Source organism: Pseudomonas sp. KH_046_1 (assembly GCF_057839025.1).
Map to the genome: position 1 here is coordinate 6239811 of NZ_CM174481.1, position 56910 is coordinate 6296720.

Consider the following 56910-nt stretch of genomic DNA (forward strand, 5'->3'; position numbering starts at 1 on the left):
ACGTGGTTGGCGAGAAGTGATAGACCGTCTGCAACACAGTCGGGGTCATCAGGATCAACACCACGATGGCGGCCGACAGCAGCCAGGTCAGCAGCATCGAAATGACAATCGCGCCACGATGGTCACGCAGCACCGCTCGCAGCGGTACTTCTTCGGCCAGGGCCTTGCGCTGCTGCAGCTCGGCGAACACCGGGGTTTCGTGCAACCAGCGACGCAGGTACACCGAAAACAGACCGAACACGCCACCCAGCAGGAACGGAATCCGCCAGGCGTAATCCGATACTTCCACCGGGGTGTAGATGCTGTTGATCGCCGTGGCGACCAGCGAGCCGAGCAGGATGCCCGCCGTCAGGCCGCTGGTCAGGGTGCCGCAGGCGTAGCCGACATGCCGTTGCGGAACGTGCTCGGAAACGAAGACCCACGCCCCCGGCACTTCACCGCCAATGGCCGCGCCCTGGATCACCCGCATCAGCAACAGCAGAATCGGCGCCCACATGCCGATCTGCGCATAAGTCGGCAGCAAACCCATGATCAGGGTCGGCACCGCCATCATGAAAATACTCAGGGTGAACATCTTCTTGCGGCCCAGCAGGTCGCCGAAGTGCGCCATCACGATGCCGCCCAGCGGCCGCGCCAGGTAGCCGGCGGCGAAGATGCCGAAGGTCTGCATCAGGCGTAGCCACTCAGGCATGTCCGCCGGGAAGAACAACTTGCCCACCACCGTGGCGAAGAACACGAAGATGATGAAATCGTAGAACTCCAGCGCGCCGCCCAGGGCAGACAGCGATAAAGTCTTGTAGTCGTTGCGGGTCAGCGGACGTGCGGGTTGGTCTGGCTGCGCGATGCTCGAGGGCGCTGTGGTCATGGCAAGGGCTTCTCTTATAGTCGGATCTGCAACCTCAACAACGCTGGCTGAGGTTTGGGCAGGTCCGGCACGATAGCAAATTGTTCGAAAAAGCACATAGAGGTGCGTTTTTGACGGTCAAAATGAGAACCGGACGGTCGTCGCGGAGTCTACCGACCGATATACTCAAAGCCTGCTCCGGTTTTTGAGGGGTTGCTGTGCGAAAGCGCCTGTCAGGTTCATAGGCGATTTCGCAGAGTTTCCCTTTAGGCGCCTTATGGAAAACGTGACGAACGTAGTATGTTCGGTGCTGAATCGTTTTTCCCGAAGACGGCTACCACCAGCAATACCAACGAAGAGTCACGGGTCAGAGGCCCCCCGGCATGATAGAACTCGAACAAGAAGATCCGATCCCGCAAGGCGACCTGGCCCTGCAAATCACCGCGCTCCCACGCGAAACCAACGGCTTTGGCGATATTTTCGGCGGCTGGCTGGTGGCGCAGATGGATTTGGCAGGCACCGCGATGGCCAGCAAGGTCGCCGGCGGACGCGTTGCCACCGTTGCAATCGACCGCATGGCGTTTCTGGTTCCGGTGGCGGTGGGCGCTCAGCTCTCCTTTTATACCCAGGCCCTGGAAATCGGCCGCAGTTCGATCAAGATGATGGTCGAGGTCTGGAGCGACGATCCACTGTCCAGCGAGTGGCGTAAAGTAACCGAAGCGGTATTTGTGTTCGTTGCCATCGACGGCAGCGGTCGCACCCGTTCGGTTCCACCTCGGGCTCGCTGAAAGAGCTTCTAAACCTGGTAGCCGTTTTGTGGTCGATAGTCGTCCACGTTACTGATCGAGAGCTGTCCCATGAGCACGCCCAATGTTGAAGCCGTAAAACTGGATGAACTGAACTGCTGGCGCATTCGCCACGGTCAGGCCGAATTACTGGTGGCCCAGCAAGGCGCACACATCCTCAGTTATCAACTGGCCGGCCAGCCGCCGCTGATCTGGCTCAACGACGAGGCCGTGTTCAAGACCGGCAAGAGCATCCGTGCTGGCGTTCCGGTGTGCTGGCCGTGGTTCGGCAACTTTGCGCGCAACCCGCAAAGCGTTCAGGCGATGCGCACCAGCAATGAAGCGCCGGCGGCTCACGGTTTCGTGCGAGCGATGGATTGGGAGTTGGGCGGCATTGAAGCCGAAGGCGAAAGCCTGAAGGTCGAATTCCTCCTGCCCTACCCCGAAGGCGGCTTTCCAGGCTGGCCGCACCAGGTGGATTTGACGTTGAGCATTCGCCTCGACGAGCAATTGCACATCCATCTGACCAGCCACAACCGGGGCGCTGAAACCGTCAGCATCAGCCAGGCGCTGCACAGTTACTTTGCCGTCAGCGATGTGCGCGAGGTGCATGTCGAAGGTGTGGACGGCCTCAACTACATCGAAACCCTGGACAACTGGAAAACCGTCCCCCAGACCGGTGATCTGCGCTTTACCGGGGAGACCGATCGCATCTATCTCGACGCCCCGCCACTGCTGAGCATCGTCGACCCGGCTTGGGAGCGACGCATCGAACTGACCAGCAGCGGATCGCGTACGGCGGTGATCTGGAACCCATGGATCGACCGCGCCGCCGCGTTCAGCGACATGGCCGACGATGGCTGGCAGCGCATGCTATGCATCGAGACGGCGAACGTGATGGACGATGTGGTGAAACTGAAACCAGGGGCGAGCCACACCCTGGGTGTGAGTATCGGCAGCAAGCCGCTCTAAGCAACTCCACAAAACCAATGTGGGAGCGGGCTTGCTCGCGAATTCGGTGTGTCAGATTGCATTAATGTCGCATGACACGACGCCTTCGCGAGCAGGCTCGCTCCCACAGTTGATTGGGTCAGTCTGAAAGGCTGTTTATAGATCCGACTCTTCCACCACCCGTACCTTCTGCGCATCCAGCGCATACGCCGCATCGGCCAGGTCATTGCTGACCTTCTCGACTTTCAGCGTGCCGGTGACCCACAGCGGCGTGTAGATATCGTTCAGCTTCAGGCCCTTTGGATAGCGCACCAGCACCAGTTGATTGGGTGGCGGCGGTGGCACGTGGATGCACGCGCCCGGGTACGGCACCAGGAAGAACAGCGTACTGCGGCCCTTGGCGTCGGACTCCAGCGGCACGGGGTAACCGCCAATGCGGATGTCCTTGTCGTTCATCGACGCAACGGTCTTGGTCGAGTACATCACCGCCGGCAAGCCTTTGGCCTGCTTCATCCCACCCTTGTCGGTGAAAGTGCCATTGGCTTCAGGGGAATTGTGGTCAATTTCAGGCATGGCCTCGAGGGCCTTCTGGTCCGACTTGGGCATCAGTTCAAGCCAGTCGGTTTCCGGTAGCTCGCCGGCATGGGCAAGGCCCGTTCCCAATAAAAGTAGAGTCAGCAGAAGACGGCGCATGAAGGTGCTCGGTATAGGAAGGATCAGGAAACGCCGAGCATTCTAGCCCTCCCGGCTTGTGCGGCCGAGAGGACTTTGTCGCCTGAATCAGTTCTTTTTGATCAGTCCGTAGATCACCAGCAACACAACGGCGCCCACCAGCGCACCGATGAAACCTGCGCCTTGACCTGCCTGATAGATGCCCAGGGCCTGGCCGCCGTAAGTGGCCGCCAGCGAACCGCCGATACCGAGCAGGATCGTCATGATCCAGCCCATGCTGTCATCGCCCGGCTTCAGGAACCGCGCCAGCAGGCCGACAATCAAGCCGATAAAGATGGTTCCGATAATTCCCATGGCATTCTCCTCTCAATGAAGTAGCTATTGGAAAGCCTAGTCAGACTTTCGTAACGTGCCATGAGAGAACGGCGCACCCCGAAGGTTCCGCCGTTGCCAGATAAAAACTATTCGGCGATCAGTGCTTGAACCTTGAGGATCTGGGCCGTCAGCGTCTCGCGGTCTGCACAACGAAGGTTGGCGTGACCGACCTTGCGGCCGACCTTGAAGGCCTTGCCGTAGTGATGCAGATGGCAATCGGCGATGGTCAGGACCTTCTCGGTCTCTGGCACTTTGCCGATGAAGTTGAGCATTGCGCTCTCCCCGACCTTGGCCGTCGAACCCAACGGCAAGCCGGCAACGGCCCGCAGGTGGTTTTCGAACTGGCTGCACTCGGCGCCTTCGGTGGTCCAGTGCCCGGAGTTGTGCACACGCGGGGCGATTTCGTTGGCTTTGAGGCCACCGTCGACTTCAAAGAACTCGAACGCCATCACGCCGACGTAATCCAGTTGCTTGAGCACACGGCTGGAGTAGTCTTCGGCCAGGGCTTGCAACGGGTGATCGGTGCTGGCCACGGACAGCTTGAGAATGCCGCTTTCGTGGGTGTTGTGCACCAGCGGATAGAAGCGGATTTCACCGTCGCGGGCACGCACGGCGATCAGCGAGACTTCACCGGTGAACGGCACGAAGCCTTCCAGCAGACAGGCCACGCTGCCCAGTTCGGCAAAGGTGCCAACCACATCTTCAGGGGTGCGCAGGACCTTCTGACCCTTGCCGTCATAACCCAGGGTACGGGTCTTCAGCACCGCCGGCAGACCGATGGAAGCCACGGCAGCGTCCAGGTCAGCCTGGGACTGAATGTCGGCGAACGCCGGGGTAGGAATCCCCAGGTCCTTGAACATGCTCTTCTCGAACCAGCGATCGCGGGCGATGCGCAGCGCTTCGGCGCTCGGGTAGACCGGGACGAATTGCGACAGGAAAGCCACGGTCTCGGCCGGAACGCTTTCGAACTCGAAGGTCACCAGATCGACTTCATCGGCCAGCTGACGCAGGTGATCCTGATCGCCGTAATCGGCTCGCAGGTGTTCGCCCAACGCGGCTGCGCAAGCATCCGGCGCCGGGTCCAGGAAAGCGAAGTTCATGCCCAGCGGAGTACCCGCCAGCGCCAACATGCGACCCAACTGGCCGCCACCGATTACACCGATTTTCATCGTCAACAACCTCAGGCGATGCGTGGGTCTGGATTGTCCAGGACGCTGTCTGTCTGCTCAGCACGGAAGGTTTTCAGCACCGCGTGGAACTGCGGGTGCTTGGCGCCCAGGATACTCGCCGATAGCAGTGCTGCGTTGATCGCGCCTGCCTTGCCGATGGCCAGGGTGGCAACCGGAATGCCCGCTGGCATCTGCACAATGGAAAGCAGTGAATCGACGCCCGACAGCATTGCCGATTGCACGGGTACGCCCAGCACCGGCAGGTGGGTCTTGGCCGCACACATGCCAGGCAAATGCGCCGCGCCACCGGCACCGGCGATGATCACCTCGATGCCACGCGCCTCGGCTTCTTCAGCGTACTGGAACAGCAGGTCCGGGGTGCGGTGGGCAGAAACCACTTTCACCTCGTAGGGAATGCCGAGCTTTTCCAGCATATCGGCGGTGTGGCTAAGGGTGGACCAATCGGACTTGGAGCCCATGATCACGCCAACCAGTGCACTCATCGTCGTGCCTCTTCTCTCTGGGCGCCCGCAGGCGCGTCAAAAAACAACAAGCCACGCAGGATGCGTGGCTTGATTGTACGAATTATGGCCGGTCGTAACCGGCCGAAGGCCGCGCAGTATACCGCAATACAGCAGATAAACAGCCCCCGTTGCGCCCACCAGTCATCTGACTGCAAACCCACGACTTTATTGACTTGAAAATCAAGTTTTTCCATCAAAGATGGAGGTGCTTAATCACTAATGCAATTCAATATTCTACGTTCTATAAAACAACTCCCTAGAACTTCTAGTAATAACTTCTAAAACACCATAAGAAGCCCAGATCCAACACTGATGATATATAAGATTGCAACACCGGCGGATTATCCCACCAACCCAAATGCGTGCATTGAAACCCAAGCCACTTAATCTATCAATTTAAACCCAATAACTCCTGAGGAATTATCCATGTCAAACCGTCCACTTTTACTATTGGTCTTTATCCATGACGACCTCGAAGATTATGACAAATCGACTCTATATGACGATCATTTCTCCTGGCTGATCGATGAAATGGAAAGCATCTCTGGTCGACCGATGGCGGTCATCCTAATCTCTCCTGAAGACTCCAAGGGGATGAGTAATTTCACGTATAAAAACCAAAACCATGGTCAATCTTTAGCTCAGTGGCACGACAGAGTCAACGAACACCTCGACACCTATCCAATTAACAACTTCGATATTAAACTTCACAAAGTTTTATTGCTGACACGGGACCCTATCAATAGCTCAGTCCTTGGAGTTGCGTACTATAAGGGATATGGCGCAATAGCCTCAATTGCGCATAATCGAACTCCCGCCCACGAAGTGGGTCACCTATTCGGTGCAAACCATGAAGACGGAGAAGTCCTATACGACGGTTGGTGGCATGAAACGACTATGAGGCCATTCGATGAGTACTCTAATCTTCGGGGAGACGCCAACCGCTTCAGCGATGCGAACAGAGAGAGCATTCGTGAATATCTTAGTGAATATTACTGATAGACAGTGACGTGAGTTATCCCATTCTGAAGATAAAGGCCAGGCCGGCTTGGCCTTTATCCTTTACTCGCTTTCAGGATGGAGAACTCGCGGCCCCACCTTCAAGCTTGCGCCACAACAACCGTACATTCGCCTTGCGCACCAGCGCGCAGCGGTACAAACGAATCTCCAGGGGCACATGCCACTGCGGCCCGCCGCAGACCACCAACTCACCGCGCGCCAGCTCGGCGCGCACGCTCAGTTGCGGTACCCAGGCGATGCCTAGGCCTTCCAAAGCCATGCTTTTCAAGCTGTCGGCCATGGCGGTTTCGTAGATGGTGGTGAAACGCAGCGCACGTTGACGCAATAGCATGTTCACCGAACGGCCAAGAAAGGCCCCGGCGCTGTACGCCAGCAACGGCACGCTGCCTTCGCCTTCCAGATCGAACAGTGGTTTGCCATCGGCGTCGGCGGCGCAGACCGGCAGCATTTCCGTGTGGCCAAGGTGCAGCGAGGGGAAGATTTCCGGGTCCATCTGCATGGCGGCGTCCGGGTCGTAGAACGCCAACATCAGATCGCAGCCGCCTTCGCGCAAGGCATGCACGGCGTCGCCGACGTTGGTCGCCACCAGCCGCGTGGCAATGTTCAGGCCTTCGTTGCGCAACTGCGCGATCCAGCGCGGAAAGAAACCGAGCGCCAGGGAGTGCGCGGCAGCGACCTGCATCACTTCGCCCTGTCCGCCTTCCAGGTGATGCAGATGGCGCAGCACTTCGCCCAACTGTTCGACCACGGTGCGTGCGGTGACCAGAAACAATTGCCCCGCCGCCGTCAGCTCCACTGGCGTGCGCGAACGGTTGACCAGGGTCAGCCCCAACGCGGCCTCAAGGCTGCGGATTCGCCGGCTGAACGCTGGCTGCGTCACGAAACGCCGCTCGGCGGCCTGGGAGAAACTGCGGGTGGCGGCCAGGGCACTGAAGTCCTCCAGCCATTTGCTTTCCAGATTCATCACGTCCTCCCGGACACGCACCAATTTAGGTCACACGTTCGCCGTCAAGCCGGCGTCACACGGGCATTATGCCGAATATGCATAGCCTAGTGTTTAACAGCATTGGCCCAAAATTCTCCACAGGCCTAGCATTCGCAGCGTTCCGGCACAGACCGGGTCCATATTGAGATGATTTCTATCATGTCCTCCGCTGCATCATTCCGCACAGAAAATGACCTGCTTGGCGCCCTCGAAGTACCGGCTCAAGCGTATTACGGTATCCAGACCCTGCGAGCGGTGAATAACTTCCGCCTCTCGGGCGTTCCGATTTCGCACTACCCGAAACTGGTTGTCGGCCTGGCCATGGTTAAACAGGCCGCTGCTGACGCCAACCGTGAGCTGGGTCACCTGAGCGAAGCCAAGCACGCTGCCATTAGCGAAGCCTGCGCACGTTTGATCCGCGGCGACTTCCACGAAGAGTTCGTAGTGGACATGATTCAAGGCGGCGCTGGCACTTCGACCAACATGAATGCCAACGAAGTCATCGCCAACATCGCGCTGGAGGCCATGGGTCACCAGAAAGGCGAGTACCAGTACCTGCACCCGAACGATGACGTGAACATGGCGCAGTCGACCAACGACGCTTACCCGACGGCAATCCGTCTGGGGCTGTTGCTGGGTCACGACGCCCTGCTGGCCAGTCTCGACAGCCTGATTCAGGCGTTCGCGACCAAGGGTCAGGAATTCAACCACGTCCTGAAAATGGGTCGTACCCAGCTGCAAGACGCCGTTCCGATGACTCTGGGTCAGGAATTCCGCGCTTTCGCCACCACCATGGGCGAAGACCTGGCCCGTCTGAAGACGCTGGCCCCGGAACTGCTGACTGAAGTGAACCTGGGCGGCACCGCGATCGGCACCGGCATCAATGCCGACCCGCGTTACCAGCTCCTGGCCGTTCAGCGTCTGGCAGTGATCAGCGGTCAACCGCTGGTACCGGCCGCCGACCTGATCGAAGCCACCTCCGACATGGGCGCCTTCGTGCTGTTCTCCGGCATGCTCAAGCGTACCGCGGTCAAGCTGTCGAAGATCTGCAACGACCTGCGCCTGCTGTCCAGCGGCCCACGCACCGGCATCAACGAGATCAACCTGCCGGCGCGTCAGCCAGGCAGTTCGATCATGCCAGGCAAGGTCAACCCGGTTATTCCAGAAGCGGTCAACCAAGTGGCGTTCCAGATCATCGGTAACGACCTGGCCCTGACCATCGCGGCCGAAGGCGGCCAGTTGCAACTGAACGTGATGGAGCCGCTGATCGCCTTCAAGATCTTCGACTCGATCCGCCTGCTGCAACGCGCCATGGACATGCTGCGCGAGCACTGCATCGTCGGCATCACCGCCAACGAAGCACGCTGCCGTGAACTGGTCGAGCACTCGATCGGCCTGGTCACCGCGCTGAACCCGTACATCGGCTACAAAAATGCCACCCGCATCGCCGGCCTCGCCCTTGAAAGCGGCCGCGGCGTGCTGGAACTGGTGCGCGAAGAAGGTTTGCTCGACGAAGCCATGCTCGCCGACATCCTGCGCCCGGAAAACATGATTGCTCCGCGTCTGGTGCCTCTGAAGGCATAACCCGACGCGTTACTTGTAGCACCGCTCACCAGGTCGAGGGACTAGACACCTCTCACCTTTTGAGGGCTTGGAGATCAATCTCCAGGCCCTTTTTTTTAACTGTTTGAAAGGACAAACGTCTTCTGTGGGAGCGAGCCTGCTCGCGATGAACGATGACACGGTGCAGCTGTAAAACCGTGGCGCCTGCATCGCGAGCAGGCTCGCTCCCACAAAAGCCTGACAGCAAAAATGTCAGGTGTTTCAAAGGCTTCGCTTCACCGAATGCACCACAACCGTGCAGACGGACGGCACTGTCATCGGTATAGTGCCGCCCCTCTTCGCATGAGCGGTCGTCGGTAGCGAGGCCACAACCCATGCGAAACCCGAACTAATAACAAACCCGCGATATGAAACCGGGACGAACTTCGACCCGCCCATTGTGCCGTGCGCCAAGGGGTGTAACTCGATGTGTCTATCCGGCCAGCATTGTTGCCCACACAAAAAACAGCGAGGAATAATCCATGCTCGAAGTCATTAACGACTTCCTCTCAGGGAAAGTACTGATCGTGCTCATTGTCGGGCTCGGTAGCTACTTCACGATCCGCTCGCGTTTCGTTCAATTGCGTCACTTCTTCCACATGTTCGCGGTGTTCCGCGACAGCCTCAAAAGCAGCGCCGGGCAACTCAGTTCGTTCCAGGCCCTGATGCTCAGCCTCGCCGGCCGCGTCGGTGCGGGCAACATCGCCGGTGTCGGCATTGCCGTGACCCTCGGAGGCCCCGGTGCCGTGTTCTGGATGTGGGTGACCGCGCTGGTCGGCATGTCCAGCAGCTTCTTCGAATGCTCCCTCGGCCAGCTCTACAAGCGCTGCGATTCCGAAGGCCAGTTCCGTGGCGGTCCGTCCTATTACATCCAGCATGGTTTACAAAAACGCTGGTTGGGCATGCTGATGGCGTTCCTGCTGCTGGTGACGTTCGGCTTCGCCTTCAACGGCCTGCAGGCCCACGCCGTGACGCACTCGTTGAACAACGCGTTCGGCCTCGACACCACTTACACCGGTATCGGTCTGGCCGTGCTACTGGGCTTGGTGTTCATCGGCGGGATCAAGCGCATCGCCAAGGTCGCCGACCTGTTGGTGCCGGTGAAAACCCTGGTGTACATCGGCGTGACCATCTACGTGATCGTGCTGCAGTTCGACCAGGTGCCGGGCATGCTGATGACCATCGTCAAGAGTGCCTTCGGTCTGGACCAGGCCTTCGGTGGCCTGATCGGCAGCGCCATCGTCATGGGTGTGAAGCGTGGCGTATTCGCCAACGAAGCAGGCCTGGGCAGTGCGCCGAACGTGGCGGCTGTCGCGGCGGTCGAGCACCCGGTGGCACAAGGTGTGGTCCAGGCGTTCAGCGTGTTCCTCGATACCTTCGTGATCTGCACCTGCACCGCGCTGCTGATCCTGCTCTCCGGCTTCTACACCCCGGGCTTCGAAGGCGACGGCATTGCCCTGACCCAGAACTCGCTCGCCGCCGTGGTCGGTGACTGGGGCCGGATGTTCATCTCCGTGGCCCTGGCGTTGTTCGTGTTCACCTCGATCCTCTACAACTACTACCTGGGCGAGAACAACCTGCGCTTTTTGATCGGTGAAAACCGCAAGGCGCTGATGGGCTATCGCGCGCTGGTACTGGTGCTGATTTTCTGGGGCGCCATCGAAAACCTCGGCACCGTATTTGCCTTCGCCGACATCACCATGACCATGCTCGCGTTCGTCAACCTGATCGCGCTGTTCCTGCTGTTCAAGGTCGGCATGCGCATCCTGCGTGACTACGATGACCAGCGCGCCGCCGGGATCAAGACTCCGGTGTTCGATTCGAGCAAATTCCCGGATCTGGATCTGGACCTGAAAGCCTGGCCGGCGAACCCGCCAGCACCAGCCGCCAAGGCTGAAGCTGCTCCGGCAGGCGTGACCGCAGCGCAACGCTGATCGGTAAAAAACCGGGCGCATCCCCTGCGCCCGACGTGACACAGCTTGCGACCGGCGTCATGCTCGGAAACAAGCTGTCATCATTTTTGGAGAAGCTCCCATGAATGCCCCGACCTATCCTGCCGCCCAGCACGTCATGGTGCTCTACACCGGCGGCACCATCGGCATGCAGGCCAGCGCCCATGGCCTGGCCCCGGCGTCCGGTTTCGAAGCGCGGATGCGCGACTATCTGCACAGCCAGCCTGAACTGGTGGTGCCGCAATGGCGCTTTCGCGAGATGTCGCCGCTGATCGACAGCGCCAACATGACCCCGACGTATTGGCAGCAGTTGCGTGAAGCGGTGGTCGATGCAGTGGATGTTCAGGGCTGCGACAGCGTGCTGATCCTGCATGGCACCGACACCCTGGCCTACAGCGCGGCCGCGATGAGTTTCCAGTTGCTCGGCCTACATGCCCGCGTGTGCTTCACCGGCTCCATGCTGCCGGCCGGTGTGACTGACAGCGACGCCTGGGAAAACCTCGGCGGCGCGCTGGTTGCACTGGGCCGGGGCCTGGCGCCGGGCGTGCATCTGTACTTCCATGGCGAACTGCTGGACCCGACCCGTTGTGCCAAGGTACGCAGTTTTGGTCGGCATCCGTTCAAGCGCCTGGAGCGTCAGGGTGGCGGTGTGAAAGTGCCTTCGCTCCCAACACAGTTGAATTACAACCAGCCCAAACAATTGGCGAACGTCGCCGTGCTGCCGCTGTTTCCCGGCATCGGCGCCGAGGTGCTGGATGGTTTGCTCGACAGCGGCATTCAGGGCCTGGTGCTGGAGTGCTACGGCAGCGGTACCGGCCCGAGCGACAACCCCGGGTTTCTCGCCAGCCTCGGCTGTGCGCGGGACAACGGCGTGGTCGTGGTAGCAGTCACGCAATGCCACGAAGGCGGCGTTGCACTGGACGTCTATGAAGCCGGCAGTCGGTTGCGCGGTGTGGGCGTGTTGTCCGGTGGCGGCATGACCCGTGAAGCGGCGTTCGGCAAGTTGCATGGGTTGTTGGGTGCCGGGCTTGATACGGACGAAGTCCGTCGGCTCGTCGAACTCGACCTGTGCGGTGAACTGAGCTGACACCACACATAACTCTGTGGGAGCGGGCTTGCTCGCGAAGGCGGCGGGTCAGTCAACATTGATGTCGTCTGACACGCCCTCTTCGCGAGCAAGCCCGCTCCCACATTGGGATTCTCGCCCGGCATACAACTTGCTGCGCTCCAGCCATCCCTAGGCTGGAAGTCCTCATGCTCCACTCCCACCTCACCACGCTCAACGCGGTCTCCCTGGTACTCGATGCCTTCAAGGCACAAGGCTTGTCCAGCGAAGCGCTGCTGGCCGGAAGCGGCATCAGTGCGGCGGATCTGAACCGTGCCGACACGCGCATCACCACCAATCAGGAAATGCAGGTCTGTGCCAACGCCGTCGCCCTCAAGCGTGACATCGGCCTGGAACTGGGCCGGCGGATGCACGTTTCCTGCTACGGCATGCTCGGTTACGCCCTGCTCACCAGTGCCACCTTCGGTGACGCTTTGCGTCTGGCGATGCGCTATCCGGCGCTGCTGGGAACACTTTTCGAACTGAGCCTTGAAGATGATGGCGAGCGCATCTGGTTCGCCGCCGCCGATTACCGCGAGAGCCCGGCCATGGCGGTATTCAACGCCGAGTTCTGCCTGGTGTCGCTGAAAGTCACCTGCGACGACCTGCTCGGCCATCCCCTGCCCTTGCTCGGCGCACGCTTCGAACATGCCGCGCCCGACTACGAAGCGACCTACGCCGAACACTTCAACTGCCCGGTGCACTTCGGCGCGCGGAACAACGCCTTCGCCTTCGACAAGCGCTGGCTCGACCAGCCACTACCGCTGGCCGATGTCATCACCCATCAAGCCATGGCCGAACGCTGCCGCAAACAGAACATCGAGTTCACCGGGCGACAGGCGTGGCTGGGACGGATCCGCCAATTGCTCAGCGCGCAACTGAACGCCGCGCCCGGGCTGGAAGGGCTGGCCGAGCAAATGAACTGTTCGGCGCGGACCTTGCGCCGGCATCTCAAGGACATGGGTTGCAGCTATCAGGAACTGCTCGACGAACTGCGCTTCGAGCAGGCCAAGCAAATGCTTTGCGAGGATCAATTACCGATCTATCAGATTGCCGAGGCGTTGGGCTTCAGCGAGACCGCGAGTTTTCGCCATGCGTTTGTGCGCTGGAGTGGTGTGGCACCCAGCCAGTTTCGGCCCTGAGGACTGTAGTGGCCGATCTGCCGCCATCGCGAGCAAGCTCGCTCCCACAAGGGTTATGCGTCCTGCACAAAAATCGCGGGCACTGAGGCTCACCTGTGGGAGCGAGCTTGCTCGCGATGGCGGCCGCGAGAGCTCCGCATTATCAGGGGGCGAATTTCGGTCAAATGTTTTGGCCATATCGATCCCCTTTTGGCCTTTCCTGCCGTTCTCCGATTCGCCGTGCACCGCAACACTGGGGGCAACCGAATCAGCCCTGCGGAGAACAACAAATGCTGACGATCTACTCTGACGATCACCACCTGCACCATGGCCGCTGCGAACTCATCGACGGCCAGCTCAAGCCTTGCTTCGAGATGCCATCGCGCGCCGATCATGTGCTGCAACGCGTGCAGAACCAGAATCTTGGCCCAGTCGAAGCGCCAAAGGATTTCGGCCTCGAGCCGATCGCACGAATTCACAGCCGTGACTACCTCGACTTCTTCAAAGGCGCCTGGGCACGCTGGACCGAATTCAACACCGACGGTGACCTGCTGCCCTACACCTGGCCGGCCCGTACCCTGCGCCCGATCAAACCGACCAGCCTCCACGGCCAGCTCGGTTATTACAGCTTCGACGGCGGCGCCCCGATCACCGCCGGCACCTGGCAAGCGGCGTACAGCGCGGCGCAAGTTGCGCTCACCGCCCAAGCGGAAATCCAGCGCGGCGCCCGTTCTGCTTTCGCCCTGTGCCGTCCACCGGGACACCACGCCGCCAGCGATTTGATGGGTGGTTATTGCTACCTCAACAACGCCGCCATCGCCGCCCAGGCGTTCCTCGATCAAGGCCACAAAAAGGTCGCGATCCTCGACGTCGACTACCACCACGGCAACGGCACCCAGTCGATTTTCTATGAACGCGGCGACGTGCTGTTCACCTCGGTCCACGGCCACCCGGAAGCCGAGTTCCCGTTCTTCCTCGGCTATGAAGATGAACGCGGCGAAGGCGCTGGCGAAGGGTTCAACTTCAACTATCCGTTGGCCGCCGGTTCGGGCTGGGACACCTGGAGCGCTGCACTGGAACAGGCCTGCAAAGAGATCGAAAGCTACGGCGCGGACATCATCGTCGTGTCCCTGGGCGTCGATACCTTCAAGGACGATCCGATCTCGCAATTCAAACTCGACAGTCCGGATTACCTGGCCATGGGCAAGCGCATTGCGGCGCTCGGCAAACCCACGCTGTTCGTCATGGAAGGCGGCTATGCCGTGGAAGAAATCGGCATCAACGCCGTGAACGTTCTCGAAGGTTTTGAAAGCGCTTAATGAGGAAGTAGAAAAATGAAAAGTCTTAAGCGTTTTATTTTTCCAGCCCTGTGCGCCACGCTACTCAGCGGCAATGCACACGCTGAAGAGCGAACCCTTCGCGTCTACAACTGGTTCGACTACATCACACCCAAGGCCCTGGAAGACTTCAAGGCCCAGAACACCCAGACCAAACTGGTCTACGACATCTTCGATACCAACGAAGCACTGGAGGCCAAGCTGCTGACCGGCAACTCCGGCTACGACGTGGTGGTGCCGTCCAACGTGTTCCTCGCCAAGCAAATCGAAGCCGGGGTATTCCAGCCCCTGGACCGCAGCAAGCTGCCGAACTGGAACCACCTCGATCCCAAGCTGATGAAGCTGATCGAAGCCAACGACCCGGGCAACAAGTTCGCGGTGCCGTACATGTACGGGACCATCCTGATCGGCTTCAACCCGGACAAGGTCAAGGCAGTCCTGGGTGCCGACGCGCCGGTAGACAGCTGGGACCTGATCTTCAAGGAAGAGAACATCAGCAAGCTCAAGCAGTGCGGCGTCGCCCTGCTCGACTCGCCCTCGGAGATCCTGCCGCTGGCCCTGCAACACCTCGGCCTGGACCCCAACAGCAAGAAGCCTGCGGACTACGCCAAGGCTGAAGCACTGCTGATGAAGATCCGTCCGTACATCACCTACTTCCACTCGTCCAAGTACATGGCCGATATCGCCAACGGTGACATCTGCGTCGCGGTCGGATATTCCGGCAGCTTCTCGCAAGCCGCCAACCGCGCCAAAGAAGCCAAGAACGGTGTGGTCGTCGACATGCGTTTGCCGAAGGAAGGCGCGCCGATCTGGTTCGACATGCTGGCGATTCCGAAGGGGGCGAAAAACCCCGAAGACGCCTACACCTTCATCAACTACCTGCTGCAGCCGCAAGTGATTGCACCGGTCAGTGACTTCGTGGGGTATCCGAACCCGAACAAGGACGCCACGGAACTGGTCGACCCGGCGATCCGCAACAACCCCAACCTGTACCCGACCGACGCGGCGATGGGCACGCTCTACACCCTGCAACCGCTGCCGCGCGATGCCGAACGTGCGCGGACCCGGGCCTGGACCAAGATCAAGTCCGGAACCTGAAACCCACCGCGATCCAGCTGTCATCAGGACCTGCGTTCGCGCAGGTCTTTTTTTGCCCGCGATATTTACTTACCGCAAACCGCACACCGATGCCCCCCTCGCGATTGGACTGAACAGGCCGCCCGCTTTAGAGCACCGTCCACACCCTGCGCAACCGCTCCAATGCGGACTCGATCGCCTTTTCGGGTACCGCGGCAAAGCCCAGCACCAGACCGGCGCGTTGATCCATCGGGGTTGCGGACTCCGGCAGCCAATAACTGCTCAAGCCGTTGACCTCGACATCGACACTGCTCGCCAACTCGATCAGCTCGCGCTCACGGGCCACGCTGTCGACCGGCACGGTCATGTGCAGCCCCGCGGCGACGGTGGGCAGCTTGCCGATGCCTGGAATATCCAGCGGCCAACCATTGAGCAAGGTATTGCGTCGACTCAACGCCGCACGCCGCATGCGCCTGATGTGCCGCTGGAAATGCCCGGCCGCCATGAACTCGGCCATCACCACCTGGGTGCTGACTTCGGAGTGCCGCACGTCCACCGCACGTCGCTGCGCAAAGGCCTGCACCAGCCCCGGCGGCAGCACCAGATAACCGAGACGCAACGCCGGAAACGCGACCTTGCCGAACGTGCCGACATACAGCACCCGCCCGTGATGATCGAGCGCGGCCAAAGGCGCCAGTGGCGCGCCGCTGTAGCGGTACTCGCCATCGTAATCATCCTCGACGATCCAGCCTTGGGTGCGCTCGGCCCAGGCCAGCAGCTCCAGGCGTCGCGCCAGGCTCATGACCACGCCGGTGGGATACTGGTGTGACGGCGTGACGTAGGTCAGCCGACAATCATCGAGCGCTGACAGTTCGCTGCAATTGATGCCCTCGCTGTCCACCGCTACCCCGTGCAACCGCGCGCCGGCCACGGCGAAGGCATGACCGGCCGCCCGATACCCCGGATTTTCAATCGCCACCCCGTCACCGGGCTCCACCAGCAACTGTGCACAAAGGCTGATTCCCTGCTGCGCGCCACTGGTGATCAGAATTTGTTCAGCCGAGCACTGCATGCCGCGGGAACTGCGCAAATACGCGGCGATCATCCCGCGCAAGCGTGCATCGCCTGCCGGGTCGCCGTAGCACAGCTGTTGAAAATCCGGTTTGCGCCAGAAAGCCGCATTCAGCTTGGCCCAGACCTCGAATGGAAACAGGTCGAACGCCGGAACACCGACCCGAAATGCCCGGGGCGGACCGCTCGGCGGACTGGCCAAATGGTTGTTTTTGACCCGGGTCAACGGGTCGTTGTGGATAACTTTGCTGGATGGATCCACAGGTAAATCGAGCCAATTTGTGGATAAGGCTGTGGGTAAGCCTGTTGAAAACCCTGTGGATACTTTTGTGGATAGTTTTTTTGCCGGCACGGTTGCCTGGGGCAATTGCGCGACATAAGTCCCGTCGCCGACCCGCCCTTCGATAAACCCTTCGGCGTACAGCTGATCGTAGGCACGCACCACACTGTTGCGGGAAATCACCAGCGCGGCTGCCAGATCACGACTGGCAGGCAGACGTGTACCGCTGGCCAGTCGCCCGTCCAACACACGCGTGCGCAATGCCTGGTAGAGCTGACGACTCAGCCCCTGGCGACGATCAAGTTCGATACCTGCGGGGTTGAAGGTCAGGGACAGTGGTTCGCTAGTCATCGCAATGGACCCATGAAATTGGTCATTAATGGCTCTTACAACAGACCAATAGCCTGCCTAGGATGCAGGCATTCGCCAAGGAAAATATCTCCATGTATACGCCGCGCGCTTTTGCCATCGACGAGTTGTCCCAACTGCATGAACTGATCCTCGCCACCCGTCTCGCCATATTGGTGACTCACGGCGAAAGCGGCCTGCAAGCCAGCCATGTACCGGTGCTGCTGCATTGCGAACAAGGCTCGAACGGCACGTTGTACGGGCATCTGGCCAAAGCCAATCCACAGTGGAAAGACCTGCGCGACGGTGCCGAAGCCCTGCTGGTTTTTGCCGGTGCCGACGCCTACGTCAGCCCTGGCTTCTACCCGAGCAAGGCCGAACACGGCAAAGTCGTGCCAACCTGGAACTACGTCGCCGTACACGCCTATGGCCGAGCCGAAACCTTCAGCGATGGCGGGCGGCTGCTCGACATCGTCAGCACCCTCACCGATCGTCATGAAGCTGGCCGCGCCCAACCGTGGTCAGTGGCCGATGCCCCCGCCGACTACATCGACGGCATGCTCAAGGCCATTGTCGGTTTCGCCATTCCCATCGACCGTCTGGAAGGCAAGCGCAAGCTCAGCCAGAACCGCAGCCCCGCCGACATCGCCGGCGTGCGCGAAGGCCTGGCCGCCAGCCCCGACGTCAACGACCAAACCCTCGCCCAATTGATGCGCTAAGGAAGTCACCATGAGTCAGATCGACATTCGCCAAGTCACCGCCGGTGATCACGCGGCCTGGTTGCCGCTGTGGCAAGCCTACCTGCGCTTCTACAACACCGAACTGGCGGATGCCGTCACCCAAAGCACTTGGCAGCGCATGCTCGATCCGAACGAGCCAACCCACGCCGCCCTCGCCTGGGCCGACGGCAAAGCGGTGGGCATGGTGCATTTCATCTACCATCGTTCGAACTGGGCCATCGAAAACTCCTGCTATCTGCAAGACTTGCTGGTGGTCCCGGAAACTCGAGGCACCGGCGTCGGCCGGCAATTGATCGAATTTGTCTACGCCACGGCCAAGGCCGACGGTTGCAACAAAGTCCACTGGCTGACCCACGAAACCAACGCCACCGCGATCCAGCTCTACGAGCGCATCGCTGAACGCCCCGGTTTCATCCAGTTTCGCAAAGCCATCTAGGTTCAAGGAGAACAGCATGTCGATTTCACTCGCCGACTGGAAAGGCGTCCCGGCCCCCACGACTCAACTGATCGAAGGGCGTTACATCCGCCTGGAAAAACTCGACCCTGCACGCCACGGCGACGGCCTGTACAAAGTCCTGCAAGGTCCCGGCGCCGACCCGAAGTTGTGGGACTACCTGCCTTACGGCCCCTTCCCGGAGCGCAGCGTCTTCAACGACTGGCTGAACAACCACGCGGTCAGCAGCGACCCGTATTTCTTCAGCGTGATCGACCGCGCCAGCGGCGAGGTCCAGGGCCTTCTCAGCCTGATGTCCATCGTCCCGGCCCAGGGCCGCATCGAAATCGGCCACGTCACCTTCGGCGCGCCGATGCAGCGCTCACCGAAAAGCACCGAGGCAGTTTACCTGTTGGCCAAGGAATCCTTTGCCCTGGGTTACCGTCGCCTGGAATGGAAATGCAATAACGCCAACGCCCGCTCCAAATACGCGGCCGAGCGCCTGGGCTTCAGTTTTGAGGGTGTGTTCCGCCAGCACATGGTGGTCAAAGGGCAAAATCGGGACACCGCGTGGTACTCGATTCTGGACTCGGAATGGCCGGCGATTGGCGCCGGGTTCGAGAAGTGGCTCAGTGATGAGAACCAGACAGCTTCGGGGCAGGTTAAAGGATTGGTGGAGTGTCGCGCGTAAAGTGCTTCCAGGCATCGCGATAGCCGGCCATGTCCCGACTTCTTGTAAGAAAAGACGTCAGTTCGAAGGGGCAAAAACTGTCTCCGTCGAACAGTCAGGCATTTACTACATGACAATCTGAGACTCCCCGCACCACCGCCGGAACCGCCTGACATCGGTACCGATAGCCTTCCTTTTAGAGTTTGGTCTTCTGACAAAGAGGCCAAACTCGATGCCTGTTCAACACAAATACCGACCCCAACAACTCGCCTTGGCGATTGCACTTGTCTTGGGTTGCGCTGACGTTGCATCAGCCCAACAACCGGAGCCACCCAGCCCGGAAAATGCGCTTGACGCTATCGAGCAACTGGCCACAGGCACCCCCGCCAACCTGGCCAAAGCGACGTTGAACAGTGACAGCTCCGTGAGCGCCGCGATGCTCTCGGCGATGCGCCAGTCAGACAGTGCCTCAGGTTTCAGCAGTCAAAAGAGAGCTTCGCGCCCGGCAGCGGCCGACAATAGTGCTAACCGAGTCTGGCTACAGGCATTGGGGTACGGCGGCACACTGGATCGCGACTACGATGCCTTGAAGTACGCGACCCAAGGTCTGGTTCTGGGAGCGGATTGGGCATATGACGAAGAATGGCGCATCGGCATGATGGCTGGTAAATCACAGACCCGCCTGGACAGCCGTGACCTCGATGGCGATCTCGAAAGCTGGCATCTGGGGGCTTATGCCCTGCGCCAGAGCGGCTCCATGTCTTTGCGTCTTGGCGCCAGCTACAGCAATCACGACGGCAGCACTCAACGTCAGGTGGCCTTCAATGGTTTCAGTGACCGCCCCAAAGGCAGGTACGACGCCAACACCCAGCAGGCGTTTGCCGAAGTCGGATACAACCTCGGCCGCGCCAACATCAACATCGAGCCATTCGCAGGCCTTGGTTATCAACGTTATCAGCGCGATGGTTTCACGGAAAAAGGAGGCGCTGCGGCGTTAAAGGTCGAGGGCCAGGAACAGAACAATCTCAACAGCACTTTTGGCCTGCGACTGGCGAAGATCAATACGCTGGATAACGGTATGCAACTGACGCCACGGTTCAGTGCCAGCTGGAAACATACCTATGGGGAGATCGCCACAGAAACCCGCCAACGGCTGATCACCGGTGGCCGTAAAGACACCGTTTCCGGTGCGCCGCTGGATCGTGACAGCCTGATGGTGGATGCGGGTCTGGAGCTGGGGCTTTCGGCGCAGCACACGCTGGGCGTCGGCATAAATGGCGAGATGGGCACCGACAGCCGAAACCATGGCGCGACAGCGCAGTGGCGGATGACCTTCTAACCATCGAATGCTGGGCGAAAAAAAGGGGAGCACATGCCCCCCCGAGGTATAAAGCGTTGTATCGCGGCTGTTAACTCAGCCTTCGATCTCGATCAGGATCTCGCCCGGGTTCACCCGGTCGCCCTTGGCCACATGAATGGCGGTGACTTTACCGGCGATGGCTGCCTGGACTTCGGTTTCCATCTTCATCGCTTCGGTGATCAACACGGCCTGGCCGGCCTTGACGGTGTCGCCCTCCTTGACCAGCACGTCGACGATGTTGCCCGGCATGGTGGTGCTGACGTGACCCGGTGCAGTGGCTTGCTTGCGCTTGCTGCTGCCGCCACCGACGAATTCGTTGAGCGGTTCGAACACCACTTCTTCCGGCATGCCGTCGATGGACAGGTAGAAGTGACGCTTGCCTTCGGCCTTGACGCCCACACCAGTAATGTCGACGCGGTAGGTTTCGCCGTGAACGTCGATGACGAACTCGGTCGGTACGCCTTCGCCACCAGCCGAGGCGACGCCACCGGCTTCAGGAATCGGCAGCAACACTTCAGGTGTCAGAGTCCCAGCGGCGCGTTCTTCGAGGAACTTGCGACCGATGTCCGGGAACATGGCGAAGGTCAGCACGTCTTCTTCGGACTTGGCCAGTGCGCCGATGTCGGCACGCAGCTTGGCCATTTCCGGCTTGAGCAAATCCGCCGGGCGAACGTCGATCACTTCTTCGCTGCCGATGGCCTGGCGACGCAGTTGTTCGTTCACGGTGCCCGGCGCCTTGCCGTAGCCGCCTTGCAGGTACAGCTTCACTTCGTTGGTGATGGTCTTGTAGCGCTCGCCGGCCAGCACGTTGAAGAACGCCTGGGTGCCGACGATCTGCGAAGTCGGGGTCACCAGCGGTGGGAAGCCGAGGTCTTCTCGAACCCGCGGAATTTCGGCCAGCACTTCGCTCATGCGATTCAGTGCGCCCTGCTCTTTCAACTGGTTGGCCAGGTTGGAAATCATCCCGCCCGGTACCTGGTTGACTTGAACACGGGTGTCGACGGCGGTGAATTCGCTTTCGAACTGGTGGTACTTCTTGCGCACAGCGTAGAAGTACAGGCCGATCTCTTGCAGCAGCTCCAGGTTCAGGCCGGTGTCGAACTCGCTGCCTTTAAGGGCGGCGACCATCGACTCGGTGCCCGGGTGGCTGGTGCCCCAGGCGAAGCTGGAGATCGCGGTGTCGATGTGATCGGCGCCGTTTTCGATGGCCTTCATTTGGCACATCGCGGCCAGGCCAGCGGTGTCGTGGGAGTGAATGAACACTGGCAACGATTGCTCGGCTTTAAGAGCCTTGACCAGTTCGCCGGTGGCGTACGGGGTCAGCAGGCCGGCCATGTCCTTGATCGCCACCGAGTCGCAACCCATGGCTTCCATTTGCTTGGCCTGGTTCACGAAGGCCTCGATGGTGTGCACCGGGCTGGTGGTGTAGGCGATGGTGCCCTGGGCGTGCTTGCCGGAGGCTTTCACCGCTTCGATGGCCACGCGCAGGTTACGCACGTCGTTCATGGCGTCGAAGATGCGGAACACGTCGATGCCGTTGACCGCTGCCTTGGCGACGAAGGCCTTGACCACGTCGTCGCTGTAGTGGCGGTAGCCCAGCAGGTTCTGGCCGCGCAACAGCATTTGCAGGCGGGTATTAGGCAGCGCCGCGCGCAACTGGCGCAGACGCTCCCACGGGTCTTCTTTCAGGAAACGTACGCAGGCGTCGAACGTCGCGCCGCCCCAGCACTCCAGCGACCAGTAGCCGACTTTGTCGAGCTTGTCGCAGATCGGCAGCATGTCTTCGGTGCGCATGCGGGTGGCGAGCAGCGATTGGTGGGCGTCGCGCAGGATAGTGTCGGTAACGTGGATTTGCTTGCTCATTGTTCTATTCCTCACAGGCCTGCGTGGGCGGCGATGGCGGCGGCGATGGCCAGGGCCAGCTCTTCGGGTTTGCGCTTGATCGAGTAGTTGGTCAGTTCAGGGTGGCTTTCAACGAAGCTGGTGTTGAACTGGCCGCTACGGAATTCCGGGTTACGCAGGATTTCCTGGTAGTACGCGGCGGTGGTCTTGACCCCTTGCAGACGCATGTCATCGAGAGCGCGCAAGCCACGGTCCATCGCCTCTTCCCAGGTCAGCGCCCACACCACCAGTTTCAGGCACATCGAGTCGTAGTACGGCGGGATGGTGTAGCCGGTGTAGATCGCCGTGTCGGTACGCACGCCAGGGCCGCCGGGTGCGTAGTAACGGGTGATCTTGCCGAAGCTCGGCAGGAAGTTGTTTTTCGGGTCTTCGGCGTTGATCCGGAATTGCAGGGCGAAACCACGGTGGTGGATGTCTTCCTGTTTCACCGAAAGCGGCAGGCCGGAGGCAATGCGAATCTGCTCACGGACAATGTCGATGCCGGTGATTTCTTCGGTGATGGTGTGTTCCACCTGCACCCGGGTGTTCATCTCCATGAAGTACACCTCGCCCTCGGCGAGCAGGAACTCCACGGTGCCGGCGTTCTCGTAACCCACAGCCTTGGCTGCGCGCACCGACAGGTCGCCGATGTAGGCGCGCTGTTCCGGGGTCAGTTGCGGGCTCGGGGCGATCTCGATCAGCTTCTGGTTACGGCGCTGGATCGAGCAGTCACGCTCGAACAGGTGCACCACGTTGCCGAAGCTGTCGCCAAGAATCTGTGCTTCGATATGCTTCGGATTAACGATGCATTTTTCCAGGAACACTTCCGCAGAACCAAAAGCCTTGGTGGCTTCGGAAATCACCCGTGGGAAAGCCTGTTCGAGTTCTTCGCGGCTGTTGCAGCGACGAATGCCGCGGCCGCCACCACCGGAAGTGGCCTTGAGCATCACCGGGTAACCGATGCGGTCGCCTTCGGTCAGGGCTTCTTCAATGCCCGACACGTTGCCTTCAGTGCCCGGGGTCACCGGTACGCCGGCCTTGATCATGCTGCGACGGGCTTCGGTCTTGTCGCCCATGCGGCGAATCACTTCAGCCGATGGGCCAATGAATTTGATTCCGCGTTCGGCGCAGATCTCCGCCAGCTCGGCGTTTTCCGAAAGGAAGCCATAGCCGGGGTGCAGTGCATCGCAACCGGTTTCCACCGCCAGGTTCACCAGCTTGCGCGGGTTCAGGTAACCGGCCAGCGGTTCGGCACCAATGCTGTGGGCCTCGTCCGCACGCTTGACGTGCAAGGCATGACGGTCGGCGTCGGAGTAGATCGCGACCGAGCGAATGCCCATTTCGGCGCAGGCACGTACGATTCGTACGGCAATCTCACCACGGTTGGCGATCAGGATCTTTGTTATCACTTGGAGTTTCCCTTGAGCCGGTGGTACCCACGACCTGCTAGACCAGGTCGACGAGTGACCAAATGTTTCAATTTGGTCGCAGGTCCACACTAGCGCCCACAAGGGATTAACAAAAATGAATAAAAATTGGGTCGTGCATAAGTAAAGACTTATAGTTGATTCACCAGCCAGCGACGAGAGCGACCAGATAATGCGTAAGTCATTGATGCGTATGACTTTGCGGCAATTGCAGATCTTCAACGAGGTCTGTGATTTGCGTTCCTACAGCCGCGCGGCCGAGGAAATGTCGCTCACACAACCTGCCGTCAGCCTGCAGATTCGTCAACTTGAAGAGCTGATTGGCCAGCCTTTGTTCGATTACGTCGGCAAAAAACTCTACATGACCGAAGCGGCTGAAGCGTTACAGCGGGCCAGTCGGGATATTTTCGGGCGCCTGGAAAACCTCGACATGCAGCTGTCGGACATGCAGGGCTCGTTGCAGGGGCAACTGAAACTGGCGATTGAATCCAGCGCCAAATACTTCGTGCCGCATCTGTTTGCCGCATTCAAACGCCAGCACCCGGAAGTGAACCTGCAACTGACGGTGGTCAATCGCGGCCAGGTCATTCGACGTCTGTCGGACAACCGCGACGACCTGGTGATCATGTCCATGGTGCCTCAGGACATGGGCCTGGAATTCCTGCCGTTCCTGAACAACCCGATCGTCGCCGTGGCGCCACCGGATCACCCGCTGTGTCATATGGGGCCGCTGCGCCTGCAGGATCTCGAGCCCTACACACTGCTGCTGCGTGAGCCAGGCTCCGGGACGCGGCTGGCGTGCGAAGAATATTTCAAAGAGAAGCGCGTGCACTTCAACCAGACCCAGGAGGTTTCGTCTGCCGAAGCTCAGCGTGAATGTGTACTGGCAGGTCTGGGCGTTGCGCTGTTGACGCGCCACGCCCTGAGCCTTGAGCTGGCAACCGGTGGGCTGATCGAGCTACCGGTCGAAGAGCTGCCACTATTTCGCAGTTGGTGCCTGGTGCAGGCCAAGGCGAAGCGCCTGTCACCGGTGGCTCACGCCTTCCTGGCGTTTATCCGTAGTGAACGGCTTCAGATCAGCGCGCTGGTTGAGCGTTTCGACGGGACGCCGAGGGAGATGCCTGCCAGAAGTTGAGTTCCAACTCCGGAAAATCGCCAATTTCGGCCAGAAGCTGACGGCGTTCGCAGCGATCTTCGATGGCGCGGCGGAATTCCATGCGGCGCTGATCTTCTTGCTGACGACGGGTTTTGACAGCGCTGTTGCGTTCTTCGTAGGGCATGGCCATTTCGAGTCTCCCAAGGCGAGTACGGGAGTTTCAAGATAGGCGCGAGGGATGACGGTTTGGCGGCTTGGGTGTTACAGACTGATGAAAATTGCGGTGTATTCGAGGCCGCCATCGCGAGCAAGCTCGCTCCCACAGGAGATCGCGGTCAAAGGTGGGAGCGAGCCTGCTCCGGGCGGCGTTCCGACGATTAAGGTCGGAACGACCTTACGACGACGTCAGTCGTCCAGCGCTTTCACCGACTTGGGCGACAACCGCAAGCTGCGCAGGCTGCGCTTGACGCTCTTGAGGTGGTTGACCAGGCTCGGGCCGCGCGCCATGGCCACGCCCATCGCCAGCACGTCGATCACCACCAGGTGGGCGATACGCGAAGTCAGCGGCGTATAGATTTCAGTGTCTTCATGCACATCGATCGCCAGATTGACCGTAGACAGCTCGGCCAATGGCGTCTGGCTCGGGCACAGGGTGATCAACGAGGCACCGCTTTCGCGCACCAGGTTGGCAGTGATCAGCAGGTCCTTTGAACGCCCGGACTGGGAAATGCAGATCGCCACGTCGCTTGGCTTGAGCGTCACAGCCGACATCGCCTGCATGTGCGGGTCGGAATATGCCGCAGCAGTGAGCAGCAAGCGGAAGAATTTGTGCTGGGCGTCCGCCGCGACCGCACCCGAGGCACCAAAGCCATAGAACTCGACACGTTGGGCCTGGGACATGAGCGTCACCGCCCGCTGCAATTCCAGCGGATCGAGCTTCTCGCGAACCTCCATCAACGTATGCAGGGTGGTGTCGAAGATTTTCAGGCTGTAATCGGCGACCGAATCGTCTTCGTGAATCGCAAACTGGCCAAAACTCGCACCCGCCGCCAGGCTCTGGGCCAGCTTCAGCTTCAGATCCTGAAAGCCGGAACAACCGATGGCACGGCAAAAACGCACGATGGTCGGCTCGCTGATGCCCACGCTGTGGGCCAGGTCGGCCATGGAGCTGTGCATCACGGCCGCAGGATCAAGCAGCACGTGGTCGGCGACCTTGAGCTCCGACTTGCGTAACAGGTGGCGAGACTGGGCGATGTGTTGCAGCAGATTCAAGGGGCTGGACTCTTTGTTATTGGCAGGTGCCGGGGATGTAGCACGCTTGTAGTTATACTACATGAATCGGCTTTTTGCCTGCTCAATGCGTTACCGAATCCCTCGATTTCAGGTGCCCGCGCTTGATGTAGCACTCATGACGCATGCCCAGGTGCGCCAGGTGCGCGCTTTAAAGGACAAAAGCATCTTACGTATCCTCGTCAGCTTGCAGCTTGCGCGTGCAGCAAACCGGCCAACGTCTCGGCCTCGACCGGGCGGCTGATCAAATAGCCCTGTACTTCATCGCAGCGCTCGGCTTTGAGGAACTCAAGCTGCTCTTCCCGCTCCACCCCTTCCGCCACGACCTTCAGCTTCAGGCCGTGAGCCATGGCAATAATGGCCCGGGTAATCGCCGCGTCTTCGCTGCCCTCCCCCAAGCCACGGATAAACGCCTGATCAATCTTCACGTAATCCACCGGGATGCGCTTGAGGTAGCTCAGGGATGAATAACCAGTGCCAAAATCGTCAATGGCCAGTTTCACCCCAAGATCACGCAACTGCTGGAACGTCGCGATGATGTGTTCAACGCTGTCCAGCAACTGGCTTTCGGTGAGTTCCAGCTCCAGCAGTTGCGGCGCCAGCCCGGTCTCTTCCAGCACCTGGCGCACCAGACTGACCAGCTTGCCCTGGCGCAATTGATGCACCGACAGATTGACCGACACCCGAATCGCTTCCAGCCCCTGCCGTTGCCACTCACAGGCTTGCCAGCAGGCCTGACGCAGCACGAACTCACCGATCGGGCCGATCAATCCGGTTTCTTCAGCCAGGCCGATGAAATCCCCCGGCGGCACGCGACCCATGGTCGGATGATCCCAGCGCACCAGCGCCTCGGCAGCATTCAGCTTGCCCGTGGCGAGGCACAGCTTGGGTTGGTAAAACACCTTCAGTTGCTTGTCTTCGATGGCTTTGCGCAAGTGGTTTTCCAGCTGTAAACGCTCCAGCGTGCTGGCTTGCAAGCTGTCGGTGTAAAACTGGAAATTATCGCCCCCCAGGTGTTTGGCGTGCTGCATCGCCATGTTCGACTGACTGACCAGTGCCGATATTTCCCGGGCACTGTCCGGCAACAAGCTGATGCCCATCGACACGCTGACCACCAGTTCATGCCCCTCAATGGTCACCGGCAAACGCAACTTGTTCGCCAGACGAGTCGCCACCCGGGCCAGGCTCGAAAGGTTTCCGTAGGAGTTGAACAGCACGGCAAACTCATCACCAGAAAGGCGCGCGATGGTGTCTGCTTCAGGCAATGCATTCACCAGCCGCCGGGCCATCTTCTGCAACAACTGGTCGGCGACTTCATGTCCCAGGCTGTCGTTGAGTTGCTTGAACCGATCGAGATTGATGTGCAGCAACGCCAGGCTGCGATAACCGCCCTGTCGTACTCGTAGGTGAGCCTCGCTGAGTCGTTCGCGGAACATCGAGCGATTGGCCAGACCGGTAAGTTCGTCGTAATGGGTCAGATAGCGCATGCGCTCTTCGGATTCTCGGCGGGCCGAGAGATCAGCGAAAAAGCCCACAATATGGCTGACATTTCCCCGGGTATCGCGCACGGCATTCAGTTGCAGCCACTGCGGATACATCTCGCCGTTCTTGCGGGTTTCCACCAATTCGCCCTGCCAGCTGCCTTGCTGCTCCAGCGCCTGATGTATTGCGGCGTAATGCCGACGCGCATCGCGACTGCATGGCAGCTCAATGACATTGCGCCCGATCATGTCTTCGATGTCATAGCCGGTCACCCGACTGAAGGCTTGATTGATCGCGATCAGGGCGTAGTTCGGATCGAAAATCACGATCCCTTCACTGGCCGCCTCGAACACGGTTGCCGCCAGTTGCCGCTGCTCTTCCAGGCCTTTGCTGACGCTGATGTCGCGGCGAGTGCCGACCATGCGAATCACCCGGCCGTTTTCGGCACGCTCGACCGCACGCCCGCGGTCCTCGATCCAGACCCAGTGGCCGTCGCCATGCCGCACGCGATACTCGATTTGATAGTCCTCGGTGCGGCCCTTCAAATGCTCGACCAGCGCCCTTTTAAGCGCAGGAAGATCCTCGGGGTGAAGGCGCGGCTTGAGGTGACGCAGTATTGCCGTGACCTGTTCTGGCTCAAGGCCGAACAATTCCTGAATCTGCGTGTGATGGACTTCGTCTGTTTGCAGATTCCAGTCCCATAACCCCAACTCGCTGGCCTTCAATGCCAGCGCCAGACGCGCCTCACTCTTGCTCAGTGCCTGGTTGGCGGCGTCCAGTTCCAGGCTGCGCTGAGCGACACGGTTTTCCAGGTCGATCTGGATTTCTCGCAACTCGTCCTCGGCACGTCGGCGCTGCTCTATCTCCTTGGCCAGCTTCTGATTGAGCTGATCACCGCAGCTTTGCGCCTGCTGTAGATGCTCGATCAGTGCCTGATTCTGAAAGCGGCGCATCAAGCCTCGATCGATCAATCGATTGACCTGCCAGGCAACCACGCTCAATGCACCGAGCAGAATCAGCCCGAACCAGCCCCAACCTTGCTGCTGTTCGTCACCCCCCCAAAACATATAGGCGATGGCCGGCAACAGGCAGGGCAAGGTGAAAGACAGAAAGGCCGGCAAACTGACCGCATAAGCCACGCTGGCCGAGAGCGCTGCGGCACCGATGAGGCCGAAGACCCAGGCTTGCTGAATGAAGTTATCGGCGGGAACCAGGGCGATGCCGGCACCCGCCAGGGTCAGACCGGTGAGGCCGGAGCCCAGCAAAAACATCCGTCGCCAAATGGGGTGGGCCTGACGATTGGGAATGGCCGAATCGAAGGCTGCGACCTGAATCACCCGCAATGCCACCAATGACAACAACCACACCAGCCAGACACTGACCAGGAAATAGCGCTGCGGGCTCCAGAGCAAACCGGCACAGACCAGGCCATTGATCAGCATGAACAACGTGGGCAGCAACGAGCCCTGATACAACAGGCGCGTGCGTTCGACCGCCATTTCCATGGCGTACTGTTTACGGATAACCCTGGGCTCCACAATGGGGCCCGACAGGTCGAAGCTGAGGGTCATAGGCGATGTTCTTGTTCTTATAATGATGAGCATGGGCCCGAAACTGCTCGGAGCATACACAAGCAATTGCCCGGACCAAACTGCTGCTGATCAATAAATGGCCAAATTTTTTCAGCCGCCGACACCCCTGAATACGCTACGGACACGCCCCGCCAACGCCTGCAGCCAATGACCGACCGGTCGTCCTCCGCATAACTTTCATCGGCTAAAGCAAAGCGGAGTTTGCCCGGGGTGACGCGGCCCCCTAGAATGCCCTGATGCGCGATGATCTCTCCCTTCTGCTGAACTCCCTCAACGATGCCCAACGCCAGGCTGTAGCAGCCCCCGTGGGTCGTCAGTTGGTCCTGGCCGGTGCTGGTTCCGGTAAAACCCGAGTGCTGGTGCACCGTATCGCCTGGTTGATCCAGGTCGAAAACGCCTCGCCCCACTCCATCCTGTCGGTGACCTTCACCAATAAGGCCGCTGCCGAGATGCGCCAGCGCATCGAGCAGCTGATGGGTATCAACCCGGCCGGCATGTGGGTCGGTACCTTCCACGGCCTGGCCCACCGCTTGTTGCGGGCGCACTGGCAGGAAGCCGGGTTGAGCCAGACTTTCCAGATTCTCGACAGCGACGACCAGCAACGGCTGGTCAAGCGGGTGATCCGCGAGCTCGGTCTGGATGAGCAACGCTGGCCGGCCCGTCAGGCCCAGTGGTTCATCAACGGTCAGAAAGACGAAGGTTTGCGCCCGCAACACATTCAAGCCAGCGGCGATCTGTTCCTGGCGACCATGCGCGGCATTTATGAAGCCTACGAGGCCGCTTGCCTGCGCGCAGGCGTTATCGACTTCTCCGAGTTGCTGCTGCGTGCTCTCGATCTGTGGCGGGACCATCCGGGACTGCTGGCGCACTATCAGAAGCGCTTCCGGCATATTCTGGTGGACGAGTTCCAGGACACCAACGCCGTGCAATACGCCTGGTTGCGCCTACTGGCCAAGGGTGGCGACAGCCTGATGGTGGTGGGCGACGATGACCAGTCGATTTACGGCTGGCGCGGCGCGAAAATCGAGAACATCTACCAGTATTCCGAAGACTTTCCGGACGCCGAGACCATTCGCCTGGAGCAAAACTATCGCTCCACCGCCGGCATCCTGAAGGCTGCCAACGCTTTGATCGCCAATAACACCGGGCGCTTGGGCAAAGAGCTGTGGACAGACGGCGGCGACGGCGAAGCGATCAACCTGTACGCCGCCTTCAACGAGCACGACGAAGCACGCTACGTTGTCGAAACCATCGAAAGCGCGCTGAAAACCGGCTTGTCTCGCAGCGATATCGCGATTCTGTACCGTTCCAACGCCCAATCGCGGGTTCTGGAAGAAGCCTTGCTGCGCGAGCGCATTCCCTACCGCATCTATGGCGGTCAGCGCTTCTTCGAACGCGCCGAAATCAAGAACGCCATGGCCTACATGCGCTTGCTCGAAGGCCGCGGTAACGATGCCGCGCTGGAACGGGTCATCAACGTGCCGGCCCGCGGCATCGGCGAAAAAACCGTCGAAGCGATCCGCGACCATGCGCGCCACAGCGATGTGTCAATGTGGGAAGCGATGCGCCAACTGGTGGCCAACAAAGGCCTGACCGGTCGTGCGGCCGGTGCCCTTGGCGCGTTTATCGAGCTGATCGAAAACCTCGCCGCCAAGTGCATGGAAATGCCGCTGCACCTGATGACCCAGACCGTCATCGAGCAATCGGGGCTGATCGCCTATCACGAAGCGGAAAAAGGCGAGAAAGGCCAGGCCCGGGTAGAAAACCTTGAGGAACTGGTCAGCGCCGCGCGCAACTTCGAAAACAGCGAAGAAGACGAAGACCTGACGCCATTGGCAGCGTTCCTCGGTCACGCATCGCTGGAGGCCGGCGATACCCAGGCCGACGAGCACGAAGACAGCATCCAGTTGATGACCCTGCACAGCGCCAAAGGCCTGGAATTCCCTTACGTGTTCCTGGTGGGCATGGAAGAAGGCCTGTTCCCGCACAAGATGAGCCTGGAAGAGCCCGGCCGCCTTGAGGAAGAACGTCGCCTGGCCTACGTCGGCATCACCCGGGCCATGCAGAATCTGGTGATGACCTTTGCCGAAACCCGACGCCTTTATGGCAGCGAGACCTACAACAAGGTGTCACGCTTCGTACGCGAGGTTCCGAAAGGCCTGATTCAGGAGGTGCGGCTGTCCAACAGCGTCAGCCGTCCGTTCGGTGGCAACCAGTCGATGAGTGGCAGCAACCTGTTCAGCGGCAGCGAGATTCCGCAGACCGGCTTCAGCCTCGGTCAGACCGTACGCCACTCGGTGTTTGGCGATGGCGTGATCCTCAACTTCGAAGGCGCCGGGGCCCAGGCCCGGGTGCAGGTGAACTTCAGCGAAGGCAGCAAGTGGCTGATGTTGGGTTACGCCAAACTGGAAGCGATCTGAACACCAGACACAGGACCTTTGTGGGAGCGGGCTTGCTCGCGAAGAACGATGACGCGGTATTACTGCATTACCGCGGTGCGCCCATTCGCGAGCAAGCCCGCTCCCACAGGGTTCCGTGTGGACTTACAGATATTGATCTGAATAAGGTGCAAAAAGCATGGGCTCAGGCTTTTTTTCCTTCTGGACATTCTGGGCCCTGTTATCGGCAGCATTCGCCGCAATGACCGCAATTTTCGCGAAAGTCGACATCGAAAACATCAACTCCGACTTCGCCACCCTGCTACGTACGATAGTGGTATTGGTCAGCCTGGCCTTGATTTTCTACGCCACGGGCCAATATCAGTCATTGGGATCGATCTCTGCGAAGAGCTACCTGTTCCTGCTGGAGGAATCGGCCCGATCACGGCCGGGGTGGTCATGCTGGCTCTGCGACGCTAGGCAAGCGTCCTACAAGCCCTGTCCACTCATCTGACAGATCAAAGTCAAAAGGCCTTCTTGCACTGACTGGAGCTGAACACGACCTGTCAGGCAAAAGCCCGAAACACTCTGCCGCTAGCCAGTAACACTTCACCTGTGCAACATGGCGCGCGTGCCTTCCACAAATGGGAATTCCCTTTATGAAACGTTTTCTTAGCATCGCCATGGCGTTGTGCATCGGCCTGACGATGAGTCTCGACGTCAATGCCGCCAAGCGCTTCGGTGGTGGCAAAAGCGCAGGCGCTGCGCCGACTCACCAGACCAGCCAGATGGCTCCTTCTTCTCCAGGCATGGGCGGCGCTGCGGCGACCGCGGGTGCTGCCGGTGCCGCTGGCGCCGCTGCCAAGGCCGGTGGCGCTTCGCGCTGGCTCGGCCCACTGGCCGGTATCGCGGCCGGTGGCCTGCTGGCATCCATGTTCATGGGTGACGGCTTCCAGGGCATGCAGATCCTCGACATCCTGATCATGGCCGTCATTGCGTTCCTGGTCTTCCGCTTTATCGCCGCCCGTCGTCGCAAGCAGCAGGAGCAGTACGCTCCGGCCGGCCACGCGCCGATGCAACGTGAGGCGTTCGAACAAAAGCCGGCCGGCGGTTCGATCTTCGGTGGTTCGGCAGCGCCTGTTGCCGCTCGCCCAGTGATCAATGCGCCAGCCTGGTTCAACGAAAGAAACTTCGTCGAAGCGGCGCGCAATCACTTCCAGTCCCTGCAACAGCACTGGGACGCCAACGAAATGGACAAGATCGCCGAGTTCGTGACCCCGCAAATGCTGGAGTTCCTCAAGCGAGAGCGTGCTGACCTGGGCGACGCTTTCCAGTCCACCTACATTGATAACCTCAATGTACAGCTGGACGGTGTGGACGATCGCGCCGACAAGACCATTGCCACCCTGACCTTCACTGGCGTGTCGAAAACCTCGCGTTTCGACCAGGGCGAAGTCTTCAGCGAAAGCTGGAACATGGAACGTGCACAGGGCGAAAACCAGCCTTGGCTGGTAGCTGGTATCCGCCAGAACGGCTGATCCCCCTCGGTGCTTCACTTGCAGTAAACAAAACCCCGGCCTCGGCCGGGGTTTTCTATTTCGCGGTTGCATCTATAGCAAGCTACTGTATAAACCGCCCCATATAAACCGCGCCATACAAGCAAGAGGATCCCGGACGTGGAAGAAATCATCGAACAACTGCGTGAAGCCAACGAACCGGTACCGGTCCCCTTGGAGTTGCCCGACGAAGACATGCTGGTCGAAATCGAAGAACAACTGTTCATCGACATACCCTTCGTCTTCAGAGAGTTTCTGCTGACCGTCAGCGACGTTGTCTACGGCAGCCTGGAACCGGTCACCGTGACCGACCCGCAATCCCACACCTACCTGCCCGACGTTGCCGCCAACGCTTGGGACGCCGGCGTCGATCGCAGCCTGATCCCGATCTGCCAGGACGGTGACGATTACTACTGCGTCGAAGAAGACGGCACCGTAGTGCTTTGGCAGGCCGAAGAAGAGCTGATCGCCGAAGAGACCTGGGAGTCGGTTTGGCACTGGGCACGGGACGTCTGGCTGGAAAGCTGATCCAGTCAACGCCGCTGGGTGGTCAATGCCCGGACGACTCCTTGTGATTGTCGAGGGTTTCCAGCAACGCCACCTGCATCCGCGTATGCACACGAATGAACCAACGCCACAGCAGCGCCGCCACGGCGGCCGCGACCACGGCGATCAGCACCAGCAACTTGTTGGTCGGCAGAATACTGGCCGACAAGGCTGCCAACAGCAAAAAGATCACCAGCAGCGACAGGATCGGGATCACTTCGGCGATCACCCGGCGCACTCGCTGCGTGTGGCGCCCGGCCATCTCTGGCTTCACACCCATTTCCGCCAGCAACATCGACAGTGCCTTTAGCTTGCGGTACGCCGCAATCAAAAAAGGCAGCGATAACAGCAGCGCCGCACCCCAGATCAGCGCCTTTTGCCAGCTCGGATCGCTGATCCAGCCTTGCAGGTAAGCCGACATGCGTTCGGCGAAGTACGCGCCCGAGAAGAAAATCGCAATCACGAGCGCCAGATTGACTCCCACCTGCAGCAAAATCCTGCGAATCATGGATGCCAACAACGCGCCCTCGCCCTGAGGCTGGATGCTGCGCAGCCATTCGCCGTACATCCCCAACACCCGTCCCAGGCGTTCTGGCATGACGCCGGCGAGCTTGATCGACAATGGATCAGCCGCGCGAATCAGATAAGGCGTCAGTAATGTGGTGATCACCGAAACCGCCACAGCCACGGGGTATAAAAAGTTACTGGTGACCTGCAATGTCATGCCCAGTGCCGCGATGATGAAAGAAAATTCGCCAATCTGTGAAAGACCCATCCCGACCCGCAGTGAGGTACGTCCGTCGTTACCCGCGATAAAGGCGCCGAGGCCGCAGGACAACATCTTGCCGAGCACCACGGCTACCGTGATCACCGCAATCGGCCATGCGTATTGCAGCAGGATCTTCGGGTCGAGCATCAGCCCGATCGCCACAAAGAAAATCGCACTGAAAAGATCGCGAACCGGTTCAATCAAACGCTCGATTTTCAGCAGTTGCCGGGATTCAGCCATGATCGCGCCGATCAGGAATGCCCCGAGGACCATGCTGTATTCAAGCTTGACCACCAGCAGGCAGAAGCCAAAACACAGGCCCAACACCGTGATCAGCAGCATTTCGTTGCTTTCGAATCTGGCGACGTAGGCCAGCAGCCGCGGCACCATCAGGATGCCAATGACCAACGCGACGATCATGAACAGCGACAGTTTGCCGACCGTGGAAAACACTTCGCCGGAGCTGACCGTACCGCTGACCGCGATGCTGGACAGTAGCGCGATGATGCCGATGCCCAGAATGTCCTCGACGATCAGCACTCCGAATATCAACTGGGCAAATCGCTCGTTCTTCAGCTTCAGATCATTGAGCACCTTGACGATGATGGTGGTCGAGGAAATCGCCAGGATCGCGCCAAGGAACAGTGAGTCCATGGTGTTCCAGTCGAACCAGCGACCAATCTCGTAGCCGATCCAGATCATCAGCACGATTTCCAGGAATGCCGCAATGAACGCCGTGGCACCGACCTTGAACAACTTGCGCAGGCTGAACTCCAGGCCCAGGCAGAACATCAGGAATATCACCCCGAGTTCGGCCAGGGTCTTGATGGTTTCTTCGTCATGGATCAGGCCGAATGGCGGGGTGTGCGGGCCAATGATGAAACCGGCGACGATGTATCCCAGCACCACCGGTTGTTTCAGCCGATGGAAGACCACGGTTACCACACCTGCGATCAACATGATCACTGCCAGATCCTGAATGAAACTGATGGCATGCATGGCGTGAGACTCCCTGGATGGTATTGCTCGATCCCCGGACGCAGGAAAAGTCTGATCGAGCAGAACAAAAATCGGAATTGCACGTAGGAAATGCCCTTGAGGCAGGGCTTTTTGCAGGGTAACACCGCGACTTCTGGCAGAAAGGCGGTGCAATATATGGAAACAGATCGATCCGGCGTGACGGCGACCCCGCACCCGGCGTCCCGATAACTGATGGTTTGAAAAAACCGCCGAGGCACCCGCAGAGGTGCATCCCTCAAACCTGGCCTTGACCCGTGAGAATGCTATGGAACCCGGAAACGCCCAGCTGTCGATGACGGTATTGATGACCCCCGACATGGCCAACTTCTCTGGCAATGTTCACGGCGGCACCCTGCTCAAGTACCTCGACGAAGTGGCCTACGCCTGCGCCAGCCGTTATGCCGGCCGCTATGTGGTGACCCTGTCGGTGGATCAGGTCATTTTCCGTGAGCCGATCCATGTCGGCGAACTGGTGACCTTTCTCGCCTCGGTCAACTACACCGGCAACACCTCCATGGAGGTGGGCATCAAAGTGGTGACCGAGAACATCCGCGAACGCTCGGTGCGCCACACCAACAGCTGCTTCTTCACCATGGTTGCGGTGGATGACCAGCGTAAACCTGCCTCCGTACCACCGTTGCAACCGCAGAATAGCGAAGACAAGCGTCGTTACATGCAGGCCCAGCAGCGCCGACAGATTCGTCAGGAGTCGGAAAAGCGCTATCAGGAGATCAAGGGCGACGTCTGACGTGTTCGATCGTTCAATCGCCATCGCGGGCAAGCCCGCTCCCACAGGGATTCAAGTTGTAAGCACTCTTTGTGCAACACAGCAAAACCTGTGGGAGCGGGCTTGCTCGCGAATGGGTTCAACGCTCAATCAGAGGCTGATCGAGGTCGCCTCGAACCGCACCCGCGGATGAGCAATCCGGTCCTGAGCCCGAACCAGTTCCAACTCGTAGCTGGCACAGGCCTGGGTTTCCAGCAGCACTTCATGCACCGCCGACGCCGTGAACTCGAACGCGGCCACCAGGCTGTCGCCCAACAGCACACGCGCCAGGAACAGGCCGGACGTCAGATCGCCCACGCCCACCGGCTGACGCGGGAACGCCAGCAACGGGCGCTGCAAATGCCAGCTGCCTTCGGCCGTCACCAGCAGCATCTCGAAGGCCTCTGCCGATTTGCCTGGGTAGTCCAGATGCTTGACCAGCACTGCTTTCGGGCCGCGCACCAACAATGCACGCGCCATTGCCAGGCAATCGAACAGCGATTGCGGCTTGCGCCCGGAGAAGCTGTCCAGCTCCAGCTGGTTCGGGCACATGAAGTCCGCCACGGCGGCGGCCTCTTCCAACAGGAAATCACTGACCTCCGCCGGAACACTGCAGCCCTTCTCCGGATGCCCCATGACCGGGTCACACAGGTACAGCGCCTTGGGATTCATCGACTTGATCCGCGCCACCCCCGTCAGGATCGCCCGGCCCTGGGCCGCACTGCCGAGGTAACCGGAGAGCACCGCATCGCAGTTGCCCAGCTCGCCAATCGCCGCGATGCCTTCGACCAGGTCAGGTATCTGGTGCGGCGCCAGCACTTCACCGGCCCACTGACCGTACTGGGTGTGATTGGAGAACTGCACGGTGTTGAGCGGCCAGACATTCACCCCGACCCGTTGCATCGGGAAAACCGCGGCACTGTTGCCGGCGTGACCGAATACCACGTGGGACTGGATAGCGAGCAAATGCGGTGTACGTTTCATGCGGTGGATTTCCGTAAAACGATTGAAATTCTAGCCGCGCAGTATGCGACTAAACGCAGCCTGTACGACAGACCAGCGACGCAGTTAAGCTGACACTATCTTGTTGGAGCACCCTGTTGATGCTGACCCTTGGAAATATATTCGTGCTGATGCTGTTCGCCACTGCTGGCGCATGGCTATGGCATAACCACGGCTTGCGTGAGCGCGCGCTGGAGCGGGTCAAGCAGCATTGCGGCAAACTCGGGATCGAATTGCTCGATGGCAACGTGGCCTTGAAAAGAATCGCGTTCATCAAGGATGCCAATGGTCGGCGACGCCTGGCCCGTGTGTATAACTTCGAATTCACCGTGACCGGTGAATCCCGCCATAACGGCACCATCACCCAGTTCGGCGCTCACAGTGCACAAATTGAGCTGGCGCCCTACCCGGTCCCTTTCGACGAGACCGAACCGGTGGTCGACGTGGCGAAACCTCGCGCGGAAGTGATCGAGCTGAGCCAGTGGCGCCAGGACCATACCAAGTGGCGGCCTTGAGCCGTTAACCCGATCCGGATCGGCACGCTGCCAGCTCACGCTGCAATCGATCTGCATTCTGCACCTCACTGAAAATCAGCTCGATACGCGAATCCTGCCGCCATTCACTGAGCTTCCAGTCCAGCACCGAGTTATCCACCGCGTTCGCCGAGACCCAGCTGTGGGTACTGTGGATAACCAGCTTCGCCCGCCTCCAGCCAAGGCTTTCAAGCCACCGGCCAACCAGAGCGGCATCAAACACCTGGCTTGGGTGCCAACGCCATCCGATGCTCCAGCCTCCGTCCTGTTCCTGACTCAAGCAAATGGGCAACGCGGGATCGCTCCAGAGCGCCGGCAGCTGCGCCAATCCCTTGGGCACGACGAAGTTATCCACACCTGCCCGCGCTTTGGCATTCAGCCCTGGCAACTCGCTCAAGGGTAAAGCCGCCTGTTGCGTCCAGCACAGGGGGAGCGGCGGCAATTGCCCGGCGATTCGCTGGCGACTGTCTTCTTCAAGGCCTTCAGATTTGTTCAACAGCAGCAATCCCGCATGGCCCAGCGCTTGCCGTTGAACATCCGGCAGCGGTTTGCCAGCGGCGAGCGACTGGGCATCCAACACCAGCACACAAGGCTGGACAGCCAACACGCCTTGCCACGGTGCTTCACTCAATTGCCTGAGCAACTGCGCCGGATGCCCTAGCCCCGAGGGCTCGATGAACAGCCGATCCGGTTGTGCCTTGCGCAACAAGCGCCCAAGACCAATCTGAAACGGCGCACCGTTGACGCAACACAAGCAGCCCCCGGCCACTTCCCCCAGTGCGATACCATCGGCGTCCTGGGTCAGCAGCGCAGCGTCGAGACCGATCTGGCCAAACTCGTTGATCAACACCGCCCACCGCTCGCCAGCCGGGCGCTGGGCCAGCAGGTGCTTGATCAGGCTGGTCTTGCCGGCGCCCAACGGGCCGGCAATGACATGAGTGGGGATATTCTGCAGCATGGTTGATGATTTCTGAGGAGGTGGTGGATGCGGTTAATCGGCTTGTCGTTGTTCCTGGCACTCGTTTCAGGCGAGGCGCTGGCCCAGGCGTGTGTGGTTCACAGCCAGGGCGAGCGGCTTGATGTCCAGGTTTGCCAGCAGAACCGCAACATCCCGCCAAAACTCTTCGCCGATGGTTTCTGCCAACCAAACCTGGCAGGGCAGAAAGTCGATGTGCAGTATGTCGATCAATGCCCCGGCGGCGCATTTGGTATCTGCAGCAACGCCCAAGTCGCCAATATGCCCTACCGACAGGATATTCACTATTACGGCGTTGCCACCGACGCGGCGTACTTGCAGCCGTACTGCGAGACCCAGAGCCAGGGCGCCTGGCTCAAGCCTTGAAACGCCAGTAGTGGATCAGGCGGCCTCTTCATACCAAGGGCCGAATGGATCAGGCAGCAAACGCCAGCCCTCTACGCCCAGCGCCATTTCCTCATCGGTCAGCAGGCATGCGTCCAGCTCGGCCGTGAGCTGCGTGAAGTCGATATTCTGGCCGATGAACACCAGTTCCTGGCGGCAGTCCCCGCTGTCCGCAGTCCAGTTTTTCATGATCCCGGCGGTACTTTCTTCGTCCTGCGGCCATTGGTTTTTCGGTACGAAACGCCACCAGCGCCCGGCAAAGCCATAGCGCATCAAACCACCGGCCTGAGACCAACTACCGGCGTCCATGTGCTTGCTTGCCAGCCAGAAAAAGCCCTTGGAGCGCAGCAGTTTGCCATTGTCCCAGGGACCGTCGATGAAGTTGAAGAAACGCTGTGGATGGAACGGCCGGCGAGCCCGGTAAGCACTGGAAGCAATGCCGTATTCTTCGGTTTCCGGCACGTGTTCGCCACGCAATTCCTGCAACCATCCCGGTGCCTGGGCAGCCTTTTCGAAATCAAAACGACCGGTGTTGAGAATCTTGTTCAAAGGGATTTCGCCCATCGCCATCGGAATGATTTCCGCCCGGGCGTTGAGCCGCTCAAGAATGGCGATCAATTCTTCGCGCTGGTGGCTGCTGATCAAATCGATCTTGCTGAGCAAAATCACATCGGCGAACTCGACCTGCTCAATCAACAGGTCGGTAATCGAACGTTCGTCTTCCTCCCCAAGGGTTTCTCCTCGGGAAGCCAGGCTTTCGGCAGCCTGGTAATCGAGCAGGAAGTTCATGCCATCGACCACCGTGACCATGGTGTCGAGACGTGCGATGTCATTGAGGCTCTGGCCGTTTTCATCGCGGAAGGTGAAGGTTTCCGCCACCGGCAGCGGTTCGGAAATACCGGTGGACTCGATCAGTAGATAGTCGAAGCGACCCTCCCTGGCGAGTTGACTCACCTCCTCCAGCAAGTCTTCACGTAACGTACAGCAAATACACCCGTTACTCATCTCCACCAACCGTTCTTCAGCTCGGTTTAGGCTGACATCACGCTGGACTTCGGTGCCATCGACGTTGATTTCGCTCATATCGTTGACGATGACTGCAACTCGTAATCCATCACGATTACGTAGTATGTAATTAAGAAGTGTACTTTTTCCGGCGCCTAAAAAGCCGGAGAGAACGGTCACGGGAAGTCGATTGGACATCTGCATATTCCTCACAGGGATGCCCGGTCGCTGTGTCGGGCTTACATAATGTTATACTGTAACAACACAAATAAACCATCCCCTCTTGCCCGGCAGGGCAAAGGACAGGATGCTGAACGCCGCTCCCCTCGTGAGAAAGCCCATGCGCAACGCCCTTAAACCTGCATTGATCATGCTTTCCCTGCTGGTGGCTGCCGACGCGACGGCCCAGGTCCCGAGCCTGGCCAAGTGCACCCGCAGCGCCAACCTGCTGGCCTGCGTGGATGCGGATGGCAACGCCTACAGCGTCAATACCGCCGGCAGCACCCTCTATCTGCGGGGTTTCGAAACGGCCGGAAAACGCTATTGGGCACAGACCAACAGCCGCTACGGCCAGCTTACGTTTTTCACCGGTATCGCTTCCGATGGCGAGGCCTGGGTTGGCTACAACCGGCGCGTCGGCTGGACCACGATCAACCGGTTTTCCAGCTCCGGAGGCAGCAGCGCCAGGTTCACCTGCAACCGGATCGCTGGCTGTTAGGCCTCTTTGTTTTTCTGTTGATGGCAAGAAATCAGGCTGAGTACGTGGTGGTTACGCATGATGAAAGTCCGTTCATGAAAAAGGCATCGTCGATTTTATTGTTATGATATAACATTCAAATTCAACTCCCACGATGGACCTGCTCATGAATGCGCTGACTCTGCCGGATATCGCCGCGCAGGCCTCACGCCAAGCCCTGCCACTGGAGTGGGTGGGCATGTGCGGCATTGCTCTTCCCGTTTTGTTCGATGGCCAAAGACTGAATGCAAAGTCCGATGCTGGCGTAAGCCTCGACGATGGCAACGCGCGTGGCATTCACATGTCACGGCTCTATCTGGCGCTTGAATTGTTGGAGCAGGAAAGCCTTTCACCGGCTTTATTGCGGCGGGTTTTGCAGCGTTTTCTTGAGAGCCATGAGGGGCTATCCAGCAGCGCACACCTAACCATTCATGCCGATTTGTTGCTGAAAAGGCCGGCGCTGATCAGTCCACTGGCTGGCTGGAAAAGCTATCCGGTCAGCATCGAAGCGCGTTTGAAAAACGCGATGTTCCACGTGGAACTAAAAATCGATGTGCCTTATTCCTCAACCTGCCCGTGTTCTGCGGCCCTTTCTCGACAGTTGATTCAGCAACAATTCGTCGATGATTTCGCCAACAAGCCACTGCAACACGCCGACGTTTTAGCGTGGCTCGGTTCCACGAACGGCATAGTCGCCACACCTCACAGCCAACGCAGCAGCGCAAAGTTGCGCGTACGGCTGGCTGATTTTTTGGACGAGTTGCCTTTGATCGCCATCATCAACGACGCCGAAGCCGCACTCGGCACAGCCGTTCAAACAGCGGTAAAACGCGCCGACGAACAGGCCTTCGCCCTGGCCAATGGTCAGAACCTGATGTTCTGCGAGGACTCCGCACGCCGTTTGAATCTGGCCCTGAAACGCTCCACAGGCATCAATGCCTTCCACATTCGCGTCACCCACGCCGAAAGCCTGCACGCCCATGATGCGGTAGCCGAAAGCCGTTTCAACTGGGAGGTCGCATGATTGCTTGCCACGCCTTGCGCTGGGGCGCACCGGGGCAACCACTCACACCCGCGCTGGACTTCGAACTGTCGCAGGGCAGCCTGACCGCCATCATCGGTGCGAACGGTTCCGGGAAAAGCAGCCTGTTGAAGGTCATCGCCGGCTTGCAAAAACCGTTGGCCGGAAAGGTTCGACTGAGTGTTCCACTCAAGGGGGGTGTGTCGTTCCTGCCCCAGCAACAGCACCTCGACAGGCAATTCCCGATCAGCCTTCAGGCATTGGTCGCCGCCGGTTTCTGGGGCAACAAACAGCCACCCGAGATCCGTAGCCAACGGCTGAAAACCGTCCTCGAAAACTGGTGCCTGAAAGGCCTGGTAGATCGACCCTTGATGGCCCTTTCCGGCGGCGAATTGCAACGCGCCCTGCTCGCCCGTTTGAGCCTGACCGACGCGCCCTTGCTGTTGCTTGATGAACCCCACGCGGCCCTCGATGAACTCGGCCAGGCATTGCTCTGGAAGCACATTCACGAATGGCACCTCGAAGGCCGGACACAGGTGGTCGTGTGCCATGACCTCGCAGCTGCCCGCGAGCACATCCCACACACCTTGCTGATCAAAGGCAGCGGTTGCCTATTCGGCCCGAGCACCGAACTGATCCGCCAACCACCACAAGCGCAGGTGGCCTGATGATCGCTGCCGCGCATCTTTGGCAACCGTTCCACGAGTTCGTGTTCATGCGTCGGGCGCTGCTCGGCGGTTTGCTCCTGGCGTGCAGTACGGCACCCCTTGGGGTGTTTCTGATCCTCAGACGCATGAGTCTGATCGGTGACGCTGTCGCCCACGGCATCCTTCCCGGTGCGGCTCTGGGTTTCTGGTTTGCCGGATTGAGCCTGCCAGCGTTGACCATCGGTGGCCTCAGTGCCGGCCTGAGTATGGCCGGCCTCGCGGCCTGGATTACGCGGCGCACCGGCCTGCGAGAGGACGCCAGCCTCGCGGCGATCTACCCGATTTCCCTGGCCGGTGGCGTACTGATTCTCGGCATCGCCGGCAAACGCCTGGACCTGTTGCACCTGTTGTTTGGCTCGGCGCTGGCGGTCGACGGCCCGACCTTGACCGGCATGCTTTGGGTCTCGGGCCTGAGCCTGATTGCCATGGCATTGATCTACAAACCACTGCTGCTCGACACCCTCGACCCGCTTTTTCTGCAAACCGTCAGCCGACTCGGCCCACTGGCCCACGGCGTGTTCCTGACGCTGGTGGTGTTGAATCTGGTCATCGGCTTCCAGGCGATCGGCGCGTTGATGGTGGTCGGCCTGATGATGTTGCCTGCCGCCGCGTCACGTTTCTGGAGTCGCCGCCTGCCGGTACTGATCGTCGTCGCCGCCTTGCTCGGCAGCCTCTCGGTGTGGGTCGGTTTATTGATCTCGTTCTATTACTCGCTGCCCAGCGGCCCGGCAATCGTGCTGGTGGCCGGCGGTGGGTATCTGTTGTCCGTGGTGTTCGGGCCGGTGCACGGCTTGCTGCGACGCCCGCCTTTGCTTACATCCCAATGAGGTGTTACCCGATGCGCGCTTTACTCGTGCTGTTCAGCTTGATGGTGTCGATGTCACTGTCTGCCGCCGAAAAACTTCAGGTGGTCACCAGCTTCAGCATCCTTGCCGACATGACCCGGCAGGTCGGCAAGGAGCATATTCAGATCACCAACATGGTCGGCCCGGACGCGGATGCCCACACCTACGAGCCGACACCGGACGACGCCAAAGCGCTGCTCAAGGCCAGGCTCATCATCAAGAACGGCCTGGGTTTCGAGCCCTGGCTGGATCGTCTGGTGACGAGCACAGAGACCCGGGCGCCGGTCATCAGCGCGAGCCACGGCGTCATCCCGCGTAGCCTGGATGAAGACGGCGAAACCGTTCCCGACCCGCATGCCTGGCATAACCTGGCGAACACTGAGTTGTACATCGCCAACATCACCAAGGCGCTGATCGCCGCTGACCCGGCGAACACCGCCGACTATGAGCGCAACAGCCAGGTGTACCTGAAGCAGGTCTACGCCCTGCTCGCCGAAGCCAAGGCCAAGCTCGGCTCACTGCCACCGGGCAATCGCAAGATCGTGACGTCCCATGACGCCTTCGGTTATCTCGGCCAGGCCTACGGCATCGAGTTCATGGCACCTCAAGGCCTGTCCACCGAGCGCGAACCTTCAGCCGCCGAAGTGGCCGCACTGATCACCCAGATTCGTCAGGCCAAGGTCAAAGCCGTGTTCATGGAAAACATCAAGGACGCCCGCCTGCTCAAGCAGATCGCCGATGAAAGCGGCGCGCAGATCGGCGGCACGCTGTACTCCGATGCCCTGGCGGCGAGCGGTCCGGCCAGCACCTTCACCGGGTTGTTCGAGTACAACCTCAACACCCTGTACAACGCGTTGAGCAAGCCATGATCCGCAAGAACCCTTCAGGAGATTTACCGCTGATTGCCGAGTCGGCCTACGTCGACAAGACCGCGATCATCTGCGGCAAAGTGGTGATAGGCGAGAACGTGTTCGTCGGGCCCTACGCGGTGATCCGCGCTGACGAAGTCGATGACTCAGGCGACATGCAGCCGATCACCATCGGCGCCAACTCGAACATCCAGGACGGCGTGGTGATCCACTCCAAATCCGGTGCGGCGGTAACCATTGGCGAGTTCAGTTCCATCGCCCACCGCTCGATCGTGCATGGTCCCTGCACCGTGGGCAATCGAGTGTTCATCGGCTTCAACAGCGTGCTGTTCAACTGTGTGGTTGGTGACGGTTGCGTGGTGCGGCACAACTCGGTGGTGGACGGTCGTGACCTGCCTGACGCCTTCTACGTGCCATCCACTACACGGATCGGCCCTAACACCGACCTCTCGCAATACCCGCCGGTGAGCGTCAGTGCCTCGGAGTTTTCCGAAGACGTGGCGCGCACCAACGTCGACCTGGTGCGCGGCTACAAAGCCCTGCAAAACGAGTTCTGAAGCGGGTGGCCAAAAACAGCCAACGTGTCAGGACAAATTGCCTGCCACGACAAACGTCTTAATGTTTGCCCCTATGGTTTATGCGATAACGCTCGTTAGAAGCACGTGAGTACGCCGACCATGATCCAGATCACCCTGCCCGATGGTTCATTGCGTGAATACGATCAGCCACTGTCCGTGCATGAGGTGGCCGCCAGTATCGGCCCCGAGCTGGCCATCGCGGCCGTAGCGGGAAGGGTCAATGGTGTACTGGTGGACTGCGAATACATGATCGAGGCGGATGCCCGGGTCAGCATTGTCACCCCCCGGGAGCCGGACGGCCTGGAGATCCTGCGCCGCTCCTGTGCATTGATGCTGGCCATGGCGGTCAAGCAACTCCACCCTCATGCGCAAATGCGTGCGGGAAAGGAATTGGGCGACGGTTTCTTTTACGAGTTTGCAGTCGAGCAACCGCTGACCCCGGCAGACCTGCCCCTCATCGAAGCGCGCATGCAGTCACTGGCAGCGACCAATCACTCGATCCGTCGTCGGCCGGCGCGCGAAGCAGTCTCGCTGTACCGTCTGGGGGACACCGAGTACCAGAGCCATGGACCCCACGTCCCCACCACCAAAGTCTTGCAGGCGTTTGCCCTCGATCACATCAGCGGCACGTTGCAGCAACGGATCTACGGCACCTGCTGGTCCAGCCATCAGGAACTGCAACACTGGCGCGTTCCACCCCACGTGGTTGTCGTGAGCATGGATGACCGCCAGGCGACTTATGCACAAGCGGTGACCGAATCCTTGCGCCGAAGGGGCGTACGCGCCAGGGCCGACCTGCGTAACGAAAAAGTCCACTACAAGATTCGCCAGCACAGCCAGACCGTGCCGTACCTGGTGGTGGTTGGTGAAAAGGAACAGGCTGGGGGGTTTGTCAGTGTGCGCAGTCGCACGGGGGAGGATTTTGGGCGGATGGCTGTCGAGGTAGCGTGTGAGTGGTTGAGTCGGCCGGGGATTCAGGACGGCTGAATGGACGCTTTCGCGAGCAGGCTCGTTCCCACATTGGTTTTGTGAACACCACAGATCAAATGTGGGAGCGAGCCTGCTCGCGAAGCTTTTTAAGCTCTTGGCTTCACCGTGCCGCAATCCTGCCCCAACCAGACGGCGCGGGATTCGAGGCTGCCCTTCTGCTGAAGGCCGGTGGCGTTGAACGTCCCGTTGACCTTGGTGGTGAATTCGCGATCACTGAGGAACGTCGCCACACCGGCACCCTGGGCTCTCGGGCAGCTGAAACGGAATTTCCACTGGTTGCCGGAGCGGTCGGTGATTTCCTGTTTGCAGCCCGACTGCGGATCGGTCAGCGGAATGTTGTCGGTCTTGACCTGTTCCGGGGTCAGGCACGCCCGGATCCCTTTGCCGCCCATGGTGATGCCCTGCTTTTCCAGCTGGGCGCGCTGCTCAGGGGTCATCTGGCTCTGGATCTGGCCGAGGATCAATTGCAGGTCCGGCATATTCTGCTCGTCGACCTTCATGTTGCTCGTGGTCATCTCCCACAATCCTGGTTGCAGCATTTGCGCGTGAGCCGCCACAGGAAGTGCCAAACCCAGTGCCATGGCCAAACCCAGCAGACGAACGTTCATCGAGTAACTCCTGATCAGTAGTGGCCGTTAGACGTCTGCCGCGGGCTTCGGTTCATGGGCCAATTAATTAGCGACATTCTGCACGGAACATGGTCTGTTAAGCACTGAATCTTCAGGAGCAAGGCAGCCCCCATGGATTATTTCGGACCGCATATTTTCGGTTACACCATCGCCCTGCTGCACTCGCTGGGCATGATCGCGGCCATACACGCCGTGTTGACCGTCCGTACCGCCCAAGGCTCGATCGCCTGGGCCCTGTCGCTGTTTTTCATCCCTTACCTCACGCTGATCCCGTACCTGATGTTCGGCCGCAGCACCTTTGATGGCTACATCAAGGCCCGGCGGCAGGCCAACGAGGAGATGCGCAAGGCCGTTTCCGAACTCAACTGGCGACCCTGGGTAGAAGAAGCTCTCACCGCCCGCGCTTCTTCCGCCTACGCCTCACTCAGAGCGATGCCCAAGCTCGGACACATGCCCTGCCTGGCCAATAACCAGACGCGGCTGTTGATCAACGGCCAGACGACATTCGACGCCATTTTCGATGCCATCAGCCAGGCGAAAGAAGCCGTGCTGATCCAGTTTTTCATCGTCCACGACGACCGCCTCGGCCAACGCCTGCAGACTTTGCTGTTGAAGAAAGCCGCCGAAGGCGTGGCGATCTACCTGTTGTATGACCGAATCGGCAGCCACTCCCTGCCCAACGGCTACGTGCAGGCCTTGCGTGATGGCGGGGTCGAGGTCAAGGGTTTTGGCCCCCGTAATGGCTGGTTCAATCGCTTTCAGGTGAACTTCCGCAACCATCGCAAGATAGTGGTCGTAGACGGCATTCTCGGCTTCGTCGGCGGGCACAACATCGGTGATGAATACATGGGCGAGAAACCGCCTCTGGCCCCCTGGCGCGATACCCACGTGCAAGTGCGCGGGCCAGTGGTGGCGTGCATGCAGGAATCTTTCGCTGAAGACTGGTTCTGGGTGGCTCATGCCCTGCCGCCACTGATCCTGCCCGAGGTTTATCCGGAAGACGGCGTGCTGTGCCAGTTGCTCGCCAGCGGGCCGGCAGACCCCTACGAAACCTGTTCTCTGTTTTTTGTCGAAGCGATCCATGCGGCGACGGAACGGGTCTGGATCACCAGCCCGTACTTCATCCCCGATGAAGCCGTGTTCGCAGCGTTGCGCCTGGCGGTACTGCGCGGTGTGGATGTGCGACTGCTGTTGCCGTCTCGACCCGACCACCGAATCGTCTACGCCGCCTCCAGCCTTTACGCCTTCGAAGCCGTGCGCGCCGGTGTGCGGGTGTTCCGTTACGAGCCCGGATTCCTGCATCAGAAAGTGGTGTTGATCGACAGCGAAATCAGCGCCATCGGCAGCGCCAACCTGGACAACCGTTCGTTCCGGCTGAATTTCGAAGTGATGTTGCTGACCGTCGACAGAGCCTTTGCCGCCGAGGTCGAACAGATGCTCAACGATGACTTCGCCAACGCCCACGAAATCGCCAAAGGAGAAGGCCGGGAGACCCACCGCCTGCAGCAGGTCGGCATGCGGGTCGCCCGGCTTATTTCGCCGATTCTCTAGAGGTAGATATCGTCACGGGTCCATGGCAGTTCATGACTGCCATCGGCGTGGGCCTTCACCGCGAGAATCTGGTGCAGGTTGATCCAGCCACGGGCGAACGCGTAGGCGCAACCGGCCAGGTACAGCCGCCAGATGCGCAGGACTTGTTCCGGTACGAGCTTGGACGCCGCTTCGAGGTTGTCTTCCAGGCGTTCGCTCCAGTGATCGAGCGTACGTGCGTAGTGCAGGCGCAAACTCTCGACATCGACGATTTCCAGCCCCGCCTCACTGATCTCGGCAGAGATCATCGACAGGTGCGGCAGCTCGCCATTGGGGAACACATATTTCCCGATGAAATCTCCGGCACCACGTCCCACCGGACGGCCATCGGTGTATTTGGCGGTGATCCCGTGGTTCATCACCAGGCCGCCCTCTTTCACCGCGCCGAACAAGGTATTGCAGTATTCGGCCAGGTTGGCGTGGCCAACGTGTTCAAACATGCCGACGCTGACCACTTTGTCGAAACGGCCATCCTGCGGCAGATCGCGATAGTCGAGCAGCTGCAGTTCGACCAGGTCCTCCAGGCCCTCCGCTTTTACGCGTTCCCGGGCCAGGGCCAACTGTTCCTTGCTGAGGGTGATACCGAACACTCTCGCGCCAAATTCCCGCGCCGCAAAACGCGCCAATCCGCCCCAACCGCAACCCACATCCAGCAGATACTCGCCGGGCTGCAGGCGCAGCTTGCGGCACAAATGACGGAACTTGGCTTGCTGGGCCTGTTCGAGGGTTTCGCTGCCGGTCTCGAAGTAAGCGCAGGAGTACGCCATGTCACTGTCGAGCCACAGCTGATAGAACGCGTTGGAAAGGTCGTAGTGGTAGGAGATCGCCTTGGCGTCCATCTCTTTGTCGTGGGCGCTACGAACCGGCTGATTGTCGTCGTTTTCATCCAGCAACGCCTGGCTCCATTCATCGCAGACACGGATCACTTCGCTGATGGAGCCTTCGAGTTCCAGTTTGCCTTCGACAAAAGCAGCGCCAAGGGCGTCCAGGCTTGGATGGGTAAACTGGGTGACCATTTGTGGGTCCTTGACCACAATAGTGACGCTGGGCGCCGGTCCCAGATTGAGTTCATGGCCATCCCAGAGTCTCAGGCGAAGCGGTAATTGCAGATTCTGTAAGGCCGGTGGAAGATGCGCGAGCATGGAGAATCTCCCTTGTATCAGACGTCTAAACAGAGGGTAGACCATCTTTGAAAAATAGCTGGCTATCGAATTAATAGCCGATTTCAATGATTCGCGACGCCTGCACCTGCCGCCGCGAACGCACAAAAAGATGTGCCCTCATCTCCAATGACTACGAACCGGGCGCACAGTTCTAAAAAGTTGAAGCCCCCGTGATGACCCGGTTTAGAGCATCGCCTTCAGGCTTCGTCCTTCAGTTTGAGCAACGGCTCCTGGAACCGCAGCAAACGACCGGCATTGCCCAACACCAACAAGGTGCTGAGGTTATGCAGCAACGCCGCAATCATCGCCCCGGCAGCGCCAAGCCAGCCGAACGCGGCGAAGGCCACGATCGCCAGGGTCCAGCCCAGCCCGATGATCACATTGACCTGCAACGTCTGGCGGCACTGACGACTCAGGCGCACGCAGGTGCCGAGGCGGCGCAGGTCACTGCCGATCAGCACGATGTCCGCCGATGCCAGGGCGATGTCCGCACCGCCGGCGCCCATGGCCACACCCACCACGCCAGCCTTGAGGGCCAGGGAGTCATTGATGCCATCGCCGACCACCATCGGCCGGAAGCCGCTGTCGATTTCCTTGAGCACGCGGTTCAGTTTGTCTTCGGGCAGGGCTTGCGCTTCGACGTCGCTGATCCCGACATCCCGAGCAAGCGTTTGCGCGACGCTGTGGCGGTCACCGGTGAGCAACAACTGGCGACCCAATCCGAGGTCGCGCAACTCACCCAAGGCAAATTGCGCCTCGGGTTTGACACTGTCGGCCAGCAACAGCCAGGCAAGAAACTCCCCATTGAGCGCCAGCCCGGCAATCGGACCGTCGTGATCGGGAACCTCCGTTGTGCTGATGCCCAGTTGCGCAAACAACTCCGGCCGGCCGAGCGCCGCTTCGCCCTGCTCGGTCATCGCCACCACGCCCAGGCCCTGGCGCTCATGAATGTCAGAAAGCAGCAGGAAATGCTCCTGGGTCACCAACCCCGCCAGCGCACGGCTGACCGGGTGACTGCTGGCCGAGCCGAGGCTGGCGGCGAGCTTCAGGACATGGCTGCGGTCCTCCAGCGGACTGTCGATGGATTGCAGGCGCAAGGTGCCGAAGGTCAGCGTCCCGGTCTTGTCGACCACCAGCGAAGTCAGGTCCGCCAACTCTTCGAGGAACGCAGAACTGCGGATCAGAATCCCGTGGCGTGCCGCTACCGCCACCCCGGCAATCGCCGTGGCCGGTGCCGACAACACCAGCGCACAAGGACAGGCCGCCACCAACACCGCGAGCATCGCTTGAGCGTTGTTGGTGATGAACCAGGTCACCGCCGCCAGCAGCAACACCAGCACCATATAGCTGCCCGCGTAACGCTCAAGCAAACGAGTGATCGGCGGTTTCGAGCGCTCGGCGTTTTGCATCAGGGCGATGACTTTGCCGAGGGTCGATTCCTGGCCGGTGCGGGTCACTTCGATTCGCAGCAGACCGTCGAGGTTGATCGCGCCGCCGAACACCGACATGCCGACGCCCGCTTCCATCGGTACCGATTCCCCGGTAATGGAAGCGGTGTCCAGACTGGCCTGGCCGGACAACACCCGACCATCCGCCGGCACCCTGTCCCCCGCGCGGACCTCGACCAGATCGCCGGCCTTGAGCGTGCCGTTGTCGACTTCGATGATGGAGCCGTCCGCCTGCACCTTGCGCGCGTGGCTGCGGGTCAGTTTGCCGAGTGCGTGAATCGCCTCCTGGGAACCGATCACGCTGCGCTCCTCCAGCACGTGACCGAAGATCATGATGATCGGCAACAGGGCCGCCGTCAGCAGATCCCCGGTGGCCCAGGCACCCAGCATGGCCAGGGCAATCAATTGATCAGTGATGCCATGCAGGCTTGGATAACGCAGGCTGTACCAGGCCGAGCGCATGACCGGAACGGCGACCAGCAGCGAGGCAAAACCCAGCAGCAGCTGACTGACGCCAGTCTGCTCCGGCGCCAGCCAACGCCAGATCAAGCCCAGCGCGAGCAGGCCCAATGCGAGCATGGCCAGGGTCAACTGGCGCGCGGCGCGGCGCTGTTCGGCCGAAGACAACAGGCTCGGTGCGGCGGCGGTTTGAGCGGTCATTGTGCAGCTCCCTGAATGATCAGGCGGGAATCGTCTTTGGGATCGACCGTCGTGACTGAACCGGCCTGACCAAGAATTTTCGGCAACCGCTCGCGATAAATGCGCAGCAGCATTTGCGGGTCAGTGCCCTGTTGTTGCGCCTTGGCCAGGCTCAACACCGTGGCCGTGTCGGTGGATGCTTTGGCCAGTCGTTCACTGGCCTGGGCATGGGCAACCTGTAATGTTCTGTCGGCTTGCTCGTTGGCAGTTTGCGTCAGCTTTTCGGCTTCGGTACGCGCATTGGCCACGGCTTTGTCGGCCTGCTGGCTCGCTGTGAGTACCGCATTGAAGGCATTCACTGCTGGGCTTGGCAGACTCGATTGCACATCGACCCGCGCCACCTCGATCCCCAGTCCCTGCCCCGTCGCCGTGAGTTCAGCAAGACGCTGGTTGATGCCCTGCACCAGATCGCCTCGCAAGCGCTCGCGTCGTTCCGCCGCCTGACTGTCAGCACCGATCAGCTCTGGCCGGGCAACCAGGATAGTGTCCAGATCGCGTGCGGCGGTGAGTGCCACAGCGCTGCGGGTGACCAACCGATCCAGTGCCGGCAACACATGTTCGGCCTGAAGTACGAACGCATAGGGTTCAGTGACTTTGTAGAAAACCCGAACATCCAGTTGCACCACACCGGCATCACCCGTTAACAGATAGCCGGAGCCTGCGAGGGCATCGCTGATGGGCGTGGCAAAACTGGCCACGCGATCTGCCTGGATCGCAGCACCACTGCGCAACAAACCTTCCACTCGACGCTCGATCACCCGCTCCGCCGCCGGCAACAAAATCACCCGCTCGAACGGTTGCGGCCATGCCAGTAACAGCCCGGCATTCTGAATGCGATCCAGCGCGCCGAAATGCAAAACCACCGCGCGATTTTGCGGATCGATCTGCCGCACATTGGAAAACGCCCAAGCCAACGCCGCCAACACTGTCACCGCGTACAGGGCGAGAAACGCCAAGCGCCCGGCCTGAATCCAGGGGCTGCTCAACTCATTTGTTCCACGTGGAACCAAACTCATGGCTGCGATCCGGACTTGTTGTCGAGGCTCGGCGGACCATCAACCAACACCCGGAACGGTGCGGCGTCGGTGCGCAGAATCAGCTTGGTTCCCGGCGTCACCACCGTGCCCAAGGTGTCGAGCGAGCGCAGCAGGTTGTAGAGCTGCGGCGATCCCGCGTAGGCGCGACCGTAAATCTGCGCCGCTTCGACGCGCGATTGCGCTTCGATATCCGCTGCTTTCACCGTGGCATCGGCCTGCACAATTCGCGCATCACGCTCGGCGGCGGAACGAATTTGCGCGGCCTCACGCTTACCGATAGCCGTGCGCTCAGTAGCGATGGTTTCACGCTCGGCGCGCATCCGGTCGACCGTCGCGGTGAGCGTCACCGAAGGCAGCGTCAATCGTTCGATACCGACCTGCAATACGCGCACGCCATAAGTGGTGAGCAGCTGCTGATCGATTTGCTTGCGCAGTTGTGCTTCGAAATCGGCAATGCGCACCTGGCTGGCATCGGTATTGACCAGGTTCGCCAGATCAAAACTGCTGGCGGTGGTTTCCAGTGCGGAGCCGACAAAGGTGCGAATCTGCCGCGCGGCTTCATCGGGCTGGTTCTGCACCGCGCGCATGAAACGTTGCACGTTGTCCGGATCGCCCTGCACCTGCCACGCCACGTAGGCCTGAACGATGATGCGCAAACCGTCCCGCGTACCGACATCCTGCAAACCGCTGGACGTGGTGCGCAGCCGCAGATCCACCGGAATCGCTGCTTCGAACGGTGCCGGCCAGCGCCAACCCAGTCCCGGCTCCAGCAAGACTCGCGATGGATTGCCGAAGCGCGTGATTACCGTGGCCTCCCCCGATCGCACCTGCACCAGGCTCGCGGCGGCGACCGCAAACGCCACCAGCAATGCCGCCCATCCCATCCGGCGCCACGGGAATGGACCGGCCTCCTGCGGATCGCCGTGATGATGGTGATGGCCGTGGTGGTGATGCCCGCCATGACCGTGATCGTGGCCGGCGTGATCGTGCGTATGGGACTGGCTCAATTGGCAGCTCCTGGCTGAGCGGTTTTACGCGACGGCGCAGGGTCAACCGGCAGCGTGAAAGTACGGAGGTCGATGGTCGGCGCATTGCTGCTGCCGCCCAGACGATGATCGAGCACCAGCAATTTGGCGTTGGCCAAACCCTGGGACAACTGACTGAAATACTGCTCCAGCACAAAGGCCTGGCCAGCGCTGGCATAGGCTTTTTGCTCGGCGTTGAATTTCAGGTCTGCGGCCTGGGCGCCAGCGTTGATTTCACGGGCGCTGGCCGTCGCCTGATCGCGGGCGATGCTGGCCTGCAACTGCGCCTGGTTGGTAGCCTCGGCGGCGGCGCCACGTTCACGGGCGATCAAGGCTTGCGCGCCAATCTGCGCCGCTTGCACGCCGTGATAGGCATTGGCTGCACCGGCCGGAGGATGAATCGCTTCGACCACCGTGGCGAGAATTTCCACGCCGCTGTCGAGTTTTTTCAGGTCCGCCTGAACTGCGCGGCCGATCTCTTCGGCCAGCCCTACCCTGTCCTCGCCAAGCAATCCGTCGAGGGTGCGCGAGGCGAAGTCGTGAACCAGGATTCGGCTGGCGGTGCTGCGAATCAACATCGGCACATCGGCACTGTTATAGGTCGCGGCCAACGCCGCCTCATCGCTCAGACCGATGCGATAGACGAAGCGCACGTCCATGTTGACGATCTGAAAGCTCTGCTTGTCGGCTCGGCTGCTGGCGATCACCTGGGATTTGTCGTTCACATGGCTGGCGTCCCACAGGCGATTGGCAATCGCCGGGGCCGGACCTTCAGCGGGGTCGGCCTGAATGGGGGCTGTGGTTTCGCCAACACTGGTGGCCAACTCGTGAACCACGCCATTCTCGACGCTCAACACCCGGCCCAATGGCCAAGGCAAACCCATGTGCAAGCCTGGACCGAACACCTCCACTGGCTTGCCGAATCGTTCGTAGATGCCACGCCCTTGCAGGGCAATTTCGTGAATACCGGTCAGCGACCAGCCAACCAGCGACACCACCGCCAGCACCGGCAGGAACGCCCGACGCATGTAAGTGAAGGCCCAGATCTGCCGCAGATCGATGCCGAAGCGGTTATGCAATTCGTGCTGCAACGCCAGCAATGGCTGTGGTGGCCAGCGCAGCATGTCAGCGACAAAACTGCGCGCCAACAACTCCGGCTCAAGACGGTCGCGGCGCGGACTGAACAATGACAACACCGCGCGCAGCAACAGTTCTACCGCCACCAGCCCCGGTAGCAGTCCAATCAACACCGCCAGGCGTACAGGCCACACCGACGTTTCATCGGCAAACAACAGACAAAAAGCACCGAGCACCAGGCTGATGATCGCCACACGAATCAATTGCGCCAACGTAGCGGCTTCAGGCCATTGCGCGGTGTTTTCCTGCGCCAGATGGCGCTCCATCACCAACAGACCGAACGCCAACAGCAAAAAGCACGCAGCCCCGACCGTGGCCGACAGGCCCAGCGCTGCCGGGGGCAACGTGAGGTTCCAGGCCAGTTCGACGCCCAATACCGCCAACAATGCCCAGCCGCCAAGCCACAGCGTCGGCGCGCCGATTTGCCCGAGCAGGTGCTGCGATTGCTGGATGATCCGGTCCAGCAAACGCTCATACCACCCCGAAGGCGCGACAGACTCGTCGACAACGACCACCGGCACCTCGGGACTCATGGCGCGGGCACGCCACTGGGCTACCCACCCGGCCGATTGCAAACCGGCCATCAACACCACAGACGCCGCGCTCAGGTTCAGCAGCAACGCTGGCCACAGTGTTTGCGACGAAAACAGTCCGACAAAAAACGCCAGCAGCACACCCACCGTCGCGAATACGCCCGCACCGATGGCGAACTGGCGCAAACGCCGCCCTTGAATGACCGCCTGCTGAAAGCGCGGCAACCCGGCTAACGGCGCTTCATCAACATCGAGATCGACTTGCATACCACCCCAGAGTGTCTTCGCTTACAGAACAATTCGTTACGATATAACGAAAATGGTGAAATTTCTGTTTTCAAGCGCGCTATCTAAAGATTCCCAACCTGTCACTTAGCTGAAGCCTTGACCGAAAGACGGCAGAACGCACATATTACGCCCGTAATTTTATCCAGGAACTACTTTTACCCATCCCTACCCCCTTTCGATCCAGGAGTACATCCATGAGCATTTATGACGTCGTGATACTCGGCGGTGGCCCCGGTGGTTACAACGCGGCGATCCGCGCCGGACAACTGGGTCTGAAAGCCGCCTGCGTGGAAGGACGCGCCACACTCGGCGGCACCTGCCTGAACGTTGGTTGCATGCCGTCCAAGGCGTTGCTGCATGCCTCCGAACTGTACGACGCGGCCATGGGGGCGGAATTTGCCAACCTGGGGATCGACGTCAAACCCAGCCTCAACCTCGCCCGGATGATGACGCAAAAGGATGAAAGCGTTACCGGGTTGACCAAGGGCATCGAATTTCTTTTCCGCAAAAACAAAGTCGACTGGATCAAAGGCTGGGGCCACATCGACGGACCGGGCAAAGTCACGGTGACCGATAGCGCCGGTGGCAAGACCGAACTGATCGCCAGGGACATCATCATCGCCACCGGTTCCGAGCCCACGCCCCTGCCTGGTGTGGACATCGATAACAAACGCATCCTCGACTCCACCGGTGCCCTGGCCCTGAGCGAGGTGCCCAAGCATCTGGTGGTGATCGGCGCCGGCGTGATCGGCCTGGAACTGGGTTCGGTCTGGCGACGCCTTGGGGCACAGGTAACGGTGGTCGAGTTTCTCGACCGGATCTGCCCCGGCGTGGACATCGAAGCCGGCAAAACCCTGCAACGCTCCCTGAGCAAGCAAGGCTTGAGTTTCAAATTGAGTTCAAAAGTGACCAGCGCCACCAGCTCCGCCAATGGCGTTCAGCTCAGCATCGAGCCTGCCGCTGGCGGTACCGCCGAGTTGCTGGAAGCCGATTACGTGCTAGTGGCCATCGGGCGCCGACCTTATACACAGGGCCTGGGCCTGGAGAACGTCGGCCTCGCCACTGACAAACGCGGCATGCTCACCAACAAGGGGCATCGCACCGAAGCCGCCGGGGTCTGGGTGATTGGTGACGTGACCTCGGGTCCCATGCTCGCCCACAAGGCCGAGGACGAAGCCATGGCCTGCGTCGAGCAGATCGTCGGCAAGGCGGGCGAGGTCAATTACAACCTGATCCCCAGTGTGGTCTACACCAAACCGGAACTGGCCAGCGTCGGCAAGACCGAAGAGCAGCTCAAGGCCGAAGGCCGAGCGTACAAGGTCGGCAAGTTTCCCTTCACCGCCAACAGTCGGGCGAAGATCAACCACGAAACCGAAGGCTTCGCCAAAGTGCTGGCTGATGAGCGCACGGATGAAGTCCTTGGCGTGCACCTGGTCGGCCCGAGCGTCAGTGAAATGATTGGCGAGTACTGCGTGGCCATGGAGTTCAGCG

50 protein-coding genes and 2 pseudogenes (2 of these 52 running past the window's edge) are annotated in these 56910 nt (G+C 60.1%); 30 read left to right on the plus strand and 22 right to left on the minus strand.

Annotation, left to right across the window (positions count from 1 at the left end; all coding sequences use genetic code 11):
- Nucleotides 1-865, minus strand: partial view of an MFS transporter gene (locus AC3IT9_RS28695; RefSeq protein WP_489271525.1) — the 5' portion only. The gene continues 434 nt to the left of window position 1, outside the view; 865 of the gene's 1299 nt are visible here — the first part of the coding sequence; the start codon lies at nt 863-865; its stop codon lies beyond the left edge, outside the window.
- A 362-nt stretch (nt 866-1227) separates the two neighbouring features.
- Between AC3IT9_RS28695 and AC3IT9_RS28700 the strand changes: the two genes are divergently transcribed.
- Both AC3IT9_RS28700 and AC3IT9_RS28705 read left to right on the plus strand, forming a co-directional pair.
- A complete protein-coding gene (locus AC3IT9_RS28700) occupies nt 1228-1632 on the plus strand; it encodes an acyl-CoA thioesterase (protein WP_007942704.1) in 405 nt (134 codons plus the stop codon).
- Between the two features lie 69 nt (nt 1633-1701).
- A complete protein-coding gene (locus tag AC3IT9_RS28705; RefSeq protein ID WP_150724866.1) occupies nt 1702-2601 on the plus strand; it encodes a D-hexose-6-phosphate mutarotase in 900 nt (299 codons plus the stop codon).
- 135 nt (nt 2602-2736) lie between these two features.
- Here AC3IT9_RS28705 and AC3IT9_RS28710 read toward each other — a convergent pair whose 3' ends face one another.
- The 4 genes from AC3IT9_RS28710 to purE form a co-directional block, all read right to left on the minus strand.
- Nucleotides 2737-3273 carry a DUF3299 domain-containing protein gene (locus AC3IT9_RS28710; RefSeq protein WP_150724865.1) on the minus strand — a complete coding sequence of 179 codons (537 nt, stop codon included), beginning with the start codon at nt 3271-3273 and terminating at the stop codon, nt 2737-2739.
- An 87-nt stretch (nt 3274-3360) separates the two neighbouring features.
- Complete coding sequence (locus AC3IT9_RS28715; protein ID WP_008030708.1) at nt 3361-3606, minus strand: GlsB/YeaQ/YmgE family stress response membrane protein; 246 nt, start codon at nt 3604-3606, stop codon at nt 3361-3363.
- Between the two features lie 107 nt (nt 3607-3713).
- Nucleotides 3714-4796, minus strand: coding sequence for a 5-(carboxyamino)imidazole ribonucleotide synthase (locus tag AC3IT9_RS28720; RefSeq protein ID WP_489271526.1), 1083 nt, complete (start codon nt 4794-4796; stop codon nt 3714-3716).
- An 11-nt stretch (nt 4797-4807) separates the two neighbouring features.
- Entirely contained in the window at nt 4808-5299 is a 492-nt protein-coding gene (purE, locus tag AC3IT9_RS28725) for a 5-(carboxyamino)imidazole ribonucleotide mutase (RefSeq protein WP_046038893.1), read from the minus strand.
- Nucleotides 5300-5746: 447 nt separating this feature from the next.
- Here purE and AC3IT9_RS28730 point away from each other — a divergent pair, with 447 nt between their 5' ends.
- Nucleotides 5747-6319, plus strand: coding sequence for a zinc metalloprotease (locus AC3IT9_RS28730; RefSeq protein WP_150724863.1), 573 nt, complete (start codon nt 5747-5749; stop codon nt 6317-6319).
- A 73-nt stretch (nt 6320-6392) separates the two neighbouring features.
- Here the strand turns inward: AC3IT9_RS28730 and AC3IT9_RS28735 are convergent, their stop codons facing one another.
- On the minus strand, nt 6393-7304 hold the full coding sequence (locus AC3IT9_RS28735) for a LysR substrate-binding domain-containing protein (protein WP_150724862.1): 912 nt from the start codon (nt 7302-7304) through the stop codon (nt 6393-6395).
- Nucleotides 7305-7484: 180 nt separating this feature from the next.
- Here AC3IT9_RS28735 and AC3IT9_RS28740 point away from each other — a divergent pair, with 180 nt between their 5' ends.
- From AC3IT9_RS28740 to AC3IT9_RS28765, 6 genes are all read left to right on the plus strand, one after another.
- Nucleotides 7485-8909 (plus strand): aspartate ammonia-lyase, encoded by a 1425-nt coding sequence (locus AC3IT9_RS28740; RefSeq protein ID WP_489271528.1) that lies wholly within the window; start codon nt 7485-7487, stop codon nt 8907-8909.
- A gap of 500 nt (nt 8910-9409) precedes the next feature.
- Nucleotides 9410-10861, plus strand: a complete 1452-nt coding sequence (locus tag AC3IT9_RS28745) for an alanine/glycine:cation symporter family protein (RefSeq protein ID WP_150724860.1) — start codon at nt 9410-9412, stop codon at nt 10859-10861.
- Nucleotides 10862-10961: 100 nt separating this feature from the next.
- On the plus strand, nt 10962-11966 hold the full coding sequence (locus AC3IT9_RS28750) for an asparaginase (protein WP_489271529.1): 1005 nt from the start codon (nt 10962-10964) through the stop codon (nt 11964-11966).
- Between the two features lie 167 nt (nt 11967-12133).
- Nucleotides 12134-13126, plus strand: a complete 993-nt coding sequence (locus AC3IT9_RS28755) for an AraC family transcriptional regulator (protein ID WP_057712711.1) — start codon at nt 12134-12136, stop codon at nt 13124-13126.
- Nucleotides 13127-13395: 269 nt separating this feature from the next.
- The gene (locus AC3IT9_RS28760; protein WP_489271530.1) at nt 13396-14424 is read left to right on the plus strand and encodes a histone deacetylase family protein; all 1029 of its coding nucleotides are present in this window, start codon (nt 13396-13398) and stop codon (nt 14422-14424) included.
- A 15-nt stretch (nt 14425-14439) separates the two neighbouring features.
- Entirely contained in the window at nt 14440-15540 is a 1101-nt protein-coding gene (locus tag AC3IT9_RS28765) for a polyamine ABC transporter substrate-binding protein (protein ID WP_489271532.1), read from the plus strand.
- A gap of 127 nt (nt 15541-15667) precedes the next feature.
- On the opposite strand, the gene pdxR is transcribed toward AC3IT9_RS28765, so the two are convergent.
- Nucleotides 15668-17221 (minus strand): MocR-like pyridoxine biosynthesis transcription factor PdxR, encoded by a 1554-nt coding sequence (gene pdxR, locus AC3IT9_RS28770; RefSeq protein WP_489271533.1) that lies wholly within the window; start codon nt 17219-17221, stop codon nt 15668-15670.
- Between the two features lie 92 nt (nt 17222-17313).
- Here pdxR and AC3IT9_RS28775 point away from each other — a divergent pair, with 92 nt between their 5' ends.
- From AC3IT9_RS28775 to AC3IT9_RS28790, 4 genes and pseudogenes are all read left to right on the plus strand, one after another.
- Entirely contained in the window at nt 17314-17937 is a 624-nt protein-coding gene (locus AC3IT9_RS28775; RefSeq protein WP_489271534.1) for an FMN-binding negative transcriptional regulator, read from the plus strand.
- Nucleotides 17938-17947: 10 nt separating this feature from the next.
- Nucleotides 17948-18394 (plus strand): GNAT family N-acetyltransferase, encoded by a 447-nt coding sequence (locus tag AC3IT9_RS28780; protein WP_150753814.1) that lies wholly within the window; start codon nt 17948-17950, stop codon nt 18392-18394.
- Nucleotides 18395-18410: 16 nt separating this feature from the next.
- Nucleotides 18411-19082, plus strand: coding sequence for a GNAT family N-acetyltransferase (locus AC3IT9_RS28785; RefSeq protein ID WP_489271536.1), 672 nt, complete (start codon nt 18411-18413; stop codon nt 19080-19082).
- A 301-nt stretch (nt 19083-19383) separates the two neighbouring features.
- Nucleotides 19384-20400 (plus strand): annotated as a pseudogene (locus AC3IT9_RS28790) (autotransporter outer membrane beta-barrel domain-containing protein); the annotation flags it as partial.
- A gap of 75 nt (nt 20401-20475) precedes the next feature.
- On the opposite strand, the gene oadA reads toward AC3IT9_RS28790, so the two are convergent.
- Entirely contained in the window at nt 20476-22284 is a 1809-nt protein-coding gene (gene oadA, locus AC3IT9_RS28795; RefSeq protein WP_489271537.1) for a sodium-extruding oxaloacetate decarboxylase subunit alpha, read from the minus strand.
- Nucleotides 22285-22295: 11 nt separating this feature from the next.
- Nucleotides 22296-23711 carry an acetyl-CoA carboxylase biotin carboxylase subunit gene (locus AC3IT9_RS28800; RefSeq protein ID WP_008045577.1) on the minus strand — a complete coding sequence of 472 codons (1416 nt, stop codon included), beginning with the start codon at nt 23709-23711 and terminating at the stop codon, nt 22296-22298.
- A 190-nt stretch (nt 23712-23901) separates the two neighbouring features.
- On the opposite strand from AC3IT9_RS28800, the gene AC3IT9_RS28805 reads away from it, so the two are divergent.
- Nucleotides 23902-24864 (plus strand): LysR family transcriptional regulator, encoded by a 963-nt coding sequence (locus tag AC3IT9_RS28805; RefSeq protein ID WP_095943442.1) that lies wholly within the window; start codon nt 23902-23904, stop codon nt 24862-24864.
- Here the strand turns inward: AC3IT9_RS28805 and AC3IT9_RS28810 are convergent.
- The 3 genes from AC3IT9_RS28810 to AC3IT9_RS28820 all read right to left on the minus strand — a co-directional run bounded on the left by AC3IT9_RS28810 (nt 24806) and on the right by AC3IT9_RS28820 (nt 29168).
- A complete protein-coding gene (locus tag AC3IT9_RS28810; RefSeq protein WP_046038865.1) occupies nt 24806-25015 on the minus strand; it encodes a PA3496 family putative envelope integrity protein in 210 nt (69 codons plus the stop codon). The genes AC3IT9_RS28805 and AC3IT9_RS28810 overlap by 59 nt on opposite strands.
- 215 nt (nt 25016-25230) lie before the next feature.
- Nucleotides 25231-26097: a transcriptional regulator HexR gene (gene hexR / locus AC3IT9_RS28815; RefSeq protein ID WP_008056956.1), complete on the minus strand. Its 867-nt coding sequence runs from the start codon at nt 26095-26097 to the stop codon at nt 25231-25233.
- Between the two features lie 200 nt (nt 26098-26297).
- Nucleotides 26298-29168, minus strand: coding sequence for an EAL domain-containing protein (locus AC3IT9_RS28820; RefSeq protein WP_489271538.1), 2871 nt, complete (start codon nt 29166-29168; stop codon nt 26298-26300).
- A gap of 257 nt (nt 29169-29425) precedes the next feature.
- Here AC3IT9_RS28820 and uvrD point away from each other — a divergent pair, with 257 nt between their 5' ends.
- The 4 genes and pseudogenes from uvrD to AC3IT9_RS28840 all read left to right on the plus strand — a co-directional run bounded on the left by uvrD (nt 29426) and on the right by AC3IT9_RS28840 (nt 33651).
- Nucleotides 29426-31609 (plus strand): DNA helicase II, encoded by a 2184-nt coding sequence (uvrD, locus tag AC3IT9_RS28825; protein ID WP_458370522.1) that lies wholly within the window; start codon nt 29426-29428, stop codon nt 31607-31609.
- 157 nt (nt 31610-31766) lie between these two features.
- Nucleotides 31767-32033, plus strand: a pseudogene (locus tag AC3IT9_RS28830) (EamA family transporter); the annotation flags it as partial.
- Nucleotides 32034-32226: 193 nt separating this feature from the next.
- Nucleotides 32227-33105, plus strand: coding sequence for a Tim44 domain-containing protein (locus AC3IT9_RS28835; protein ID WP_489271540.1), 879 nt, complete (start codon nt 32227-32229; stop codon nt 33103-33105).
- Nucleotides 33106-33243: 138 nt separating this feature from the next.
- The gene (locus tag AC3IT9_RS28840; protein ID WP_034149364.1) at nt 33244-33651 is read left to right on the plus strand and encodes an SMI1/KNR4 family protein; all 408 of its coding nucleotides are present in this window, start codon (nt 33244-33246) and stop codon (nt 33649-33651) included.
- Nucleotides 33652-33673: 22 nt separating this feature from the next.
- Here AC3IT9_RS28840 and AC3IT9_RS28845 read toward each other — a convergent pair whose 3' ends face one another.
- Nucleotides 33674-35437 (minus strand): cation:proton antiporter, encoded by a 1764-nt coding sequence (locus AC3IT9_RS28845; RefSeq protein ID WP_489271542.1) that lies wholly within the window; start codon nt 35435-35437, stop codon nt 33674-33676.
- A 286-nt stretch (nt 35438-35723) separates the two neighbouring features.
- On the opposite strand from AC3IT9_RS28845, the gene AC3IT9_RS28850 reads away from it, so the two are divergent.
- A complete protein-coding gene (locus AC3IT9_RS28850; protein WP_046038855.1) occupies nt 35724-36206 on the plus strand; it encodes an acyl-CoA thioesterase in 483 nt (160 codons plus the stop codon).
- Between the two features lie 129 nt (nt 36207-36335).
- Here the strand turns inward: AC3IT9_RS28850 and pdxY are convergent, their stop codons facing one another.
- Nucleotides 36336-37208 (minus strand): pyridoxal kinase PdxY, encoded by an 873-nt coding sequence (gene pdxY / locus AC3IT9_RS28855; RefSeq protein WP_150757443.1) that lies wholly within the window; start codon nt 37206-37208, stop codon nt 36336-36338.
- A 119-nt stretch (nt 37209-37327) separates the two neighbouring features.
- On the opposite strand from pdxY, the gene AC3IT9_RS28860 reads away from it, so the two are divergent.
- Nucleotides 37328-37741: a DUF3301 domain-containing protein gene (locus tag AC3IT9_RS28860; RefSeq protein ID WP_458370525.1), complete on the plus strand. Its 414-nt coding sequence runs from the start codon at nt 37328-37330 to the stop codon at nt 37739-37741.
- Nucleotides 37742-37745: 4 nt separating this feature from the next.
- Here AC3IT9_RS28860 and AC3IT9_RS28865 read toward each other — a convergent pair whose 3' ends face one another.
- Nucleotides 37746-38717, minus strand: a complete 972-nt coding sequence (locus tag AC3IT9_RS28865; protein WP_489271543.1) for a CobW family GTP-binding protein — start codon at nt 38715-38717, stop codon at nt 37746-37748.
- A 27-nt stretch (nt 38718-38744) separates the two neighbouring features.
- Between AC3IT9_RS28865 and AC3IT9_RS28870 the strand changes: the two genes are divergently transcribed.
- The gene (locus tag AC3IT9_RS28870; protein WP_489271544.1) at nt 38745-39101 is read left to right on the plus strand and encodes an NADH:ubiquinone oxidoreductase; all 357 of its coding nucleotides are present in this window, start codon (nt 38745-38747) and stop codon (nt 39099-39101) included.
- Between the two features lie 15 nt (nt 39102-39116).
- Here AC3IT9_RS28870 and zigA read toward each other — a convergent pair whose 3' ends face one another.
- Nucleotides 39117-40322: a zinc metallochaperone GTPase ZigA gene (gene zigA / locus AC3IT9_RS28875; RefSeq protein WP_489271546.1), complete on the minus strand. Its 1206-nt coding sequence runs from the start codon at nt 40320-40322 to the stop codon at nt 39117-39119.
- Between the two features lie 142 nt (nt 40323-40464).
- On the opposite strand from zigA, the gene AC3IT9_RS28880 reads away from it, so the two are divergent.
- The 7 genes from AC3IT9_RS28880 to AC3IT9_RS28910 all read left to right on the plus strand — a co-directional run bounded on the left by AC3IT9_RS28880 (nt 40465) and on the right by AC3IT9_RS28910 (nt 45867).
- Complete coding sequence (locus tag AC3IT9_RS28880; RefSeq protein ID WP_489271547.1) at nt 40465-40842, plus strand: glutamine synthetase; 378 nt, start codon at nt 40465-40467, stop codon at nt 40840-40842.
- A gap of 145 nt (nt 40843-40987) precedes the next feature.
- The gene (gene folE2 / locus AC3IT9_RS28885; RefSeq protein ID WP_489271548.1) at nt 40988-41884 is read left to right on the plus strand and encodes a GTP cyclohydrolase FolE2; all 897 of its coding nucleotides are present in this window, start codon (nt 40988-40990) and stop codon (nt 41882-41884) included.
- A complete protein-coding gene (locus AC3IT9_RS28890) occupies nt 41881-42549 on the plus strand; it encodes a metal ABC transporter ATP-binding protein (RefSeq protein ID WP_489271549.1) in 669 nt (222 codons plus the stop codon). The genes folE2 and AC3IT9_RS28890 overlap by 4 nt, the downstream gene beginning before the upstream one ends.
- Nucleotides 42549-43415 carry a metal ABC transporter permease gene (locus AC3IT9_RS28895; protein WP_423503003.1) on the plus strand — a complete coding sequence of 289 codons (867 nt, stop codon included), beginning with the start codon at nt 42549-42551 and terminating at the stop codon, nt 43413-43415. The genes AC3IT9_RS28890 and AC3IT9_RS28895 overlap by 1 nt, the downstream gene beginning before the upstream one ends.
- 11 nt (nt 43416-43426) lie before the next feature.
- A complete protein-coding gene (locus AC3IT9_RS28900; RefSeq protein ID WP_489271550.1) occupies nt 43427-44302 on the plus strand; it encodes a metal ABC transporter substrate-binding protein in 876 nt (291 codons plus the stop codon).
- A complete protein-coding gene (locus tag AC3IT9_RS28905; protein WP_423503001.1) occupies nt 44299-44859 on the plus strand; it encodes a gamma carbonic anhydrase family protein in 561 nt (186 codons plus the stop codon). Before AC3IT9_RS28900 ends, AC3IT9_RS28905 begins: the two co-directional genes overlap by 4 nt.
- A 120-nt stretch (nt 44860-44979) precedes the next feature.
- Nucleotides 44980-45867 (plus strand): His/Gly/Thr/Pro-type tRNA ligase C-terminal domain-containing protein, encoded by an 888-nt coding sequence (locus AC3IT9_RS28910; protein ID WP_489271551.1) that lies wholly within the window; start codon nt 44980-44982, stop codon nt 45865-45867.
- A gap of 89 nt (nt 45868-45956) precedes the next feature.
- Here AC3IT9_RS28910 and AC3IT9_RS28915 read toward each other — a convergent pair whose 3' ends face one another.
- Nucleotides 45957-46478: a DUF3617 domain-containing protein gene (locus AC3IT9_RS28915; protein WP_150753798.1), complete on the minus strand. Its 522-nt coding sequence runs from the start codon at nt 46476-46478 to the stop codon at nt 45957-45959.
- A 132-nt stretch (nt 46479-46610) separates the two neighbouring features.
- Between AC3IT9_RS28915 and cls the strand changes: the two genes are divergently transcribed.
- Nucleotides 46611-48050, plus strand: coding sequence for a cardiolipin synthase (gene cls, locus AC3IT9_RS28920; RefSeq protein ID WP_489271553.1), 1440 nt, complete (start codon nt 46611-46613; stop codon nt 48048-48050).
- On the opposite strand, the gene cfaB is transcribed toward cls, so the two are convergent.
- From cfaB to hflK (AC3IT9_RS28945), 5 genes are all read right to left on the minus strand, one after another.
- Nucleotides 48047-49231 carry a C17 cyclopropane fatty acid synthase CfaB gene (gene cfaB / locus AC3IT9_RS28925; protein WP_150757439.1) on the minus strand — a complete coding sequence of 395 codons (1185 nt, stop codon included), beginning with the start codon at nt 49229-49231 and terminating at the stop codon, nt 48047-48049. The genes cls and cfaB overlap by 4 nt on opposite strands.
- A gap of 218 nt (nt 49232-49449) precedes the next feature.
- Complete coding sequence (locus AC3IT9_RS28930) at nt 49450-51360, minus strand: heavy metal translocating P-type ATPase (RefSeq protein ID WP_489271554.1); 1911 nt, start codon at nt 51358-51360, stop codon at nt 49450-49452.
- A complete protein-coding gene (gene hflK, locus AC3IT9_RS28935) occupies nt 51357-52415 on the minus strand; it encodes a protease modulator HflK (protein WP_489271555.1) in 1059 nt (352 codons plus the stop codon). The genes AC3IT9_RS28930 and hflK (AC3IT9_RS28935) overlap by 4 nt, the downstream gene beginning before the upstream one ends.
- Nucleotides 52412-53443: a protease modulator HflC gene (gene hflC, locus AC3IT9_RS28940; protein WP_489271557.1), complete on the minus strand. Its 1032-nt coding sequence runs from the start codon at nt 53441-53443 to the stop codon at nt 52412-52414. Before hflC ends, hflK (AC3IT9_RS28935) begins: the two co-directional genes overlap by 4 nt.
- A complete protein-coding gene (hflK, locus tag AC3IT9_RS28945) occupies nt 53440-55398 on the minus strand; it encodes a protease modulator HflK (protein ID WP_489271558.1) in 1959 nt (652 codons plus the stop codon). Before hflK (AC3IT9_RS28945) ends, hflC begins: the two co-directional genes overlap by 4 nt.
- A 215-nt stretch (nt 55399-55613) precedes the next feature.
- On the opposite strand from hflK (AC3IT9_RS28945), the gene lpdA reads away from it, so the two are divergent.
- Nucleotides 55614-56910 carry the 5' portion of a dihydrolipoyl dehydrogenase gene (gene lpdA / locus AC3IT9_RS28950; RefSeq protein ID WP_489271560.1) on the plus strand. It continues 104 nt past the right edge of the window, so only the first 1297 of its 1401 coding nucleotides appear in the window; the start codon lies at nt 55614-55616; its stop codon lies off the right edge, out of view.

What these genes read in the sequence shown, in the direction of transcription:
- AC3IT9_RS28775 (WP_489271534.1), top strand. Translation starts at nt 17,314, where the DNA reads ATGTATACGCCGCGCGCTTTTGCCATCGACGAGTTGTCCCAACTGCAT.
- AC3IT9_RS28865 (WP_489271543.1), bottom strand. Translation starts at nt 38,717, where the DNA reads ATGCTGCAGAATATCCCCACTCATGTCATTGCCGGCCCGTTGGGCGCC.
- AC3IT9_RS28910 (WP_489271551.1), top strand. Translation starts at nt 44,980, where the DNA reads ATGATCCAGATCACCCTGCCCGATGGTTCATTGCGTGAATACGATCAG.
- AC3IT9_RS28820 (WP_489271538.1), bottom strand. Translation starts at nt 29,168, where the DNA reads ATGACCCTCAGCTTCGACCTGTCGGGCCCCATTGTGGAGCCCAGGGTT.
- cls (WP_489271553.1), top strand. Translation starts at nt 46,611, where the DNA reads ATGGATTATTTCGGACCGCATATTTTCGGTTACACCATCGCCCTGCTG.
- AC3IT9_RS28845 (WP_489271542.1), bottom strand. Translation starts at nt 35,437, where the DNA reads ATGCATGCCATCAGTTTCATTCAGGATCTGGCAGTGATCATGTTGATC.
- AC3IT9_RS28730 (WP_150724863.1), top strand. Translation starts at nt 5,747, where the DNA reads ATGTCAAACCGTCCACTTTTACTATTGGTCTTTATCCATGACGACCTC.
- AC3IT9_RS28890 (WP_489271549.1), top strand. Translation starts at nt 41,881, where the DNA reads ATGATTGCTTGCCACGCCTTGCGCTGGGGCGCACCGGGGCAACCACTC.
- AC3IT9_RS28750 (WP_489271529.1), top strand. Translation starts at nt 10,962, where the DNA reads ATGAATGCCCCGACCTATCCTGCCGCCCAGCACGTCATGGTGCTCTAC.
- AC3IT9_RS28810 (WP_046038865.1), bottom strand. Translation starts at nt 25,015, where the DNA reads ATGGCCATGCCCTACGAAGAACGCAACAGCGCTGTCAAAACCCGTCGT.
- AC3IT9_RS28755 (WP_057712711.1), top strand. Translation starts at nt 12,134, where the DNA reads ATGCTCCACTCCCACCTCACCACGCTCAACGCGGTCTCCCTGGTACTC.
- zigA (WP_489271546.1), bottom strand. Translation starts at nt 40,322, where the DNA reads ATGTCCAATCGACTTCCCGTGACCGTTCTCTCCGGCTTTTTAGGCGCC.
- folE2 (WP_489271548.1), top strand. Translation starts at nt 40,988, where the DNA reads ATGAATGCGCTGACTCTGCCGGATATCGCCGCGCAGGCCTCACGCCAA.
- purE (WP_046038893.1), bottom strand. Translation starts at nt 5,299, where the DNA reads ATGAGTGCACTGGTTGGCGTGATCATGGGCTCCAAGTCCGATTGGTCC.
- AC3IT9_RS28765 (WP_489271532.1), top strand. Translation starts at nt 14,440, where the DNA reads ATGAAAAGTCTTAAGCGTTTTATTTTTCCAGCCCTGTGCGCCACGCTA.
- cfaB (WP_150757439.1), bottom strand. Translation starts at nt 49,231, where the DNA reads ATGCTCGCGCATCTTCCACCGGCCTTACAGAATCTGCAATTACCGCTT.
- AC3IT9_RS28760 (WP_489271530.1), top strand. Translation starts at nt 13,396, where the DNA reads ATGCTGACGATCTACTCTGACGATCACCACCTGCACCATGGCCGCTGC.
- AC3IT9_RS28895 (WP_423503003.1), top strand. Translation starts at nt 42,549, where the DNA reads ATGATCGCTGCCGCGCATCTTTGGCAACCGTTCCACGAGTTCGTGTTC.
- hflK (WP_489271555.1), bottom strand. Translation starts at nt 52,415, where the DNA reads ATGAGTTTGGTTCCACGTGGAACAAATGAGTTGAGCAGCCCCTGGATT.
- AC3IT9_RS28835 (WP_489271540.1), top strand. Translation starts at nt 32,227, where the DNA reads ATGAAACGTTTTCTTAGCATCGCCATGGCGTTGTGCATCGGCCTGACG.
- uvrD (WP_458370522.1), top strand. Translation starts at nt 29,426, where the DNA reads ATGCGCGATGATCTCTCCCTTCTGCTGAACTCCCTCAACGATGCCCAA.
- AC3IT9_RS28860 (WP_458370525.1), top strand. Translation starts at nt 37,328, where the DNA reads ATGCTGACCCTTGGAAATATATTCGTGCTGATGCTGTTCGCCACTGCT.
- AC3IT9_RS28710 (WP_150724865.1), bottom strand. Translation starts at nt 3,273, where the DNA reads ATGCGCCGTCTTCTGCTGACTCTACTTTTATTGGGAACGGGCCTTGCC.
- AC3IT9_RS28915 (WP_150753798.1), bottom strand. Translation starts at nt 46,478, where the DNA reads ATGAACGTTCGTCTGCTGGGTTTGGCCATGGCACTGGGTTTGGCACTT.
- AC3IT9_RS28715 (WP_008030708.1), bottom strand. Translation starts at nt 3,606, where the DNA reads ATGGGAATTATCGGAACCATCTTTATCGGCTTGATTGTCGGCCTGCTG.
- AC3IT9_RS28900 (WP_489271550.1), top strand. Translation starts at nt 43,427, where the DNA reads ATGCGCGCTTTACTCGTGCTGTTCAGCTTGATGGTGTCGATGTCACTG.
- AC3IT9_RS28700 (WP_007942704.1), top strand. Translation starts at nt 1,228, where the DNA reads ATGATAGAACTCGAACAAGAAGATCCGATCCCGCAAGGCGACCTGGCC.
- AC3IT9_RS28705 (WP_150724866.1), top strand. Translation starts at nt 1,702, where the DNA reads ATGAGCACGCCCAATGTTGAAGCCGTAAAACTGGATGAACTGAACTGC.
- AC3IT9_RS28785 (WP_489271536.1), top strand. Translation starts at nt 18,411, where the DNA reads ATGTCGATTTCACTCGCCGACTGGAAAGGCGTCCCGGCCCCCACGACT.
- hflK (WP_489271558.1), bottom strand. Translation starts at nt 55,398, where the DNA reads ATGCAAGTCGATCTCGATGTTGATGAAGCGCCGTTAGCCGGGTTGCCG.
- AC3IT9_RS28850 (WP_046038855.1), top strand. Translation starts at nt 35,724, where the DNA reads ATGGAACCCGGAAACGCCCAGCTGTCGATGACGGTATTGATGACCCCC.
- AC3IT9_RS28880 (WP_489271547.1), top strand. Translation starts at nt 40,465, where the DNA reads ATGCGCAACGCCCTTAAACCTGCATTGATCATGCTTTCCCTGCTGGTG.
- AC3IT9_RS28735 (WP_150724862.1), bottom strand. Translation starts at nt 7,304, where the DNA reads ATGAATCTGGAAAGCAAATGGCTGGAGGACTTCAGTGCCCTGGCCGCC.
- AC3IT9_RS28745 (WP_150724860.1), top strand. Translation starts at nt 9,410, where the DNA reads ATGCTCGAAGTCATTAACGACTTCCTCTCAGGGAAAGTACTGATCGTG.
- AC3IT9_RS28720 (WP_489271526.1), bottom strand. Translation starts at nt 4,796, where the DNA reads ATGAAAATCGGTGTAATCGGTGGCGGCCAGTTGGGTCGCATGTTGGCG.
- pdxY (WP_150757443.1), bottom strand. Translation starts at nt 37,208, where the DNA reads ATGAAACGTACACCGCATTTGCTCGCTATCCAGTCCCACGTGGTATTC.
- pdxR (WP_489271533.1), bottom strand. Translation starts at nt 17,221, where the DNA reads ATGACTAGCGAACCACTGTCCCTGACCTTCAACCCCGCAGGTATCGAA.
- AC3IT9_RS28905 (WP_423503001.1), top strand. Translation starts at nt 44,299, where the DNA reads ATGATCCGCAAGAACCCTTCAGGAGATTTACCGCTGATTGCCGAGTCG.
- AC3IT9_RS28740 (WP_489271528.1), top strand. Translation starts at nt 7,485, where the DNA reads ATGTCCTCCGCTGCATCATTCCGCACAGAAAATGACCTGCTTGGCGCC.
- AC3IT9_RS28930 (WP_489271554.1), bottom strand. Translation starts at nt 51,360, where the DNA reads ATGACCGCTCAAACCGCCGCCGCACCGAGCCTGTTGTCTTCGGCCGAA.
- AC3IT9_RS28870 (WP_489271544.1), top strand. Translation starts at nt 38,745, where the DNA reads ATGCGGTTAATCGGCTTGTCGTTGTTCCTGGCACTCGTTTCAGGCGAG.
- oadA (WP_489271537.1), bottom strand. Translation starts at nt 22,284, where the DNA reads ATGAGCAAGCAAATCCACGTTACCGACACTATCCTGCGCGACGCCCAC.
- AC3IT9_RS28805 (WP_095943442.1), top strand. Translation starts at nt 23,902, where the DNA reads ATGCGTAAGTCATTGATGCGTATGACTTTGCGGCAATTGCAGATCTTC.
- AC3IT9_RS28780 (WP_150753814.1), top strand. Translation starts at nt 17,948, where the DNA reads ATGAGTCAGATCGACATTCGCCAAGTCACCGCCGGTGATCACGCGGCC.